This is a genomic window from Pseudomonas sp. SWRI111 (assembly GCF_014268555.1).
Taxonomy (GTDB): domain Bacteria; phylum Pseudomonadota; class Gammaproteobacteria; order Pseudomonadales; family Pseudomonadaceae; genus Aquipseudomonas; species Aquipseudomonas hamedanensis.
In genome coordinates this window covers 1-43,825 of the sequence record NZ_JABWQQ010000033.1, presented here as the reverse complement: position 1 = coordinate 43,825, position 43,825 = coordinate 1, and the positions used below count along the sequence as shown (strand labels likewise).

Sequence of the window (43,825 nt, the reverse complement as noted above, 5' to 3'; positions counted from 1 at the left end):
AGCGCAGATCCACTGTGGGAGCGGGCTTGCTCGCGAAAGGGCCGACACATCCAACATCAGTGTCGCCTGACACTCCGTCTTCGCGAGCAGGCTTACTCCTACAGGGTTTTGTGTTCACTCAGATATCTGCGGCCCAGCGCAAATCCACTGTGGGAGCGAGCCTGCTCGCGAAAGGGCCGGCACATCCAGCATCAGTTTCGCCTGACACTCCGTCTTCGCGAGCAGGCTCACTCCTACAGGGTTTTGCATTCACTCAGATATCTGCGGCCCAGCGCAAATCCATTGTGGGAGCGGGCTTGCTCGCGAAGGGGCCGGCGTTGACTACAAAGATCTACAGCCCCAGACACAACAAAGCCCGCACAAGGCGGGCTCTGTTCTGACGCGTTCCAGCCTCAGAAGCGAAACACTTCCATATCGGTACGAATCGGCGAAGCCATCGGAATCTTTGGCTGCTTCTCGGCGTCGGTCGCCGGCGCTGCGGGTTTTGGTGGCGCTTTGCGCGGTGCCTCGGCCACGGGTGGCTGGTTGGCCAAGGGCTTGAGCGCTACCGACAGTTGCTCGGCCAGCCGCTGCAGCAAAATCCCTTGGGCCTGCACCTGCGAAGCGGTGCTGCCGGCGTGCAGCTCCTGCAAATGAATGATGCGGTTATCACGCACCTGACCACGGCGGTCGATCAGACGCCACTGCGCATCGAGAATCGCCGGTTGTTTCTGCCCGGAATCCAGACGCGTGATGGTCAGCAACACTTGCACATCCGGGGTGAAACCAGTCGTGGCAGGTGCCAGCACCACACGCTGGCTATCCAGATGACCGGCGACCTGCCGCATCAGCAATTGATCGATATCCGACGAAAGGCTGCCCGCCCAGCGACCGTCGGTCGCCGCTTGCAGGCTGCCGTCCGGTTGGCGTTGCAGCAGCGTCTCGCGTTGCAGGTAATCGGCAACGACTACCGGCCCCAGCAAAACCGCCATGCCCGCGCTTTGCGCAGGCTGAACCGGACTTCCGCTGTCCAGCTGATACAGCGACACCGGCTGGTGAACGCTGCAACCCGCCAGGCCCAGAACGCCGGCGAGCAACAAAATAAGTGGAAGGCGCAGAGCAGTCATCATCCCGTCCAGGTGGCCGCCACAAGGCTGACCACAGTGAAAATACTCAATAAATATGAAGAACGCTCGGCCACGCCGGCGCTTGAAAGGCCATATCATCCGTGAATATGCGTTCCGACTCCAGCGCCAAAGCGTCGATCTACGCGTTAAATCGTAGATCGACGCCTCTGGAAGGGCGTTCTCGCCTAATTGAGGTTTTCGACGAGCAGCGCATCCACCCGCTGGAAGCCCCTCGGCAGCTTGTTGCCACGTCGCCCACGCTCACCTTTGTAGTGTTCGAGGTCGTCGGCCTTCAGCGACAGGGTCCGTTTGCCAGCCTGCAACACCAGGGTAGCGCCTTCCGGCAGGACTGCGATGTCCGTGACATATTCTTCGCGGCTGGCCACTCGCTCACCGGAAATACCGATGATCTTGTTGCCTTTGCCCTTACCTAATTGTGGCAGATCGCTGATTTTGAAGATCAGCAGGCGACCTTCGGTCGTGACCGAGGCCAGCCAGTTGTGTTCGCGGTCGGCGACCGGGCGCGGCGCGATGACCTTGGCGTTGTTCGGCAAGCTCAACAGGGCCTTGCCGGCCTTGTTCTTGGCTTGCAGGTCTTCACCTTTGACCACGAAGCCGTAACCGGCATCGGAAGCGATCACGTACAGCGAATCATCTTCCGGCATCAGCACGCATTCGAAGCTCGCGCCCGGTGGCGGCGTCAGACGACCGGTCAACGGTTCGCCCTGGCCACGGGCCGACGGCAACGTGTGCGCGGCGACAGAATAACTGCGACCGGTGGAGTCGATGAATACGGCAAACTGGTTGGAGCGCCCCGCTGCCGAGGTCTTGAAGCCATCGCCCGCCTTGTACGAGAGGCCGGTGGCGTCGATGTCATGGCCCTTGGCCGAACGTACCCAGCCTTTTTCCGACAGCACGACGGTAACTTTCTCGTTCGGCAGCAGATCGTGTTCGGTCAATGCCTTGGCTTCGGCGCGCTCGACGATTGGCGAACGGCGGTCATCGCCATAGGTTTCGGCGTCTTTGAGCAGTTCGGTGCGCACCAGCTTCTTCAGCTTGGACTCGCTGCCCAGCAGGGCTTGCAGCTTGGCTTGTTCCTTGAGCAGTTCGTCCTGCTCGTCGCGCAGCTTCATCTCTTCCAGTCGCGCCAACTGGCGCAGACGGGTGTCGAGGATGTAGTCGGCCTGAATCTCGCTCAGGGCGAAACGCTCGATCAGCTTGGCTTTCGGGTGTTCCTCGGTACGGATGATGTGAATCACTTCATCCAGATTGAGGTAGGCGATCAGCAAACCGTCCAACAGGTGCAGGCGGCGCTCGACCTTGTCGAGGCGGAATTGCAGGCGGCGCCGCACGGTCAGCACGCGGAATTCCAGCCATTCGACCAGCAGCGCGCGCAGGTTTTTCAGCTGCGGCTTGCCGTCCAGACCGATGATGTTGATGTTGACCCGGTAGGTCGACTCCAGCTCGGTACTGGCAAACAGATGCTGCATCAGCGCTTCGTGGTCGACGCGGCTGTTGACCGGAATGATCACGATGCGGCACGGGTTTTCGTGGTCGGATTCGTCGCGCAGGTCAGCGATCTGCGGCGCCTTCGACGGTTTGGCCTGCATCAGCGCGGCAATCTGCTCCAGCACCTTGGCCCCGGAGACCTGATGCGGCAGCGCGGTGACAATGATGTCGCCGTCCTCGACGTGGTACACGGCGCGCATGCGCACCGAGCCCTTGCCGGTTTCGTACATTTTCAGCAGGTCGGCGCGCGGCGTGATGATTTCCGCTTCGGTCGGATAATCCGGGCCTTGAATATGCTCGCAGAGCTGCTCGACCGTGGCTTTCGGCTCATCGAGCAGACGCACGCAGGCAGTGGCGACTTCACGCAGGTTGTGCGGCGGCACGTCGGTGGCCATGCCCACGGCGATGCCGGTCGTGCCGTTGAGCAGAATGTTCGGCAAACGCGCCGGTAACACCAACGGCTCCTGCAGGGTGCCGTCGAAGTTCGGGCCCCAGTCAGCCGTGCCCTGACCGAGTTCGCTGAGCAGCACTTCGGAATAACGCGACAGCCGCGCTTCGGTGTAACGCATGGCGGCGAAGGACTTCGGATCGTCCGGCGCCCCCCAGTTGCCCTGGCCATCGACCAGCGTGTAGCGATAGCTGAACGGCTGCGCCATCAGTACCATCGCCTCGTAGCACGCCGAGTCGCCGTGGGGGTGGAACTTGCCGAGCACGTCACCGACGGTACGCGCCGATTTCTTGTGTTTGGAATCGGCATCCAGCCCCAGCTCGCTCATGGCGTAGACGATACGCCGCTGTACCGGTTTCAGGCCGTCGCCGATATGTGGCAGCGCGCGGTCCATGATCACGTACATGGAGTAGTTGAGGTAGGCACTTTCGGTGAAGTCAGCCAGCGAGCGGCGTTCTACGCCGTCCAGGCTGAGATCAAGGGGATTGCTCATGCAGGCCTCATCGGTTCGTTGTCTGGCGCAGCAGCATGGTGCCACCGCGCTGAGTAAATTCAAGTCTGTTCAGGGCGCTCATGCCGAGCAGCACCTGATCGCCATGCAGCCCCGGCGCCACTAGTGCGCGGACATCCCGCAGCACAATGTCGCCCAGTTGCAGGCGGGCAATTTTCGTTCGGTAGCCCTGGCTCAGGCCGTTGGCCGTGCTCAGGGTTACACCGAAACCTTCTTCAAGCTTCAAACGTTTGGCCAGGTCTGCCGGGATCGACACATCGGTGGCGCCGGTGTCGAGCATGAACTCCACCGGCTCGCCGTTGATCTGGCCGCTGGCGACAAAATGCCCTTGGGCATTGCTTGCCAGTTTCACCTCGATAAAACCTTCGCCCTGCTCCGACGTGACAACGATATTGGGATTCTGCTGACGCTGCTCCCACTGACCGAAAAACCGGGTCGCCAGAAACAACGCCGCGCACCAGGCCAGGATCATCAGCACCCGACCGGCGCGCTTGCCCGGCGGCTGCTGGCTCATGGCTTGACGCTCCAGCCACCGTCCGGCGCGGCAAAGCGCCAGACCACCGGACGGACCTCACCGTCGGCACGCGGCCCGAAATTATTGTCGACACCAATCCATGCCCCTTCGGCATCAATGACCAGCGCTTCTTCCAGCCCGTAGTTTTGCGCGTAACGGCGGTTGGCCTGTAACAGTTCGGCGGCATACGACCAGCATTGCTCGACCTTGGCTGTCTGTGCATCGCGTCGACAAATCTGAAAAGCGTTGCGTTCAAGGGTAAACAATTTGCCGTTAAACAACGAAATATCAGAAAAGTCTCGGTTGACCGCTCTGGCCTTGGGGAACTGCGGCGGCTGCTTCTCCTTGCCGCCCTCACTGAGCAGCACACAGCGACCGTCGCAATCCCACACCGTCTGCTGACGCTTGATCAGCAGCAATCCACGGTTTTGCCGTTCGGCAGCCAGCCACATCTGATCGCCCGCCGGGTTCACCGCCAAGCCCTCGAAGATCGCATTAAAATGCAGCAGCATGCCGCTCGCCCGCGCCTCGCGAACCAGCATCGGCGAAATCTTCAACCACTTTGCCGGGCCGCTGACCGGCACCTGCAACACCGCCGCATGGGCTTCACTGACGATGTAGCGATTGCCCGCGCTGTCGCAGCTGATGCCTTCGAAATCCAGATCGCCACCGCGAACGAACGACGCCGCCCACGTGCGCGAATTCAAGCCCCAGGGCAAACCGCTGTCCGGCACTGGCGGCGCGTCGATGCGCACCGTTTCGGCCTGCCAGACCTGATCGCGGGTATCGAGCCGGTAGATCTGCTCGTCATCGCGATCGGAGACTGTCCACAATTCGTTGCCGCACAGCGCCAGGCCCGACAGGTTGCCGCCGCGCATGCCGTCGACCGGGTGCCCGGAGAGCAAGCGCAACTCCTGCAGCGGTTCGGCCGACACGCTCATCGCACTCAGCAACAACGCAGCCACCAAGGCCCAGCCAAATTGCATCAGGCCAGCACCTCGGCGAGGTTCCCTTTGGATTCGAGCCAGGATTTGCGGTCGCCGGCGCGTTTCTTCGCCAGCAGCATGTCCATCATTTCCGAGGTTTCGGCAAAGTCTTCGCCCAGGGTCAACTGCACCAGACGCCGAGTGTTCGGGTCCATGGTGGTTTCGCGCAGCTGCGGCGGGTTCATTTCACCCAGACCCTTGAATCGGGTGACCTGTGGCTTGCCGCGTTTCTTTTCGGCCACCAGACGGTCAAGAATGCCGTCACGCTCGGCTTCGTCGAGGGCGTAATAGATTTCTTTGCCCAGGTCGATGCGGTACAGCGGCGGCATCGCCACGTAAACGTGACCGGCATCCACGAGCGGGCGGAAGTGCTGGACGAACAAGGCGCAAAGCAGCGTGGCGATGTGCAGACCGTCGGAGTCGGCGTCGGCGAGAATGCAGATCTTGCCGTAGCGCAGCTGGCTCATGTCCGCAGCACCCGGATCGACGCCGATGGCCACGGCGATGTTGTGCACTTCCTGGCTGGCGAGCACTTCGCTGCCGTCGACTTCCCACGTATTGAGGATCTTGCCGCGCAACGGCAGGATCGCCTGGAATTCCTTGTCCCTCGCTTGCTTGGCCGAACCACCGGCGGAGTCACCTTCGACCAGGAACAGCTCGGAACGCATCGGGTCCTGGCCGGCGCAGTCCGCCAGCTTGCCGGGTAGCGCCGGGCCTTGGGTGACGCGTTTGCGCTCGACTTTCTTGCTCGCCTTGAGGCGCCGGCCAGCGTTGTTGATCGCCAGTTCGGCCAGGGCCAGGCCGGTTTCCGGGTTGGCGTTGAGCCACAGGCTGAACGCATCCTTGACCACACCGGAGACGAACGCCGCCGCTTCACGGGATGACAGGCGCTCTTTGGTCTGCCCGGAGAATTGCGGTTCCTGCATTTTCATCGACAGGACGAAAGCGATGCGTTCCCAGACGTCTTCCGGCGCCAGCTTCACCCCACGCGGCAGCAGGCTGCGGAATTCGCAGAACTCGCGCATGGCGTCGAGCAGGCCCTGACGCAAGCCGTTGACGTGGGTACCGCCCTGCGCCGTCGGGATCAGGTTGACGTAGCTTTCCTGCACCGCGTCGCCGCCTTCCGGCAACCACAGCAGCGCCCAGTCGACCGCTTCTTTATTACCGGCGAAGGCGCCGCAGAACGGCTCGTCCGGCAGGCGCTCGAATTCACTGACCGCATCGACCAGATACGAACGCAGGCCGTCTTCGTAGTGCCACTCGACCTTCTCGCCGGTGCCTTTGTCTTCAAAGCTGACCAGCAGCCCCGGGCACAACACAGCTTTGGCCTTGAGCACGTGCTTGAGGCGGCTGATGGAGAATTTCGGTGAGTCGAAGTATTTAGGGTCCGGCGCAAAGTACACGCTGGTACCGGTGTTGCGCTTGCCGACGCTGCCGACGATTTCCAGCTCCGAGGCCTTGAAGCCGTCATTGAAGGTCATCTGGTATTCGTTGCCGTCGCGCTTCACCCGCACCCGGACTTCCGTCGACAGGGCGTTGACCACGGAAATACCCACCCCGTGCAGACCGCCGGAGAACTGGTAGTTCTTGTTGGAAAACTTGCCGCCCGCGTGCAGCTTGGTGAGGATCAGCTCGACGCCGGACACGCCCTCTTCCGGGTGAATGTCGACTGGCATGCCACGGCCGTCGTCGCTGACTTCCAGCGAGTGGTCGGCGTGCAGGATGACCTGCACCGATTTCGCGTGACCGGCCAGGGCTTCGTCGACACTGTTGTCGATGACTTCCTGGGCGAGGTGGTTCGGCCGACTGGTGTCGGTGTACATGCCGGGGCGTTTGCGCACCGGGTCGAGGCCCGAGAGGACTTCGATGGCGTCGGCGTTATAAGAACTAGCGCTGGGAGTGGCCATAAGGTCTCGTCGTCAGTCAGTCATGAAAGAGGGGCAAGACTTCACAGCGTGGTGAAATCGATTGCCTGATACATATCGGCAGCCATGCCGGCAAAACTCAGCAACGCCGGCAATTGCCCGGCAAAGCCTCGGAAACTGTGGTCGCCGCCCGCCTGAATGCGCAAGGCACAGGCGCGGTAATACTGTTGGGCGAGGCGATAATCCAGCGTTTCATCGCCGGTTTGCAACCAGACCTGATAACGCCGTGGATCCTGCGGTGCCGGCACTTCCAGTTCGGCCAGGGCCGTGACGTGGTCGTGGGTCAATTCCCAGGTTTCATCGGTGTAGAGGTTTTTCTGCGTGCCCAGATAACCATCGAACATCCGGTGCGGGCTGACCGCCGGGTTGACCAGCAGCGCTTTCAGGCCATGGCGCTCGGCCAGGTGAGTCGCATAGTAGCCGCCGAGTGAGCTTCCCACCAGCAGCGGACTGCCCAGCTCGGCAATCGCTTGCTCCAGCTGAGCGATGGCTTCGCGCGGATGATGATGCAGGGCCGGCACTCGCAGTTGCTCGCTCAAGCCCAGCCGCTCCATCACCGCGACCAGCTGACAGGCCTTCTTCGAGGCCGGCGCACTGTTGAAACCGTGGATATAGAGGATCGAACCGGACATTTGAGTTCCCTGGCTGTCGGCGAAAGATAGCGGAGTTTACAGGGAGTCAGGGCAATCGTGGGTGTTTGTCCGGACGCCTTCGCGAGCAAGCCCGCTCCCACAGGGGAACGCATTCCAATGTGGGAGCGGGCTTGCTCGCGAAGAGGCCCTTATGGCCTCAGTAACCTTCAGAACCGTAATCAACCTGAAAGTCGAGTCCGGTAACGCGTTCCACGCCGGTTTCCAGCCGTCCATCCGGCAAAAGCCGCAACCAGCGATACCCCGGCGCCTGCTCGCCGACCTTGAAGTCCACACTCCCCGGCTCGAACTGAATGCAGGTCGAAGGCGAAGCCATCAATCTCACGCCGTTGCGCTCGCGATCAATCTCCTGATGCACATGCCCCCACAGCACCGCGCGAACCTGTGGAAAGCGATCCAGTACTTCAAAGAAGGCTTCGGGATTGCGCAGACCGATCGGCTCCATCCATGCGCAACCGATCGACACCGGATGATGGTGGAAGCACACCAGATGATGACGCTCCGGTGCTTCGCTCAATGAGCGAGCCAGCAATTGCAGTTGGTCGTCCTGCAAATACCCCGGAACCGAACCCGGTACGGCCGAATCCAGCAACGTCACACGCCAGTTGCCAATATCGACAACCGGCTCCAGCAACGCGCTCTGCACCGCCGCCTCGGCCATAACCATCGGCTCGTCGTGATTGCCCGGAATCCAGCGCGCCGGGGCCTCGATCTGCGCGCTTATCTGGCGGAAGGCCTGATACGACGCAAGCGTACCGTCCTGGGAAATGTCGCCGGTGGCCAGCACCAGATCAATCTGTGGCTGTTGCGACAACACCAGATCGATGACCTTTTGCAGGCTCTCGCGCGTTTTCAGGCCCAGCAGTTTGCCGTCCGCTTCAGCGAACAGGTGGCTGTCGGACAACTGCACCAGCAGCGCCGGGTCGGCGGTGGTCAACGTGGATACGCTCGGCAAGGCGTTCTCCCAAGGCAAAAGCACGGAATCGATCAAGTGCGGCAATTATGCTGGGCGATGACTCAAAGGGGAAAGCATCGAACCGGACGCAGTTCACAACTAGCGAACGACTTCGTACTCGTGCCCCAATGCCAGGCAATGACTCAGCCACTCCCCCAGGAACAGATTGAGCTGAGCTTTTTCATCCGGCTGGTGCATGGCCGCGTTCGGGTAAGGATAGATGCCGCGAAAGCGTCGTGCATGTTCGGCGCTGACCACTTCGGCCATGCGCGCGTCGTGATAGACCTGCACTTCCAGCTGCGGCACCGGCAACCACGGCAGGCTGTGTTCCTGACGCACCTGCAAGGTCGTGGTGTACGGGCAGGTTTGCAGCACTTCGAGGGCCAGCACGCCGAGCATTTGCTCACCCTGAGTCACGGCGATGCGCCGGGCCTCGGGGTCGTTGCGCATGTCCGGCAGCAGTCGCATCAGGCGCGCGTAGTTGGCCTCGCAGGCGGCTTGCAGCCCCACAAGGTCAACCCGATAACGATCGCGCAGCCTGTTTACGACCATAGCCCCCTCACTTCGGCGCGGTTCAGCGCCAGCCACTGCAAGGCGATGATGCTCGCCGCGTTGGCAATGCGTCCGTCGCGGACCGCCTGCAAGGCATCTTCAAATGCCCAGACCGTTACGCGAATGTCCTCTGCCTCTTCTTCCAGCCCGTGCAGACCGCCGACGCCGTCGGTGCTGCAACGCCCTAGATACAAATGCACAAATTCATTGCTGCCACCCGGCGACGGGAAGTATTTGGTCATCGGCCACAACGCTTTGATGTCCAGCCCAGCTTCCTCCTGCGCCTCGCGGTGAGCAACTTCTTCCGGTTGTTCATCCTTATCGATCAGACCAGCAACCAGTTCGACCAGCCACGGGTTGTCGGCCTTGCCCATGGCGCCGACGCGAAACTGCTCGATCAGCACCACTTGGTCGCGCTGCGGATCGTAAGGCAGCACGCACACGGCATCGTGACGCACGAATATTTCACGGTTGATCTCGCGGCTCATGCCACCGGCGAACAATTCGTGGCGCAGGTGCACACGGTCGAGCTTGTAAAAGCCCTCGTAGCATTTTTCGCGCCGCACGATATCGACGGCGGTCGGAATGGCGTTGGCAAAATCGGTCATAAGCATCCTCTTTACTGCACATCCATTACGAGGTTGCTGGGTGTGTCCGGCAACCTCGACTTCGCGCCATCCTAACGCGCCCGCACCGTTTGATGCAGCCCCTTTACCGTCAGCGGGATGGACGGTGACGGCGAAACCCACTCTAATTAGCTTAGTGGCGAACTGACTGCTTCGTTGAGAGTCGAAGCGGTAACTTTTTGCCTTCCCCTGCTTTCGAAAGGACGCCCATGTCGCTTTTCAAAATTGCCTCCGTGGCTGCCATCGCCCTGACTCTGGGCGCCTGTGCCAGTCTGTTCCAGCCCAACTACCGTACGCCGCTGGAAACCACCCGCGACGCTTCGGAACAGCTCAAGCCCGGCTGCTCCAACGCAGACTGCCCGCTGGTGAACATCGATACCCTGCGCTTTCCGGACGAGCCGGCACTGGACGGCATCATCGAAAAACGTCTGCTGCAAATGACCCGCACCGAGAAGAACGCCCCGGTGGCACCCACCCTGGCCGCCTACCGCGAGCAGTTTCTGGCCAGCGCCGGCCCACGCTACAGTAGCTACCTGCAAGCCAAAGTACGCGAACAGCATGACGGACTGGTGATCATCGAGTTGTCGAGCTACCTCGATACCGGCGGCGCCCATGGCACACCGGGCCGCGGCTTCATCAACTATTCGCGCCAGCAGCACAAGGTGCTGAACCTGTCGGACATGTTGCTGCCGGGTCAGGAAGAAGCGTTCTGGAAAGCCGCGCAGGTGGCGCACAACAGCTGGCTGATCAGCACCAAGCTCGATCAGGAAGCGGAGTTCGTGGCGAACTGGCCCTTCGTGAAAACCGCGAACGTGGCGCTGACCTACGGCGGCGTGATCCTCAAGTACGACGTGACCACCATTGCGCCTTACGCGCTGGGCCACGTCGAATTGAAGATTCCTTATCCGCGCCTGAACGGCATTCTCAAGCCTGAGCTGTTTCCCGGCCGTAACTGAAGGCTCGGCCCAGCACTAGCTGCAACAGCCCTGCCAGCACCAGCGCCGGCAGGGTTGCACCCACATCTGGGTACAGATTCGCCAGCAAGTGGTAAGTGCTTACGCCACCGAGCCACGCCAACAACGCCGGCCAGCGCAATGCGGCTGACGCCACCTGAGCACTGCGCTTGCGCAGGATAAAGTGATCGACCAGCACCACGCCGAACAGCGGTGCAAACACCGAGCCGATCAGCAGCAGGAAGTTCTGGTACTGCGCCAACGGCGCCAGCAGCGCGATCAGCGTGCAAATCACGCCGATGACCAAGGCCAGATGCTCGACTTTCAGGCGCAACAGCATCCCGCTCGACACCGCCGCCGAGTGAATATCGGCGAAAGCGTTTTCCGACTCGTCGAGCAGAATCAGCAACAACGGAATCCCCAGACCGGCGCCAGCCAACGCCAGCAACAGCGCATTGACTTCACCGCTCGGCGCGAACGCCAGGGTGTAGGCAACGCCAAGGCTCATCAGCCAGAAATTGCCGATGAAGAAGCCGACCGCCGTACCACCAAACACGTTTCGCGCGCGCTTGCCGAAGCGCGAATAGTCGGCGATCAGCGGCAGCCACGACAGCGGCATGGCGATGGCGATGTCGAAACCGACGGCGAACGGCATCGAACCGTCACCGGCGCGCGCCCACAGTGCAGCGAGGTCGGCTTTGGCGAACAGGTTCCAGGTCAGCCACAGACACGCGGCCAGCAGCAGCCAGATGCCCCATTTGCGCAAAATCTGCCGCACGAAAGTCAGCGGGCCGCTGACCGCCAGCAAAGTTGCCAGCGCCCCGAAGAACAGCGTCCACAGGATCGGATTGGCCCACAGCGAACCTTCGCTGAACGCACGGGTGCCGAGCAGGCTGGCCGCGTCACGCATGACGATGATTTCGAACGAGCCCCAACCGATCAGTTGCAGCAAGTTAAGCAGCGCCGGCAGGCTCGCGCCGTGGCGGCCAAGGCTGAGTTTCAGCGCGGTCATCGACGACAGACCGGTATCGCTGCCGATCACGCCGACAGCGGCGAGCAGCAACACGCCAACCAGCGTGCCGAGGAAAATCGCCAGCAGCGAACCGGACAGGCCCAGACCGGGCGCAAGCAGGGCACCGGTCTGCAACACCATCAGACCGATGCCGAGGGAGAACCACAGGGAAAACAGATCGCGACCGCCGAAAACCCGCCGGTCGGCGGGTACGGCGAGGTCGGGAGAATAAGTGCCGGGTTGAATGCTCAAGGGTGTTATCTCAGAGGAATATTTTGTCATTGAGATCTCTGGTGTCTGTTCTGACGCCTTCGCGAGCAAGCCCGCTCCCACATTAAATGTGCGCAGTGCACAAATCCAATGTGGGAGCGGGCTTGCTCGCGAAGAGGCCAGTCCAGGCACCATCGAAACAGCTGCAAGCCGCAAATCGGAAGCGATACACAGACCGGCTCCCCTCTTGTAGCTGGCAGCTTGCAGCTTGCCGCTTACACTTTTTTGTAAAGCTGGCTGCCTTCCTGCTTGAACCGCTCGGCCTGTTCCGCCAGGCCTTTGGCGACATCCACGTCGACCGCGTCAATCCGCTGGTTGGCCGCGTATTCACGGACTTCCTGGGTGATTTTCATCGAGCAGAACTTCGGCCCGCACATCGAACAGAAATGCGCGACTTTCGCCGAATCCTTTGGCAGGGTTTCGTCGTGGTACGAGCGGGCGGTGTCCGGATCGAGACCGAGGTTGAACTGGTCTTCCCAACGGAATTCGAAGCGTGCCTTGCTCAAGGCGTTGTCGCGGATCTGTGCGCCCGGATGTCCCTTGGCCAAGTCCGCCGCATGCGCGGCGATCTTGTAGGTGATGATGCCGGTTTTAACGTCATCCTTGTTCGGCAGACCCAGGTGTTCCTTCGGCGTCACGTAGCAGAGCATCGCGCAACCGAACCAGCCGATCATCGCCGCACCGATGCCGGAGGTGATGTGGTCGTAACCCGGCGCGATGTCGGTGGTCAGCGGGCCGAGGGTGTAGAACGGCGCCTCGTCGCAGCACTCCAGCTGCTTGTCCATGTTCTCCTTGATCAACTGCATCGGCACATGGCCGGGGCCTTCGATCATGCATTGGACGTCATGCTTCCAGGCGATTTTGGTCAGTTCGCCAAGGGTCTCCAGCTCGCCGAATTGCGCTTCGTCGTTGGCGTCGGCAATCGAGCCCGGACGCAGCCCGTCGCCCAGCGAGAAGCTGACGTCGTAGGCCTTCATGATTTCGCAGATTTCGTCGAAGTGGGTGTAGAGGAAGTTCTCTTTGTGGTGCGCCAGGCACCACTTGGCCATGATCGAGCCGCCACGGGAAACGATGCCGGTCACGCGCTTGGCGGTCAGCGGCACATAGCGCAGCAGCACACCGGCGTGGATGGTGAAGTAGTCGACGCCCTGCTCGGCCTGCTCGATCAGCGTGTCGCGAAACAGCTCCCAGGTCAGGTCTTCGGCCACGCCGTTGACCTTTTCCAGGGCCTGATAGATCGGCACAGTACCGATCGGCACCGGCGAGTTGCGGATGATCCACTCGCGGGTTTCGTGAATGTGCTTGCCGGTGGACAAGTCCATCACCGTGTCCGAACCCCAGCGAATGCCCCAGGTCAGTTTCGCCACTTCTTCTTCGATGGACGAACCCAGCGCGCTGTTGCCGATGTTGCCGTTGATCTTCACCAGGAAGTTACGGCCAATGATCATCGGTTCCAGTTCGACGTGGTTGATGTTGGCAGGAATGATCGCGCGACCGCGGGCGATTTCTTCGCGGACGAACTCAGGGGTGATTTCTTTCGGGATGCTCGCGCCGAAGCTGTGGCCGGCGTGCTGCTGCTTCAACAGGCCGGCTGCGCGGGCCTCTTGCAGCTTCATGTTCTCGCGGATGGCGACGTATTCCATCTCGGCGGTGATGATGCCTTTGCGCGCGTAGTGCATCTGACTGACGTTGGCCCCGGCCTTGGCGCGGCGCGGGTTGTTGACGTGGGCGAAACGCAGTTTGGTCAGCTCGGCGTCGGCCAGACGCTGCTGGCCGAAGTTGGAGCTCAGACCCGACAGACGCTCGGTGTCACCACGGTCGTCGATCCACGCCGAGCGCACATCCCCCAGGCCTTTGCGCACATCGATCACCACGTTCGGATCGGTGTACGGGCCAGACGTGTCGTAGACAGTGACCGGCGCGTTGATTTCGCCGCCAAAGTCGGTCGGGGTTACATCCAGGCTGATTTCGCGCATTGGTACGCGGATGTCCGGGCGCGAGCCCTGAACGTAGACTTTTTGCGAACGGGTGAACGGCTTGACCGATTGCTCGTCGACCTTGGCCGAGTCACTCAGGTTGATCGCGTTTTTTTCTTTTGTCGTCATCACGGGCTCTCCAGACAGCATCCAGCAGTGGATTGTCGGAGCAGAACCTGAAAGGCACGGACGCACCAGGGCTGGTGCTGTGCATTCGTCATGAGCGTTCGATTGTCGAACAATATCCCGGACGAAGCACAAGAGGACTCGCCGGGTGACGAGAAATCTTGTTCCCTACGCAGGCGCTAACCTGATCAGGTTCAACGGGATCCGAAATTATTCGATCTCAGCCTCATAGCAAGGCACCCCGACAAGAACCCGGCCAGTCTAGACACAACCGCCACGGAACGCCAACACCGCAGCGAACGCCATGATGAATGGCGTAAATACAGGGCTCGCCCGATTGTTGCCGGCCTAATGCACAACTACACTCGCTTTGCCCTGGCCGCGCCTTGACGCTGCACGGGCCGCGCCTTACCTTTGGCGCCCGGATTACTTCCATAATATTAATGCTAGGGATCGCCTCATGCTGCGCAAACTCTCACTGGCTATCGCCGTGTCTTGTGCGTCCAACGCAATGGCCTGGGCAGCGGAAGCGCCCTTGTCGACCAAAACCGATCTGGTCAGCGTCTACCAGGAAGCGGTCGACAACAACGCCGACCTGGCAGCCGCCCGCGCCCAGTACGGCGCGCAGAAAGAAGTCGTACCCCAGGCCCGCGCCGGTTTGCTGCCCAACCTCTCTGGCGGCGCCGAAGTCGCCGACGTGCGCACTTCGATCGATCAGCCGTCGGCCATCGCCAACCGCAGCGCGCATTCTTATCAAGCGACGCTGGCGCAGCCATTGTTCCGCGCCGATCGCTGGTTCCAGTATCAGGCCGCCAAGGACGTCAACGAGCAGGCTGCGCTGCAACTCTCGGCGACCGAACAGAACCTGATCCTGCAGACCGCCGAAAGCTATTTCAACGTGCTGCGCAGCCAGGACAACCTGGCCTCGACCAAGGCCGAAGAAGCCGCGTTCAAACGCCAGCTCGACCAGTCCAACGAGCGCTTCGATGTCGGCCTCTCGGACAAGACCGACGTGCTGCAATCGCAAGCCAGTTACGACACCGCACGAGCCAACCGCATCGTCGCGCAGCGTCAGGTCGACGACGCCTTCGAAGCGTTGATCACCCTGACCAACCGTCAGTACAACTCGATTCAGGGCATCGTGCACACGCTGCCGATCCTGCCGCCGGCCCCCAACGATGCGAAATCCTGGGTCGACACGGCGGCGCGGCAGAACCTCAATCTGCTCGCCAGTAACTATGCAGTCAGCTCCGCCGAACAAACCCTCAAGCAGCGCAAGGCCGGCCATTTGCCGACCCTCGACGCGGTGGCCAAATACGAAAAAGGCGATAACGACGCCCTCGGTTTCGCCAACCCGAACTCCTTCGGCGCGCCCTACGGCGGCAACGTCGAACAGAGCACCCTGGGCCTGCAACTGAGCATCCCGATCTACAGTGGCGGCTTGACCAGTTCGCAAGTGCGTCAGTCTTATGCGCAACTCGATCAGAGCGAGCAGCAGCGTGAAGCCCTGCGGCGCCAGGTAGTGGAAAACACCCGCAATCTGCACCGTGCGGTGAACACTGACGTCGAGCAGGTGCAGGCGCGCCGCCAGTCGATCATTTCCAACCAGAGCGCGGTGGAAGCCACGGAAATCGGTTACCAGGTGGGGACGCGCAATATCGTGGATGTGCTCGATGCGCAGCGCCAGCTGTACACCTCGGTGCGCAACTACAACAACACCCGTTACGACTACATTCTCGACAACCTGCGCTTGAAGCAAGCGGCGGGGACGTTGAACCCCGGCGACTTGCAGGACCTGACCCGCTACCTGAAGGCCGACTACAACCCGGACAAGGACTTCCTGCCGCCGGACCTGGCGTCAGCGGCCGAGGCGCAGCTCAAGGCGCGGCCATAACAATCTGGAATGAATCCCCTGTGGCGAGGGGATTTATCCCCGTCCGGCTGCACAGCAGTCGCAATAGCGGTGGACACGGTTTTTCTGAATCACCGCGTTGAATGGTTTCAGGGCTGCTTCGCAACCCAGCGGGGATAAATCCCCTCGCCACAGTAATATTCCAAGCGACTATTGAATCAGCCGACCCAAACCATCCAGCAGGCGCTGCAACGCGCCCTGATTGCGGCGCATCACCGCCAGCCCGGCCTCGGCCATGCGTTGCGCATCGCGCGGCAGTTCGAACAAGCGCTGGACTTCAACCGCCAGCCCTTCGGCATCATCGACTTCAACCAGCGCCCCGCCGTCTCGCAACTGCGCGGCGATGTCGAGGAAGTTGAACAGGTGCGGGCCGCTGAGTACCGGTTTGGCGAGCGCAGCGGGTTCGAGCAGATTGTGCCCGCCATTGGGCACCAGGCTGCCGCCGACAAAGGCGCTGTCCGCCAGCGCATACAAAAACAACAGTTCGCCCATGGTGTCGCCAAGCAGGACCGAAGTCTGCGCATCGACATTGACACCCGTCGAGCGCCGCACCGTGGCAAAGCCTTCGCGCTGGCAGACGCCGAACACCGAATCGAACCGCTCCGGATGGCGCGGCACCAGTATCAGCAACGCGTCCGGATGGTTGGTCAGCAAGCGACGATGGGCGTCGAGCACCACTTCGTCTTCGCCCTCGTGGGTGCTGGCGGCGATCCACACTGGACGTTCCTGCGCCTGCCATTGGCTACGCAATTGCGCAGCGCTTTGGAGCAGTTGCGGATCGATGGTCAGGTCGAATTTGATTGAGCCGGTCACTTCAACCGTCTCGGGGCGCGCGCCGAGGTCACGAAAACGCTGCGCCTCGGCTTCGGTCTGCACCGCCAGAAAGCTCATCTCGCCGAGCATCGGCGCGGTCAGTTTACTGAAGCGGCCATAGCCCCGCGCCGAACGCTCGGACAACCGGCCGTTGGCCAGCGCCACCGGGATGCCGCGTTTGGCGCATTGATGAATGTGGTTAGGCCACAGCTCGGTCTCCATGATCACCGCCAGCGTTGGCTTGACCCGATCAAGAAAACGCGCCGCCGCGCAAGGCAAGTCATACGGCATGTAGCAATGCTGGATGCGCGGCTCGTTGGCGAACAGTGCCTGAATCCGCTCCGAACCGGTCGGTGTCATGCAGGTCACGGTGATCGGCAGTTGTGGATAACGTTGCAGCAAGCCACGGATCATCGGCGCTGCGGCGATGCTTTCGCCGACCGACACGGCGTGCACCCAGATGCCGCCAGGTTGCAGCGGCGGCATGCCGTAGGTGAAACGTTCGCCAATCCGTTTGGCATAGGCCGGCGCCTTGCGCGCGCGCAGCCACAGCCGAATCGCCACCAATGGCAGCCCCAGGTAAAACAGCGCGGTGTAGAGAGTTCTATTCATGGCGGCGGAGTTTATCGACTTTTATCGCCGATCGCCCGCAAGTGCACGGCGAAACGTTCAGCCAGCCAGCGCGCGGCCGGACCGAGCGGCTCATCGCGGCGCCAGACCAGTTCCACCACCAGCGCCGGCGGAGTCCACTCGCTGTCCAGTTCGACCATCAAGCCCTGATACGCCGAATACTGCACCACATGGCGCGGCAACCACGCCCAGCCAAGGTCACGCACCAGCCATTCAGCCATGACGTAGAAGCTGTCGGCGCGCCACACTTGCGGGCTGGCCGGTTCGTTACCGGGATAGAGACTGGTCTGCGTCGACATCAATAGTTGCCGGTGTTGCGCCAGTTGTTGGCAAGTCACGTAAGCCTGCTTCGCCAGCGGATGATTGACGCCGCAGACCGTGACCATCTCGACGCTGCCCAGCACGCGCCGCTCGAGGGCTTCGGGGATTTCGTCGTGATAGAACAACAGGCCCAGATCGGCGCGACGCTCGACCAGTTTGCGGGCGACTTCGCCTTGTGCGGCGCTGGTCAGTTGCACTTCCAGGCTGGGAAACTGCTCGGCCAGCGCGGCGAAACTTTCCACCAGTGCCTGATACGGCATCGCCTCGTCCTGGGCGACACGCAATTGCGCTTCCTGGCCGCGCAACATGGCCATGGCGCGGCCATTGAGACGTTCGCATTGGCGCAGCACTTCCCGTGCCTCTTCCAGCAATGCCTCGCCCGCCTCGGTGAGACTCGGCTGACGCCCGCTGCTGCGTTCGAACAGGCTCACGCCCAAGTCCGCTTCGAGCATCGCAACTGCGCTGCTGATCGCCGACTGCGCCTTGCGCTGCCGACGCGCCACGGCCGAGAACGAACGCTGTTCGGCGACCTCTACAAAAACACGTAACTGCTCAAGATTCCACTGCATGCGCTTTGACAACCCATCTTCAGAACAGATAGGTAATGACTTTACCCCATCTGTCGAATCCCTAAAATGGCGCCTCAGCAAGCAACGATTTATTCGAGGAATGAAACCATGAACGCCTATGTCTATCTGGCCATTGCCATCTGCGCCGAAGTGATAGCCACCGTTTCGATGAAAGCGGTCAAAGGCTTCAGTACACCACTGCCGCTGATTCTGGTCATCGTCGGCTACGGCATCGCCTTCTGGATGCTGACGCTGGTGGTGCGCACCGTGCCGGTGGGGGTCGCCTACGCCGTGTGGGCGGGGATGGGCATCGTCATGGTCAGCGTCGCGGCGCTGTTTATTTACGGGCAAAAGCTCGACGTGCCGGCGATGCTGGGGATGGCGTTGATCGTGCTGGGCGTGGTGGTCATTCAGCTGTTTTCGAAGACTGCCGGTCACTAAAAAGCAACGCGGTCCCCTGTAGGAGTGAGCCTGCTCGCGATAGCGATCTGTCATTCAACATCTATGTCGTCGGATACACCGCTATCGCGAGCAGGCTCACTCCTACAGGTTTGTATTCCACGCGTTGATCATCGACAAATCCCGCGCTTTCCCGAGTCTGTATACTGCGCCCTCGTCTTGAACACTGAGGTCGCTGCATGCCATCCGTTATTTCCACCGACGTTCTGATTGTCGGCGCTGGTGTCGCCGGCCTCTGGCTGAACGCGCGCCTGCGCCGCCAAGGGTTTTCGACCGTTCTGGTGGAGAGCGCCAGCCTCGGCGGCGGGCAGAGTCTCAAGTCCCAGGGCATCATCCACGGCGGCGCCAAGTACGCGCTGCACGGTGCGCTGACCGGCGCCTCGGAGGCGATCGCCGACATGCCGCGCCGCTGGCGCGAAGCGCTGGCCGGTAATGGCGAGCTGGACCTGTCCGGTGTGCGCCTGCTGTCTGAAGCGCATTACCTGTGGTCGCCAGGCACTTTGGCCGGCAACCTCACCAGTTTCTTTGCCAGCAAGGCCGTGCGCGGCCGGGTTGATCAGGTCAAGGGGGACGAGCTACCCCTGGCCCTGCAAGACAAGCGCTTCAAGGGCAAGGTCTACCGACTCGCCGAACTGGTGGTGGATGTGCCAAGCCTGATCCGGCGACTGGCCGATCTGGCCGGTGACGGTCTGCTTGCCGGTCAGCTTATCGAGCCGCTGCTGGAAGCAGGTGTGCTGGTCGGCCTGAAAGTCGATGGCCGCGCGATCCGCGCACAACGCATCGTCCTGAGCGCGGGTGCCGGCACCGCCGAACTGCTCGAAGCCCTCGGCCTGAGCCGTCCGGCGATGCAACGCCGGCCGCTGCACATGATCCTCGCCAAGGGTCCTGGCCTGAAACCGCTGTACGCCCACTGTCTGGGCGGCGGCACCAAACCGCGCATCACCGTGACCACGCACCCGGCGGATGACGGCCAGTGGGTCTGGTACATGGGCGGCGACATTGCCGAAAGCGAAGGGGTGGCCCGCGAGCCGGCCGAACAGATTGCCACCGCGCAAAAAGAAATCGCCCAATTGCTGCCGTGGATCGACCTGAGCACCACACAGTGGGCGACCTTGCGAGTCGACCGCGCCGAGCCGCTGCAAACCGGGCTGACGCGCCCGGACAATGCGTTCCTGGCCGAAGAAGGTCGCCTGCTGGTGGGCTGGCCGACCAAACTGGCACTCGCGCCGGACTTCGCTGATCGGGTCCTCGCCTCCCTGCAACGCGACGGTATCCAGCCGCAAGCGGCAGAACCTTTACCAGCCCTGCCCAAACCACCGCTGGGTGTCCCGGCCTGGGAGCAACTGCTGCCATGACCATCGCCACCCTGCATGACCTGCATCGCCCGCTGGGCAGTACCGGCCTTATGGTTTCGCCGCTGGGCCTGGGCACAGTCAAGCTCGGTCGCGACCAAGGCGTGAAATACCCCAACGGCTTCCAGATTCCCGACGACGACGCCGCGCGAATGCTGCTCAGGCAGGCGCGGGAGTTGGGCATCAACCTGATCGACACGGCCCCGGCCTATGGCCGCAGCGAAGAACGCCTCGGCCCGCTACTGAGCGGCCAGCGTCAGGATTGGGTGATCGTCAGCAAAGTCGGCGAAGAATTTGCCGATGGCCTGTCGCGCCACGACTTCAGCGCCGCGCACACGCGAATGTCGGTCGAGCGCAGCCTGCAACGTCTGGAAACGGATTTTATCGATCTGGTGCTGGTGCACTCCGATGGCAACGACCTGGCGATTCTCGAACACGAAGAGGTTTACGCCACACTCGCGGCGCTCAAGGCCGAAGGCAAGATCGGTGGTTTCGGCTTTTCCGGGAAAACCGTCGAAGGCGGTCTGAAAGCCTTGGAGCAAGGCGACTGCGCCATGGTCACCTACAATCTGAACGAACAAAACGAGAGCGCAGTCATTGACTATGCTGCTGCCCACGGCAAAGCCATTCTGGTAAAAAAAGCCTTGGCCAGCGGTCACGTTTGTCTGAGTCCGGGTGTTGACCCGGTGCGCGCCAGCTTCGAATTGCTCTTTACCCGGCCCGGCGTCGCCAGTGCTATCGTCGGCACGATAAATCCGCTGCACCTCGCCCATAACGTAGCGACCGTTGCTCAGGTCCTGCGTGGTCACTGACGCCGCCCCGCGGCCTTAAGCAGGAGCCGATATGCCGCGTACGCTCATCAGAAAGAACCCGAGCAACTTCAAGACGCTGCCGCTGTTCGTCGAAGCCACGCCTGAAGGCCTGAGCTATCAGAGCGTGGGCATGCCGCTGAACTTCGCCCAGACCTTGCAGAGGCGCAAACCGGTGAGCGTGGCGGACAGCGAGCGCTTTTCTCTGGAGCTGGCCAACCTCGGTGTTTCCGTGCGGCTGACCCTGCATTGGCAGAACCGCGATTATTGGGTGCTGGTGCGCCAGCGCCGCCAGGACCGCGGCGATGTCGTGCTGAAGCTGATTTCCGGTTACGTGCCGGCCCATGAGTTGAACATTCCGCTGCACACGGCGATTCAGGAAATTGCCGAAGAGTGTTTGCTGGAAACTCCGGAAGGCTGGCTCGGCGGGCGCTTCAACGATACCTGGCTGCCGGCGCCGTACGCCGCCGCGCTGCATTACCGTGAGGCGCTGCCGTTTCGCCTGACGCCGCTGTCCGGCTCGGCGCGTCCGGTACGCTGCGCCAATCTGCAATTGCTGGAGCGGCCCCGGGCATACGTGCACTTGCCGACCGCTTCACTGCAATTGATCTATGACTTGCGCCTGGAAATCCCCAGGGAAGCCAAATCTTTGAGCCTGTTTCATGTCGATGAACGACTGGAGGGCGATCAACTGGTGGCCAGGCTCGATCGAAAGCGTCCCGACCTGTACCTGATGCCCCTCGAAGACGGCAAGCCATTGGCCGAGCTTTACACCCTCAAGCGTGACAAGCTGGTGCCGGCCAGCACCCGCGGGCTGCACCTGGCGGAAAGTTTCGCCAGCCAGCAAGGCTGGGTCGTGCAGGAAGAGCGCATCCGCTGGAAGGACTGGCTGGTGCAGCAGGGATTGCAACCGGCGCAGGCGCCACGCTCGGGCCTCAAGCAATTGAGCATCAAGGCCCTGCGTCTGGTCGGCCTGGGCAAGAAACGCGCGAGCAAATAGCCGATCAGCGTCGGCGATCGATCCAGGTGCGCAACGTCGCGAAGAAGTGAAAGTAGCGGTTTTCGCGTTTGCCCATGCCGCGCTTGGGCGAAAACGACTCATCGGCGTATGCACCGTTGATGCGCACCCGCGACGCCTGGGTCGGCAACGTGCAGACCTTGGCACCCGCCTGGAGCAGCGCGTACTTGAGCAACCGCTCGGAGTGCAGTTTTCTGCCCGTCGCCTGGCAAAAGTCGAAGATCCGCTCGATCCGCTTGCCATACGCCACGTAGGTATCGCGCCCGCACACGGCGAAGCGGTCGTTGAGGCCGCCCCACCATTGCCAGTCCGGCACATAGACGTTGTGCCGGCGGGCCTCGGGGTGGCTGAACACGTAGCCGGGCAGTGCGCTGTGGAAGAAGTTGTCCGGTCGCACAAACACAACGAAATCCGGCTCGAAAGGCTCCATCAACGTGGTCACGGTGTGCAGCGAGTTGAGCTGATAAATCAGGTTGCGCAACGACGCATAGTCATCTGCCCAAGTATCGCCCTGCGCCTTGACCCGCTCGAAATCCCAACGTTCCAGCACACCGTCGGTTGAGGTCAGCGAGCCAGTCATCGATTCGAATGGCTGGTAGTTATCCGCCTTAAGCTCGCCCTTCTCGCCGGAGCGGGTATTGTGCACTTCATCGATTTGATACAGATGGTAAAAGCACTTCACCTCGCTGCCCACCGGCAACTGCGCCAGCACGTTCTGCTCGATAGAAGGGAAACAGATCGACGAATTTCTCGGAATCCCGAAAAAAGCCACGGCGATTTTCAACACGCAACGACACCTTTTGAAAGTGATCCGGAGCCGCCGGCAATACCGGCCGCCCGGCTCATTGTCCGCGGAACAGTTTTTGCCACCAGCGCCGGGGCTGTAGCGGCACGACGATGACGTCGGATTTCTGCAACCAGTCCCGCTCGTAATCCCAGGCATGACCACCCCATAACTTTCCCGCCTCGTTGGAGAAACCCAGGGTCATGAGCTCATAGGTATAACCGACGTGACCGCGCAACCAGTCAAACAGCACCAGGGTGTTGAACCCGGTGGAGGGGCCGACGTAGCGTTTGCCGCCCGGCCGGTCGACCGGGTAATTCCACAACGGTGGCAACGGGATGCGATCCCAGTACATCGCCACGCGCGGCAACGGACACATCGGCGCGGCGCAGCCCACCAGCATGGTGAAACAACGCTCGCCCGAACGCTCGAACAATCGCTGCACATCGGCCCCGCAGGGCAAACCGAAAAAGTAGGCGTCCGGCGCGTTGTAGCCGTGCACAAAGACGTTGACGCTCTGCGCGTTGAGCAGCGGCGCCTTGATGCAGGTATTGAAGCTGACGACGACGTCGTCCGCGCCGATGTTCAGCGCCTGAAAATCGGCTGCCGTGATCGCCGGGTTGTTGGCAATCAACACCACGCGCGCCGCACGCTGCAAACACTCGCGCAAGGCCTCGGGCAAGGCCTGCAAAACCGATTGGTCGCCGCCGGGCAGCGCATCCAGCGCCATGTGCTGATCGCTCATTCAGGCCGGCACCTTCATGCCGTAACGCAGCTTCACCCAAAACCGGGTGAACGCCGAAGGCGGCTGCCATGGGCGCATCTCGCGCTGGATGGCTTCGGCGAGTGCCTGGCCGACCCGGGAAAACGAGTAGCGGCTTTCGGCAAACATCTGACCGTTGCGGGCGATACCCTGGGCCAGCTCCGGGTTGTCCTGCAGCAGCTTGATCTTCGCCACCGCCTCGTCTTCGCTGCGATAGAACACGGTGTTGTGCATGTCTTCGAAGCCGAGCAGGCGGTCTTCTTCACCCTGACTCCAGGCCAGCAATACACAGCCGCACGCCATGGCTTCGAAGTTCTTGATCATGAACTCGTTCATACCAATATCGGCGCTGACAAAAATCTTGATGCGATTGAGCGTTTCCAGATATTCCGCCCCCGATTGGGTGCGGGTCACCAGCATGCCCGTGCGCTTGGCCAGCGATTCGAGCATCGCCTTGCGCTCGGCGTATTCGGTGCTTTTCAGGCTGCCGAGAAAACCGATGGGAATGTCGCGCTCGACGCCGGTGTTATGCAGCATCTGTTCGTCGTAGCCCTTGGAGACGAACACTGTGTCGATGCCTTCCGCGAACATTTTGCGCGCGACCACGGCACCCGATACCAGCGCCCGGCAACTCGGCAGGCGGCGGTAAAGGCGCGAATAAACGCCACGGTATTTACTGGCGGGCATGTAGTTCTGATAGGCGTCGTGTTCAAGAAACACCAGCCCCGGGATGCATTGGAGTACCCGCAATTGCGGAGCCAGACGCTTGACCCGCGAGAAAATCACCACACGGTCGAAGGTCTGATAATCAACCGAGGCCAGAAACGGCCCCAGGTTCATCTGCTGCTGCTTGCTCAACCGATAGATGAAACACTCATCACAGTTCTGCTGCACGATATCGTAGAGCCGGTCGAGAATGACCCGCTGCTCGTCCATCACCAGGAGCATGACCTTCATAGACTGATTGACCACACAAGATTGGCAGGCAAGCGCAGCGGATTCAAACCTGCCACATCAACGCAAACGGCGCGATCCTCAAGGCAAAATCCGTTTGCACATAGTTCACTACGGTAAGAATTCATCTGATCAGCGACTGCGGATTTTTTCGACAATCGCGGTCGTCGAGCTGTTTTCCACCAGGCCCAACACTTTCACGGTGCCGCCATAAGCAGTAACGATGTCAGCGCCGACCACTTGGTCGATGCCGTAATCGCCGCCCTTGACCAGCACGTCCGGCTTGACTTCGCGCAGCAGGTTTTCCGGCGTGCCTTCAGGGAAGCTGATCACCCAATCCACGGCTCCCAGCCCGGCAAGAACGGCCATGCGCCGGTCGACGCTGTTGATCGGACGACCAGGGCCTTTGAGGCGGCTGACCGAAGCATCATCATTGACCGCCACGATCAGACGATCGCCCTGGGCCCGGGCCTGCTCCAGATAGGTCACATGACCGGCATGCAGGATGTCGAAACAGCCGTTGGTAAAGACGATCTTTTCGTTATGCGCACGGGCATCGGCCACGGCCAACAGCAGTTGTTCGAGGCCGAGGACACCGCGCTCGGAGCCTTCTTCACGCTGAATGGCGCGGCGCAGTTCCGGGGCACTGATGGCCGCGGTACCGAGTTTGCCGACAACGATGCCGGCAGCCAGATTGGCCAGCGCCACCGCGTGCGGCAGTTCTTCCCCGGCGGCAATCGCGGCGGCCAGCGTCGAAATCACGGTATCGCCGGCGCCGGTCACGTCAAACACTTCACGGGCTCGGGCCGGCAAGTGCAGCGCCGGCTGGTCCGGACGCAGCAGGGTCATGCCGTGTTCGCCACGGGTGACCAGCAGCGCGCCGAGGTCAAGATCGTGCATCAGCGTCGCGCCCTTGCTGACCAGCTCGTGCTCGTCGGCACAACCGCCGACGATGGCTTCGAATTCGCTGAGGTTCGGGGTGATCAGGCTGGCGCCACGGTAGATCGAAAAATCCTTGCCCTTCGGATCGGCCAGCACCGGGATGTTTTTCGCCCGGGCCGCCTGAATCAGCGCCTGATGGTTTTTCAAGGCACCCTTGCCGTAGTCGGAAAGCACCAGCACCTTGATGCCTTCGAGCAAGTCATCGACCTGCGAGCCGAGGGCCAGCGCGTCGGTGGCGAACGGTTCCTCGAAGTCGATACGCAGCAGTTGCTGGTGCCGGCTCATGACCCGCAGCTTGACGATGGTTGGCTGGTGCGCAATGCGCTGGAACAAGGCGCGTACGCCCGCGCCCTTGAGGCTGTTGCTCAGGCTGTCGGCGGCTTCGTCATCACCGGTCACCCCGACCAGCGAGGCCGGCGCACCCAGCGCGGCAATGTTCAAGGCAACGTTCGCGGCACCGCCCGGACGGTCTTCGATTTGCTCGACTTTAACCACCGGCACCGGTGCCTCAGGGGAAATCCGTGAGGTTCCGCCATGCCAGTAACGGTCGAGCATGACATCGCCGACTACCAAGACAGGGGCTTGATCGAAACGCGGCATGGACAACTTCATGGAGCAACCCACATACAAAATGAACAGGGGCGCGATATTAACACAGGGTAAAGCGCCGTCCGCTTCAATCTGAAAGCTCGCGCACCCAGAACAGCTCATGACGCCGCACGGCCTTGCGGAAAAACTCGTTACTGCCGGTGACAGGCCAGCGCCGCCCGGCAAGCACCTGCTGGATCAAACGGCGCAGCTGTCGCTTGAAACCCTCCGCGCCCTGCAAGTCATGCTCCATGGCCAGCGCCATGGCCTTGTCCAGTTGCACATCCGGCGACAGCACCGGACTCCACAAACGATCGGCCGGCAACGGCTCGATCGCCGGCGGCAACGCAATACCACTGCCGGCCGGGCCCATGGGCCAGCGGTCGTTGTCATGCAGATGATTGGCGTACATCAGAAGGGTCGCCGGTTTCCAGGAACTGGCGGCGATGGCTTCCAGCACGGCGCGGGTCGAGGCCACGTGATCGCTGTGCGGGTCAAGCTCGGGATGAGGCGTGACAACCACTTCAGGGCGAAAGTGCTCCAGCAGTGCCTGGAGATCGGCCACCAGATGGGTCCAGGTCGGCGCACCGTCAACATCGCCCGGCAGGCGCAGCGGGTTGTGCCGGCGGACACTGCGCACATCGTTCTCGCCAGACTCACGCGAGCCGAATGCTGTATCGGGCGCTTCGGCCATGGCCGGCAACTGCAGACAGTAGTACCCCAACTGCACGCACCGAGCGGCCGGCACCCCGCCCCATAGAGGAATGGTCAGACTGTCCCAACTGCGCAGCCTGCCCTTCAACCGTGCCGCCTGAGCCTTGTCCAGACCCAGCCGCTGAAAGTCGTTGGCTTCTATCTCGCCCTGAGTCAGGGTGACGATGCTCGCTTCTTCGCTGCGACTGTAAAGGCCGAACGCGGCCAGCTCCGCGTCGTCGGCATGGGGCGCAATGACCATGACCCGCTGTCGGGCATAGTCAGGATTAGCCATCACCCACAACGTGCCCGCCGCACCGAGTGTGCAGTGGCGGCCACGCAAGGCCAGGGCGTTCTGTGCCAGCGCCGCGGCCTGCCCCGACAGATTGACAAAGCGACGCCCCCTGACCCCACGCTCGAAGTCCTGGCGATCGTCGCCCACCTCGATGTAAGGGTCCCGCCAACGCCCCAGCCAGGTGGCTGTGACTGCAAGCTCCAGCAGCAGTGTTTCGCCTTCGGCCAGCGGCTCACTCAGACGCACGACGCCAGCGTCGAAGCTCACAGCCTGACGCGCGGTGCCGACGGGAAAGTCATAGTGATAGTCATCCGTCGCCCGATAGAACAGGTGATCGGCAAACCACGCCTCATGAGCCACCCACGCGAACACCAGCAGCACCGGCACCAGCCACCAGCCCAGCCAGAACCCGGTTGCGAGCAGCGCGATCAGGAACGCGACGAGGCACAATCGCTTGCTGCGTCGATGCGCCTTGAGCAGCTGTTGTTTGCGAGCAGTCATGGCTTCAGACCTTGTAGACGGGCACCGTGTGGCACCAGCGATCCTTGTATTCACGGTCGGCACGACCGAACGAATAGCGCAGTGTTTTGCCCAGCGCCTGCGCATCCGCCCAGGCCTGCTGGGTGTTGACGAAACTCAGCACGCTGCCCGGGCTGAACTCGCGGCTTTGCGGGTCGACGCCGCCATTGACGTATTCGAGCGAAACCCATTCTGGCGCCTCGACCCGGTACAGAATCTGGATGGCGACAGGCGCCGACTCCAGCATGACCACCGAACCGGTCATGAATTCGCGCAGCAGGGTGAACACCTCGACCAGCCCGGCCTTGCCGGGCACTTCGAAGCCCCAGCGGCGCTGGAACAGATCGCCGTAAGCGGCGGCCTGCTCTTGCGGCGTGAAATCAGACATTGGCACCAGCGCGCCGCCCGCCTCCTCCAGCAAGCGCTGTTCGCGACGCTGGTTGTAGCGAAACTTCTTTGAATAATCCTCAGGCAACCGCGCCAGCGCCAGGCCTTCGGGTTGACTGCGCAGGGTGCTGATCCGCTCGGCATTGAGTTGCGACACGTAGGCCATGCGCTGACGCACCGGGACCACAACGTCCGGGGCGATCGGCAGAATCAGCTCGGCATTGCCCATGTCGAGCAGCCCGCGCTTGCCCTCGCGCTTGAGCACCTCTTTGGACAAGGCCGCGTGCCGGCCCCAGCAGGCAACGGCGGCGACCACTTCCCCGTCGACGATCCAGCCCAGGTAGCGCAGCTTGATGCCGACAAACGTCGACAATCGTTCGACAACCTCGGGATGTGTCGCAACACTGCCGCCAAAGCGCTGCCAGGCCTGCGCATAGGCCGCCTGGTCGATCTCGCTCCAGCCGCGTTCACGCCAGACGCGAAACGCCGTCAGCATAGGTCGGTCGCATGGGTCGGTTGCGGCTCATCACCTTCTTCGAACTCTTTGGCGTGCAAGCGCGAGTAGTAACCGTTGAGTTCCAGCAGTTGAGCATGGCTACCACGCTCGACGATCCGACCCTCGTCCATGACCAGGATCAGATCCGCCTTCTCGATGGTACTCAAGCGGTGAGCGATCACCAATGTGGTGCGGTTCTGCACCACGTGATCGAGCGCCGCCTGGATATGCCGTTCGGATTCGGTATCGAGGGCCGACGTGGCCTCGTCGAGAATCAGCAGCGGCGCATCCTTGAGCAATGCCCGGGCGATGGCTATACGCTGACGCTGACCGCCGGACAACAGCACGCCGTTTTCGCCGACCAGGGTTTCATAGCCTTGCGGCATCTTGACGATGAACTCATCGGCGTAGGCCTCGGTGGCCGCGCGCTTGACCTCATCGAACGGCGCACCCGCCAGATCGCCGTAGGCAATGTTATTGGTAACCGTATCGTTGAACAGGGTGACCTGTTGGGTGACGAGCGCGATCTGCCGACGCAGGCTGCGCATGGTCAAGTCCTGCACCTGCACGTCATCGAGCAGAATCTGCCCCTGTTCGTGCTGATAGAAGCGCGGAATCAGCCCGGCCAGGGTGGACTTGCCACTGCCAGAACGCCCCACCAGCGCAACCATCTGCCCCGGTTCGACAACGAAACTGATGTCATCGAGAACTTTCTTCTCGCTGTTGGGATAGCTGAAGCTGAGGTTGCGCACTTCCAGGCGCCCTTGCAGACGGTCACGCTCGACCGTCCCGCGGTCGACTTCCGCCGGCTCGTCGAGTTGCTCGAAAATGCTTTCGGCACCGGCCACGCCTTTCTGGATCGTCGAGCTGACTTCGGAGAGCTGGCGAATCGGCTTGGGCAGCAGACCCGCCATGGTGATGTAGGCCACGAGGTCGCCGGGCGAGGCATCGCCGCGCAGGTACAGGACCAGAAACATCACCACCGCCATCGCGCTGTACGTCACCAGTTGCAGCATCGGCGTGTAGACCGCGCCGGTCTTGGTCATGGTCAGTTGCTTGTCGGTGTTGCTCTGGCTGGCGTCACGGAAGCGCACCTTTTCATAGGTTTCGCCGCCGAAACTGCGCACGACACGGTAACCATGAATCGTCTCGGAAGCGACGTGGGTGACATTACCCATCGACACCTGAATCTTCTTGCTCTGCTTGCGGAATTTTTTGCTGGTGCTGTTCACCATCAGGCCGATCACCGGCAGGATGGCGACCATGACCAGGGTGAGCTTCCAGTTCATCCACAACAGCGTGCAGAACAGGAAAATCACCGTCATGCCTTCACGAATGACCACTTTGATCGCATCCGTGGCAGCGCCAGTGACCATGGTCACGTTGAAGGTAATGCGGGAAATCAGGTGACCGGAGTTGTTCTTGTCGAAATAGCTGTTGGGCAGGTCCAGCAACTTGTTGAACAGCACCACTCGCAGGTCATGCACCAGCCCCAGAGAAACCCGGGCCAGAAAGTAGTTGCCCAGGTAAGACCCGACCCCTTGCCAGACGGCAATCAGTACGATCAACAGCGGCACGCTTTCGAGCAATTGCAACTTGCCCAGATAAGGGTTGCCCGGGAACAGGGCGGCCTCCGGATTGGCCAGGCCGTCGACGAAATATTTGAGGATGTAGGCCAGCATCGGTTGGGTCGATGCGAAAATCAGGAACCCGACGATACTCAGGATGAACAGGCCGGCGTAGGGCCGCACGTAAGCCAAAAGGCGGAAATAGATCGCCAGCGTAGACTGGGCTTTCGGTTCAGGACTGCTCATGGGAATCCGCGCAAATCAGTGAGGCGGCGATGATATCACAGGCCCTTTTGTGCCAATAAACATCACTGGGCGCCAGCCTTGGCCAAGTCGGTTAAGATAGCCGGCTCACGATGGGGAGTCAGGCATGCAATCGATTGATCACAGCACTTACGAGGCACTGCGCAAGGGTGCACACGTACTGGAAGCCGACGGCTCCGGCGACAAGGTGCTGAGGCTGGCCGACGGTCGCATGCTCAAACTGTTTCGCCGCAAACGCCTGTTCAGTTCAGCGCTGTTCTTCCCCTACGCTCAACGCTTCGCCAATAACACCAGGGCACTGGAGCAGCGCGGCATTCTGTGTCCGAGCGTGATTGCGGTTTACCGTATTCCGAGCATTCAGCGCGACGGCGTTTATTACACGCCGTTGGCGGGCGAAACCGTGCGGCAGTTGCAGGGCACGGCGCAAGAAACCGATACGTTGCGCGCCCGGCTGGGAGCGTTCATCGCGCAACTGCATGAAAAAGGCGTGTACTTTCGCTCGTTGCACTTCGGCAATGTGGTACAGACCCCGGAAAACCACCTCGGCCTGATCGATATCGCCGACCTGCACTGCCAGACACGTGCACTGAGCGACAGCAAGCGCCTGCGCAACTTTGCCCACCTGCTTCGCTACAAGGAAGACCGCCAGTGGTTACTCGGCAACGACGCCGGCCAGACCTTTCTCGAGGGCTACCGTCAGGCACTGCCGCATAACCGCCAGGCGCCGCTGATCGAGCGCCTGCGCCCGCTGTTCGACTGAGCCTTACGGGCCGATAACCAGAATCGTGGCGCCCTTGCGGTTGGCGAAGCGCTCGATGATGCGCATCTTGTGTGCCACCAGCCACGCCTGCAGCCACGGCTCATCGCCTTTGCCTTCAATCAGGAAGTAGCGGTAATTGCCGGCGTACTGCGGGGACATCGCCTGCTCACGGGTCAGCTCAGGCACGACATAACCCCGCCCGGCGTAATAGCTGATGCGGCCGTCTTCGAACCAGGCGGCGGCATCCCGCTCGACGTGCGTGGACATCCAGCGCCCCGCCGCAACGTAATGGGTCTTCCCGGCGCCAGTAGAAATCACGTTGGACAGCATCACCAGCAGCGCCGCGACGACCAGCACCTTGGTCCAGCGGGGAAACTCCCGGGCAAAAGCCGCCAGCGCCAAGGCCAGTGCCGGCACACATAACAGGTTCAGGAAACTCAGGTAACGGGTATTCATGAACTGCTGTTTGATGAAGAAAAGGATCAGCACGACCAGATACAGCAGCGCAGCCCAGGCGAAAGGACGATAGTCACGCCAGTAGGTCCTCAACACTGCCCAATTGCGACGCAGCACGAAAGGCACGGCAAACGGACCCATCAACTTGACGAAACCTATCACTATCGCGGCCAGCATGCCGAAAAACACGATGCGCCCGGCTTCGTCTTGCGAATATTTGTTGATCAGCGAATTGGCAAACTGCTCCGAAAGCACCTGGAACGAGGCATACACGCTGTGGGGCGCAATCATGTCCAGATAAACCATGAAGCGCGCCGACATGAATACGCCCCAGGCAGACGCTGCCACCAGCCCCAACACTGGCAGCAGGGCGAACTGCACAAACTGCATGCGCCGCTCGGAAGACCACAGATTGGGCAACTGCCACAGCCCTAGCGCCGGCAGCAACAGCAAGGCTTCCAGGCGAAACAACGCTGCGAAGACAATCGCCAGATGAATCAGGATTGCCCGCAACCAGCCGCCACGGTCCTGCCAGCGCAGCGCCAGCCAAAGGGTCAGCGTGCAGAAGAACCAGAAACCACACTCGCGGATGATGTCGTTTCGAAAGGCATTGACCGCAGGCATCGCCAGCACGACCAGACATGCCCAGCCGGCGATTTCGGGAGAGCGCCGACGGACACAATCGACCATCAACGCAGAGGTACCGGCGAAAAACAGCCCACACCAGATATAAGCACTCAGCTCCAGCGGCAAGTGCACGAAGCGATGGGTCAGTGCCAGGAGGATGGAAAACCAGGGCCAGTCGAAGTGCAGCCAGGCGACATCAGGTCCATGCTCGACTACCTGTTGCGCGATATCGATGTATAACGCGGCGTCTCGCCCGACCGTTGCGGTACCCGACACAGCAATCAGCGACAGTAGGATACTCGCCCAGAACGCCACACTGACCGGTCGCTCATTGATTACTTGAGCGGCCTTGACCGCCCATTTACTGTCCGTACCTTTCACCCAGCCCCCTCAACATCACGCGCCACAGGTACGCAAAAAACAATAAACCGACTATCGGAACAGCAGGCGCAAGGCTTTACGCAAGTACGACCAACGCCCAAGGATGCGCCAGTCGGCACGTAGCGCTTGCATATAAAACGTCTTGGCCAGTGCGTATTCGCCATGGGAGTAGCAGTCACGAAACAAGGACAGGCAACGCTGGGCCAGGAAAGCCTGGCGCAAGTCCTGAAGATCCTGCGGCATCCGCCGACTTGAGAAAACCTCATTGACGACTTGCTCTGTTCCGGCCGCAAGGCTCTGCCGCAAGTCATGACGCATGCTGTCAGCGTGCTTGTAAATCAGCGCCAGAGGCTGCTCCAGCACACTGCACGGAAAGCGCGCCAGGACCTGGGCAAACACCGGCAGGTCCTCGACATTGCGCAGGTGTTCGGGGTAGCCCCCCGGAGCAAATACCTCGCGGTGCATGGCGCAGGCGCCGTTGGAGATCGACACCGTCTTGTCCAGCAGATAGCCCTTCACCCGCTGGCGCATTGTGAGCGGCAGCGGCTTGGCTGCCTGCAGGCTGCGCTTGCCGCCGGCGAAGACCGACCAGTGAGAGCCAATGATCATCCGGCTCTGGGGGTTGCCGGCGATATGGTTCGACAGTGCTGCCAACGCCCCCGGCGCCATCTCGTCATCCGCGTCGAGAAAGACCAGAAAACGTCCGCTGGTCTCCTCGATTCCGAGATTGCGCACCGAAGACAGTCCACCGTTGCACTTGCGCAAGGCGCGAAAACGCCCGACGTGCTCGGCCTGAAGCGCGTCTACCACCTGAGGCGTCGCGTCGGTCGAACCATCGTCGATGACCAAAAGATCCGCCGAGGCCTCATGCAACTGCGCCAACACCGATCTCACCGCACGTGGCAGCGACTTGGCGTAGTTGTAGGCAGGAATGACGACGCTGATCAGTGTCTCAGTCAAGACTGTTTCCTTGCACACCCTCTTTGACGACAAGAATATCTTCCATGATCAGATATTGCAGGTCAGAGCCGAAAAACATGTTCAGCGCGTCGGTCGGCGAACAGATCATCGGCTCGCCACGGCGGTTGAGCGAAGTATTCAACGACACGCCATTGCCTGTCAGGTCTTCCAGCGCTTTCATCATGTCGTAGTAGCGCGGGTTGTATTCACGCTTGAGCACCTGTGCACGGGAAGTACCATCTTCATGGACAACTTCCGGCACGCGGGTCTTCCACTCTTCAGCCACTTCGAAGGTGAACGTCATGAACGGCGCCGGGTGGTCGATCTTGATCATTTGTGGCGCAACGGTGTCGAGCATCGACGGGCAGAAAGGCCTCCAGCGCTCGCGGAACTTGATCTGGTGGTTGATACGATCAGCCACACCGGCCACGCTTGGGCAGCCGATAATCGAACGACCGCCCAGTGCGCGCGGACCGAACTCCATACGCCCCTGGAACCAGGCCACCGGATTGCCCTCGACCATGATTTTGGCGATCTGCTCCGGCATGTTGTCGAGTTTGCGCCAGGTCGGCTTGTTCTCGTGGCGGGCGCAGGCGGCAATCACGTCCTCGTTGGAGTACGACGGGCCGAGGTAGACGTGCTCCATCTTCTCGACCGGCACACCGCGGGCATGGGACACATACGCCGCTGCACCGACTGCGGTGCCGGCATCGCCGGAAGCAGGCTGTACGAACAATTCCTTGATGTCGTCGCGGGCAATGATTTTCTGATTCAGCTTGACGTTCAACGCGCAGCCACCGGCGAAGGCCAGCTTGCCGGTTTCCTTGAGCACGTCGCCCAAGTAATAGTCGATCATTTGCAACGCCAGCTTTTCGAACAGCGCCTGCATGCTGGCGGCGTAGTGAATGTACGGTTCGTCAGCGATGTCGCCTTCACGCTTGGGACCCAGCCACTCGATCAGCTTCGGCGAGAAGTAAAAACCCTTGCCCTTCTCTTTGTAGCGACGCAGGCCGATGACGTTGGCATAGTCGGTGTTGATCACCAGCTCGCCATTCTCGAACGAGGCCAGACGCGAGAAATCATATTTGCTGGCGTCGCCATACGGCGCCATGCCCATGACCTTGAATTCGCCGTCGAGCATCTCGAAACCGAGAAACTCGGTGATCGCACCGTACAGGCCGCCAAGAGAGTCCGGATCAAAGAACTCCTTGATCTTGTGAATCTTGCCGTTTTCGCCATAACCGAAAAAGGTTGTGGCGTACTCACCCTTGCCGTCAATGCCGAGGATCGCGGTTTTTTCTTTGAAACCGGAGCAGTGATAGGCGCTGGAAGCATGAGCCAGGTGATGCTCGACCGGCTCGATCTTGATCTTTTTCGGATCGAAACCCAGTTGCTCGAGACACCAGACGATCTTGTTGCGATAGCGCTTGTAACGGCGATTGCCCATCAGGATCGCATCAAGGGCGCGATCCGGGGCATACCAGTAGCGCTTGGCGTAGTGCCAGCGGGCCTTGCCGAACAGACTGATCGGGGCGAACGGAATTGCCACCACGTCAACGTCAGATGGTTTGATGCCGGCCTGTTCAAGGCAGAACTTTGCCGATTCGTAAGGCATGCGGTTCTTTGCATGTTTATCGCGTACGAAGCGCTCTTCCTCGGCCGCCGCGATCAGCTTGCCGTCGATATACAAGGCTGCGGAAGGATCATGGCTAAGGGCGCCGGACAGGCCAAGAATCGTCAATGCCACAGGGGTCTAGCCTCTTTAGTCTGCATACAGGCGCGATGCGCCTTGAAAATTGATGTGCCCTCGCGCAAGGCGAGTGACAGCTAAAGGGCGGGATTATAGCGTAAACATGAAGGGAATTACCCTGTGCGAATTGCCCTGGCGTGAACGGCTTGTTAAAAACACGTCCGAAGCTTTAATAGCCACCCTTGCGCCAGTAAATACTGAGGTTACCGTCAGTCGTCTGGCGATAAATCGTATAGAGCAGCGCCACCGTGTCGAAGACGGCGGAGAGCGGCAGATCGAGCAATACGAAGGGCGCCAGGAACCCCGTTGGGTCGGGAGGCGCATTCAATACGCAAAAATCAAAGGCCAGGCCGCTGTACACCCGCGGAATCGACTGGCAGTAGGTTTTCTGTTTGCGCAGGTCACGAGCGGCATCGGCATCGTTTTGCAGAACCGTCGCGACGCTGCCGCAGCCTGACAGAACTAACGCCAAGGCACCCGATGCCACCGTCCTTTTTATGCCCAAGACTCACCCTCCAAGATTGACGGGCAAGTTAGCACCGGGATTTGGCAGGGGACAGTTCATGGCTTCTGCAGAGGCAGTAGGAAAAGTCTGCGGTACTTGTCCGCTACTTACTGCCAGCAGCAAGGTTCAGTGCGTTTGGCATTTTTTCGCGAGCAGGCTCGCTCGCGCAAAAGAGAATGCCGCGAAGGAGCGAGCCTGATTCACTCAGGGCTGGAGGCTGTTTTTGGCAAGCGCTGATCGATGATTTGGTACAGCGCGCTGGTTTCAGGCCAGTTACGCATGAATCGCGCACGGTCGCGGGCGTACGCCGGGGCGAAACTGCCGATAGAACCGTGCTGACACATCGAGTCCAGATCAATCAGCGCCCAGCGATCGTTCTGCCAGAACAGGTTGTGCCCCTTGAAATCACCGTGACTGATGCGCTCGGCAATCAATCGCGCAAACAGCTGATCCAGCGCCTGCAACTCGACTTCTGGCGCCTGGCCATTGTCCACGTACGGAGCAAAACGTTCGATGATGTCCGGCCCCGGCAGGAACTCTGTCACCAGATAGGCACTGCCGCGCAACCACAAAAAGCGCTTTTCCAGCACCGCCAGCGGTGTCGGCGTGGCGATGCCGAGGAACGCCAGGCGATTGCCTTCACGCCACGAATGCCAGGCCCGACTCGGGCGCCAGAAGCGTTTGAGCCAATGAGCGAAACCCTTGATATTGTAGCGTTTGACAAGCAGCGTGCGGCCGTCCGCCTGAACCCTGCCGACACTGGCAGCACCACCGGTCTTGTACAGATGCCCTTGATCAAGCAAGACGTCCGCCTGAGCCAGCACGGACAACATCGCGGCTTCTTCCTCGCGGCGAATGGCACGCAGGCCAAATGCACCGCGCTGAACCGCGAACAAGGTGCATTCCCGGCCAACCTTGATCAGATAATCCTTCAGGCGCCAGCTGCGCACCTTGTCGATCTGCTTCTGCAGGGCTTCCAGTGGCAATGCATGCTCGCTGTTGCTCAACAGGTAATACACCAGCAATTCTTCGGTAAACGGTTCAAGCGACTTGGGCAACTGGGCAAAGAACACACCGAGGTTTTCCAAGACTTTTTGTCGCGACAATGGCTGGCCCGCCGTCTCGGCGCGAATCCCGGCACCGTCGATCAGGTACAACTGACCACCGTGACGCAGCAGATTGTCCAGGTGTAAGTCTTCCTGCCAAAGACCTTTGCCGTGCAGTCGGCCGATGGCATCCAGCGCTTCGGCCAACACGGCGGCTTGCTCGTCAGCCAGCGCCGGCAGCGCCTCGACCATCGCCCAGGCATCACCGAGGCTTTCGGCGTCTTCAAGGAACTCAAAAAGCAGCCAGCCACCCTCTCCGTCCCGCAAGCCATCGGCCAGCAGCAACGGCGTGGTCATGCCTTGCGCTGCGAGCAGCTTGACGCCTTCGAGCTCGCGCTGAAAATGCCGCGCCGCTTTGCTGCCGACCAGCAACTTGGCCAACACCGGCCGGCCGCGCCACACCCCAGCCCCCACGTAGCGCTGCCCCGGCAGGACTCGCAGCAGTGTCAGCAGTTGCAAATCGGCGCTGCCGGCCGCATCGGCCAGCGACACCGTCAGCGGCAACGACGGTGTGCGTCCGGCGTTTTTCAGGTCGGACAACTGCATCAACGCGTCTCCTTGTGACTGCGGCGTGCCGTCATGCGCACAAGCCAGCTATCAACCAGCGAACTGTTCGCCGGCTGGTCGAGATAAGCGGCCAGCAATTCGCGCAGTTGCGCATGGCTCCACTGCGGCGCACGGCGCACCAGCGGCTCCAGGTCCCTGACCCGGTCACGCTGGCCGAACAGCAGCGGGCGGTTTTTTTCCAGGTCGATCAACTGCGCTCGATAGTGAGCGCCTGTGGCCTGCATGAAGATGTGCTTGGGATAGAAGCAACCGTGCACCTGACGCCGGCCATGGAGCAGTCGCGCCAGTTGCCCGCAGGCTTTGAGTAGGGCCGAGTGCTGCGCCACGGTCAGACTCGACCAGCGTTGCAGCAGCGAGTCGAGGTCGTCCCAACCGTCCAGCGCCCGGGTCAGGAGAACCGCACGGACTTCGCCCTTGATCTTGCGCTGGCCAAAAAACACCGCCTGCAACGCGGGTATGCCCAGCTCGCGATAGCGGCTGATATTGCGAAACTCTCGGGCAAAGGTCGGCTCGCCGAAGGGCGCGTGCAAGGTGCGGGTCAGGTAATTGCACTGGCGCTTGAGGTAGAAGGCACGGCCTTCGAGTTCAAGACGAAACACGCTGCTCCAGCCGCCGCCATCGGTATTCGGCTCATCGACCGCCTCCAACTGCCGGGCCCACAGTGCATCGAAGGTGTCGAGGCCGTGGCGCTCAAGCAACGCGCGATCTTCAGCGGCCAGAAAATCAGTCATTCTCGTCCCTCGAAAAATCTCACCACGTGCCGAATGCGTTTCTTGTCGGCTGCATTGAGCCGGTCACACTGGCGGTATTGCAGGTAGAAACGCAAACGCTGGGTGTTGGACAGGTGATATTTGGCGACCTTGTCGAGACACGCCAGATCCTTGGTGATCCGGTACTTGAGCCAGAAGCCCCGCCAAAAATCGCCGTTCGGGCAATCGATCAGAAACAGTTGCGCCTGATCGTCGATCAACAGATTGCGCCACTTCAAGTCGTTATGGGTAAAGCGCTGGTCATGCATTGTCCGGGTATAACCGGCCAGTTGCTGGCTGATGCCGTCCACCCAGGCACGATCCTTGAGCTTGGGGTCCTTGCGCTCGGCCAGCGCCGAGAGGTCCTCGGTACGCGGCAGTTCGCGCGTTATCATCGCCCCACGGTCGTATGCCGCACCGCGTCGTTCAAGGCCCCACGCCACCACTTCAGCGGTGGGAATGCCCCATTTGGCAAAGCGCTTGAGGTTCTGCCACTCCATCTTCACCCGCGGCTTGCCCACGTAACGACGCAGGCCTTTACCGGCGCCGACGTAGCGCTTGACGTAATAATTGACGCCGTTGCGCTGCACCCGGATGACTTCCGACAGCGGATCACGGGTCAGGCGCTCGCCCTGCAAGGCAAACACAGCGTCGAGGCTGCCGAAGTCTTCGGCGAGTTCACGGTACTGCGGCTCAAGCGTCCAACCCGCCATCAGAGCGCATCCCCGTAACGCTGCTTGCGCGCATACAGCTTGCTGGCCTTGCCTTCCAGCCAGCGCAGCAGCGGCGCTTCTTCAGCCAGTATCTGCCGTAGCGGTTGCTGGAAGTAGCCCTTGAGAAAGCGCAGTTTGTCGCGGCGGGTCAAGCCGATGTCCAGCGCGGAAAAATACAACGCCGCCAGGTCCTTGTCGCGCCAGCGCCGGGTAATGGCCGGACGGGTCTGGGCGCGGTGCAAGTCAATCACCGAGAGCTTGAAGTCATCCGCGGCAACCGGTTTGTCGGTGTGCAGCAGGAAGTGGCAGATGTAGCAGTCGCGGTGATTGACGCCGGCGCGATGCATCATGCCGGTCATGCGCGCGACTTCGGCGATCAGTGCGCGCTTGAGCGTCGGCTCGGGCGGCTGCTTGACCCAGTCGATACTGAAATCTTCGAGGCTGATGGTCGGCGCCAGCTCTTCGGTAACGATGAACGAGTGCTGATCCGCCGGGTTGCTGCCCTTCTCGCCGTAGGCGACAGCGGTCATGGTCGGTATGCCGGCTTCCTGCAGGCGTTGAATGGCCTTCCACTCCTGGCCGGCGCCGAGCACCGGCAGCTTGGCGGTAAGCAGGTTCTTGAAGATCTCGCCCCAGCCGATGCCACGGTGAATCTTGACGAAAAATCCGTTGCCATCGACTTCCGTGCGCAGTGTCCGGCGCGCTTCCAGCTCGCGGTATACCTCGCCCTGCAAGCCTTCGACTTCGGCGAACGGGTCGCGTCCGGCCCAGAGGCTTTTGAACGGTTCAGCCAGCATCAACTTCATTAAGCGTGCTCCGCCAGAATCACATCGGCCGCGTGCTGCGGCATGCTGTAGAGGTCGGCCGTTTCGGCGAAGGCCAGGCCGTTGCGGCTCCACGCTGCGCGGGCAGCGTCGTCGCTCAACATCTCGCTCAGATATCGGGTCAGTTGCGCCTGCTCGAACGGTTCGTCCAGCACTCGCCCTGCGTCCGCCTCGGCAATGTAATGGGCGTAACCGCAGACCGCGCTGACCAGTACCGGCAAGCCGGCGACCAGCGCTTCAAGCAGCACCGTACCGGTGTTTTCGTTGTACGCAGGATGTATCAGCAGATCGGCACCCAACAGAAAACGCGGGATATCGCTGCGCCCCTTGAGGAAAGTCACATTGTCGCCCAAACCCAACGTTGCACTCTGCATCTGGAACAATTTGGGGTCATCTTGGCCGATTACAAACAGCCGGGTGCGTTTTCGCAATTCGGCTGGCAATGCCGCCAGTGCTTTCAGGCTGCGATCGACACCCTTGGTCTTGAACCCGGAGCCGATCTGCACCAGCAGCAGCTCGTCATCCTTCAGATTGAATTCAGCGCGAAAACCGGCGCGAATCTCATCGGCATCCGCCGGACGACGACGATCCTGGGCAATGCCCGGCGGCAGCAGATGGAAGCGCTCAAGCGGCGTGCCGTAGTGCTTGATGAACAGCGGCTGTTGCACTTCGGAGATCATCAGCACTTCAGTCTTCGCGTCTTTGGCGAACGCCGCGCGCTCATACTCGGCGAAGTGGCGATAACGGCCCCAGCGGCGGTACAGCGAATTGCGCAGGTTCTGCGCCTTGTCTTCGAAACAGCCGTCGGCGGCGTAGTAGACGTCCAGGCCTGGCATCTTGTTGAAGCCGATCAGGCGGTCCACCGGGCGCCTGGCCAGATCCGCCGCCATCCAGGCACTGAGTTTTTCATTGCGACGGTGATTGAAGAATGCCTTGACCGGCGCCACCAGCACTTCGAAACCGGGCGGTACATCGCCCTCCCAGATCAGCGTGTACACACGAATCTGGTGGCCGCGTTTCTGGCATTCGAGGGCGATGCGCATAAAGTCGCGCTGCAAGCCACCGAACGGGAAATATTTGTACAGGACGAATGCCAATTGCATCAGCGCAGCTCCTCAGCCATTAACAACGTGCTCAGTCGGCTGGCGACACGCTCGGGGTTTACACGCGTGAAGCACAACGGCTGCTCACGCTTGAGGTCAAACTGACGGGCATCCTGCGCAGTCGGTTGATAGGTGCATTTCTTTTGCAGGCACGGTGCACACGGGAAGTCGCTGCCCAAGTGAATCTGCAACTTGCCGTAAGCTCCGGTCAGACCCGGGTTGGTCGGGCCGAACAGCGAGATGGTCGGCACGTCCAGCGCCGCAGCCAGATGGCCAAGACCGGTGTCCACCGCTACGCAGGCTTGCGCGCCGGCGAGGACTTTGCCGACGCCGGCCAGATTCAGTTTTGGCAGCACTTCGGCGTGCTTGAAACCCGCGGCTATGCGTTCGGCACGGGCTTTTTCCTGCGGGTTGCCCCACGGCAGCTTGACGCCCACGCCCAGATAGCCGACGCGTTCGGTCAGTTCGCGCCAGTAGGCTTCCGGCCAGTGCTTGCTGTCCCAGGTGGTGCCATGGAGGAACACGACGAAGGCGCTCTTGCGCGGCAGCTCGACCAGGCGCTCGACGTTGAGGCCGTAATCGCCGAGACCTTTGGGCAAGTCATAGCCCAGCGCAATGGCGAACAACTGGCGCACGCGCTCGACGGCGTGCTGCCCACGGGCCACGGCCAGTTTGCGGTCGTAGAAACGTGCGGCCATCGGCTCGCGGGCCGAACCTTTATCGAGGCCGGCAACCGGGGCCTTGACGTAGCGAGTCAGCCAGGCGCTTTTCAGCAGGCCCTGGGCATCGATCACCAGATCGTATCGATTGGTGCGCACGCTTTGCTTGAAGCGTTTCCACTCGCCGCTGGTAAGCGTCTTCCAAAGGTTCTTGCGCCAGCGACGGATCGCCACCGGAATGACTTTATCGACGGCCGGGTGCCACGTCGGGATTTCGCCGAAGCCTTCTTCCACAACCCAGTCGAACTTGATTCCGGGGATCGCCCGGGCGGCGTCGGTCAGCGCTGGCAGCGCGTGAATCACGTCGCCCAGCGATGAAGTCTTGATCAACAGTACCCGCAAGTTAATGAACCTCGACCACGGAGCCTTGCAGCTTCTGCAAGGCATCATTGACCGCGTCCGGCATCAGCTGGCGCAGGCAGTTGTAATGGCCGAAACGGCAGGTCCGGTCGAAGCAGGGACTGCATTCGATACCCAGCCGAACGACCTCGACATGTTCGGCCAACGGCGGCGTGAAGCCCGGCGAGGTCGAGCCGTAGACGGCGACCAGCGGACGGTTCAATGCGGCGGCGACGTGCATCAGGCCGGAGTCGTTGGAGACCACTGAATCAGCGCAGGACAGCAGGTCGATGGCTTCGGCCAGCGAGGTGTCGCCGCTGAGGTTGACCGACTCTTCACGCAGACCGGGAATCAGCCGTGCGCGGATGTCTTCGCCCACCGCGTGATCATTTTTCGAGCCAAACAGCCACACCTGCCAGCCTTCGCGGATGCGCGCTTCGGCGACTTTGGCGTAATGCTCGGACGGCCAGCGCTTGGACTCGCCGAACTCGGCGCCGGGGCACAGGGCCAACACCGGGCGGTCGAGGGTTAGACCGAACTTGCCCAGCGCGGCTTCGCGAGTCACCGGGTCGATCTGCAGGCTCGGGCGGGGATAGGGTTTGGGCAGCTCGACGTTCGGCTCGAAGGCCAGAGCCATGAAGCGCTCGATCATCAGCGGATAACGTTCTTTGTCGAGGGTGCGCACGTCGTTGAGCAGGCCATAGCGGAACTCGCCGCGCCAGCCAGTACGTTTCGGGATGCCGGCGAAAAACGGCACCAGCGCCGACTTCAGCGAGTTAGGCAGCAGGATCGCCTGATCGTACTGGCCGGCCAGAGATTTGCCGATACGCCGACGGGTCGCCAATTCGAGCGCACCGTGGCCGAGCGGGAAGCTCAAGGCCTTGCGCACTTCAGGCATGCGCTCAAGGATCGGCCGGCTCCACTCGGGGGCCAGCACGTCGATTGCGCATTGCGGGTGACGCTGTTTGAGACACTGAAACAGTGTCTGCGCCATCACCATGTCACCGACCCAACTGGGCCCAACGATCAGAATATTCATGTGCTTTCCAAAAACGAACCGGGGAGGCATTTACGCCTCCCCGCCTCGAGAATTCTACAAACATTATAGATCGACTATGGGAGTGGGCTGCTCGCGAAAGGGCCTATCCATTCAACATTTCTGCCGTCCGACACTCCGCCTTCGCGGGCAAGCCCGCTCCCACAGGGTTTTGCATTCACTTCCACATCTGCGACTCAGCGCAGATCCATTGTGGGAGCGAGCTTGCTCGCGAAAGGGCCGACACATCCAATATCAGTGTCGCCTGACACTCCGTCTTCGCGGGCAAGCCCGCTCCCACAGGGTTTTGCATTCACTCACATATCTGCGTCTCAGCGCAGATCCACTGTGGGAGCGGGCTTGCTCGCGAAAGGGCCGACACATCCAACATCAGTGTCGTTTGGCACTCCGTCTTCGCGAGCAGGCTCACTCCTACAGGGTTTTGCATTCACTCACACATCTGCCGTCCAGCGCAGATCCACTGTGGGAGCGGGCTTGCTCGCGAAAGGGCCATCACATCCAACATCAATGTCGCCTGACACTCCGTCTTCGCGAGCAGGCTCACTCCTACAGGGTTTTGCATTCACTCACACATCTGCCGTCCAGCGCAGATCCACTGTGGGAGCGGGCTTGCTCGCGAAAGGGCCATCACATCCAACATCAATGTCGCCTGACACTCCGTCTTCGCGAGCAGGCTCACTCCTACAGGGTTTTGCATTCACTCACACATCTGCCGTCCAGCGCAGATCCACTGTGGGAGCGGGCTTGCTCGCGAAAGGGCCATCACATCCAACATCAATGTCGCCTGACACTCCGCCTTCGCGGGCAAGCCCGCTCCCACAGGGTTTTGCATTCACTTCCACATCTGCGACTCAGCGCAGATCCACTGTGGGAGCGAGCTTGCTCGCGAAAGGGCCGACACATCCAACATCAGTGTCGCCTGACACTCCGCCTTCGCGGGCAAGCCCGCTCCCA

38 protein-coding genes and 1 riboswitch are annotated in these 43,825 nt (G+C 61.2%); of the genes, 7 read left to right on the top strand and 31 right to left on the bottom strand.

The annotated features are described in order from the left end of the window. Positions 1 to 392 precede the first annotated feature (392 nt). The 9 genes from HU755_RS25330 to HU755_RS25290 form a co-directional block, all read right to left on the bottom strand. Entirely contained in the window at positions 393 to 1,106 is a 714-nt protein-coding gene (locus HU755_RS25330; protein ID WP_186637753.1) for a membrane integrity-associated transporter subunit PqiC, read from the bottom strand. A 185-nt stretch (positions 1,107 to 1,291) separates the two neighbouring features. Continuing rightward, on the bottom strand, positions 1,292 to 3,556 hold the full coding sequence (gene parC, locus HU755_RS25325; RefSeq protein WP_186637750.1) for a DNA topoisomerase IV subunit A: 2,265 nt from the start codon (positions 3,554 to 3,556) through the stop codon (positions 1,292 to 1,294). A 7-nt stretch (positions 3,557 to 3,563) separates the two neighbouring features. Then, positions 3,564 to 4,088 carry a TIGR02281 family clan AA aspartic protease gene (locus tag HU755_RS25320; protein WP_186549371.1) on the bottom strand — a complete coding sequence of 175 codons (525 nt, stop codon included), beginning with the start codon at positions 4,086 to 4,088 and terminating at the stop codon, positions 3,564 to 3,566. Next, the gene (locus HU755_RS25315; RefSeq protein WP_186637747.1) at positions 4,085 to 5,074 is read right to left on the bottom strand and encodes an esterase-like activity of phytase family protein; all 990 of its coding nucleotides are present in this window, start codon (positions 5,072 to 5,074) and stop codon (positions 4,085 to 4,087) included. The genes HU755_RS25320 and HU755_RS25315 overlap by 4 nt, the downstream gene beginning before the upstream one ends. Then, complete coding sequence (parE, locus tag HU755_RS25310) at positions 5,074 to 6,981, bottom strand: DNA topoisomerase IV subunit B (protein WP_186619561.1); 1,908 nt, start codon at positions 6,979 to 6,981, stop codon at positions 5,074 to 5,076. The genes HU755_RS25315 and parE overlap by 1 nt, the downstream gene beginning before the upstream one ends. 41 nt (positions 6,982 to 7,022) lie before the next feature. Next, a complete protein-coding gene (locus HU755_RS25305; protein WP_186637744.1) occupies positions 7,023 to 7,631 on the bottom strand; it encodes a YqiA/YcfP family alpha/beta fold hydrolase in 609 nt (202 codons plus the stop codon). 157 nt (positions 7,632 to 7,788) lie between these two features. Next, positions 7,789 to 8,604, bottom strand: a complete 816-nt coding sequence (gene cpdA, locus HU755_RS25300; RefSeq protein WP_186637741.1) for a 3',5'-cyclic-AMP phosphodiesterase — start codon at positions 8,602 to 8,604, stop codon at positions 7,789 to 7,791. Positions 8,605 to 8,703: 99 nt separating this feature from the next. Continuing rightward, positions 8,704 to 9,156 carry a DUF1249 domain-containing protein gene (locus tag HU755_RS25295; RefSeq protein ID WP_186619563.1) on the bottom strand — a complete coding sequence of 151 codons (453 nt, stop codon included), beginning with the start codon at positions 9,154 to 9,156 and terminating at the stop codon, positions 8,704 to 8,706. Then, positions 9,147 to 9,764, bottom strand: coding sequence for an NUDIX domain-containing protein (locus HU755_RS25290; protein WP_071174399.1), 618 nt, complete (start codon positions 9,762 to 9,764; stop codon positions 9,147 to 9,149). Before HU755_RS25290 ends, HU755_RS25295 begins: the two co-directional genes overlap by 10 nt. Positions 9,765 to 9,991: 227 nt before the next feature. Between HU755_RS25290 and HU755_RS25285 the strand changes: the two genes are divergently transcribed. Then, positions 9,992 to 10,738 (top strand): RsiV family protein, encoded by a 747-nt coding sequence (locus HU755_RS25285; protein ID WP_186549385.1) that lies wholly within the window; start codon positions 9,992 to 9,994, stop codon positions 10,736 to 10,738. On the opposite strand, the gene cytX is transcribed toward HU755_RS25285, so the two are convergent. Both cytX and thiC read right to left on the bottom strand, forming a co-directional pair. Further along, entirely contained in the window at positions 10,707 to 11,999 is a 1,293-nt protein-coding gene (cytX, locus tag HU755_RS25280) for a putative hydroxymethylpyrimidine transporter CytX (RefSeq protein WP_186637738.1), read from the bottom strand. The genes HU755_RS25285 and cytX overlap by 32 nt on opposite strands. Before the next feature lie 233 nt (positions 12,000 to 12,232). After that, a complete protein-coding gene (thiC, locus tag HU755_RS25275) occupies positions 12,233 to 14,122 on the bottom strand; it encodes a phosphomethylpyrimidine synthase ThiC (protein WP_186637735.1) in 1,890 nt (629 codons plus the stop codon). A 145-nt stretch (positions 14,123 to 14,267) separates the two neighbouring features. Further along, a riboswitch (TPP riboswitch) is annotated at positions 14,268 to 14,373 on the bottom strand. A gap of 206 nt (positions 14,374 to 14,579) precedes the next feature. On the opposite strand from thiC, the gene HU755_RS25270 reads away from it, so the two are divergent. Beyond that, the gene (locus HU755_RS25270) at positions 14,580 to 16,013 is read left to right on the top strand and encodes a TolC family outer membrane protein (RefSeq protein WP_186619566.1); all 1,434 of its coding nucleotides are present in this window, start codon (positions 14,580 to 14,582) and stop codon (positions 16,011 to 16,013) included. A gap of 168 nt (positions 16,014 to 16,181) precedes the next feature. Here HU755_RS25270 and waaA read toward each other — a convergent pair whose 3' ends face one another. Both waaA and HU755_RS25260 read right to left on the bottom strand, forming a co-directional pair. Then, positions 16,182 to 17,456 carry a lipid IV(A) 3-deoxy-D-manno-octulosonic acid transferase gene (waaA, locus tag HU755_RS25265; protein ID WP_186637732.1) on the bottom strand — a complete coding sequence of 425 codons (1,275 nt, stop codon included), beginning with the start codon at positions 17,454 to 17,456 and terminating at the stop codon, positions 16,182 to 16,184. An 11-nt stretch (positions 17,457 to 17,467) separates the two neighbouring features. Next, positions 17,468 to 18,364 (bottom strand): LysR family transcriptional regulator, encoded by an 897-nt coding sequence (locus tag HU755_RS25260; protein WP_186549396.1) that lies wholly within the window; start codon positions 18,362 to 18,364, stop codon positions 17,468 to 17,470. A 108-nt stretch (positions 18,365 to 18,472) separates the two neighbouring features. Between HU755_RS25260 and HU755_RS25255 the strand changes: the two genes are divergently transcribed. The 4 genes from HU755_RS25255 (at position 18,473) to HU755_RS25240 (ending at position 21,984) form a co-directional block, all read left to right on the top strand. Continuing rightward, a complete protein-coding gene (locus HU755_RS25255; RefSeq protein WP_016771980.1) occupies positions 18,473 to 18,805 on the top strand; it encodes a multidrug efflux SMR transporter in 333 nt (110 codons plus the stop codon). Between the two features lie 197 nt (positions 18,806 to 19,002). Then, on the top strand, positions 19,003 to 20,178 hold the full coding sequence (locus HU755_RS25250; RefSeq protein ID WP_186637728.1) for an FAD-binding oxidoreductase: 1,176 nt from the start codon (positions 19,003 to 19,005) through the stop codon (positions 20,176 to 20,178). Then, positions 20,175 to 20,987, top strand: a complete 813-nt coding sequence (locus tag HU755_RS25245) for an aldo/keto reductase (RefSeq protein ID WP_186637725.1) — start codon at positions 20,175 to 20,177, stop codon at positions 20,985 to 20,987. The genes HU755_RS25250 and HU755_RS25245 overlap by 4 nt, the downstream gene beginning before the upstream one ends. 31 nt (positions 20,988 to 21,018) lie before the next feature. Further along, positions 21,019 to 21,984, top strand: a complete 966-nt coding sequence (locus tag HU755_RS25240) for a metal ABC transporter ATPase (RefSeq protein ID WP_186549402.1) — start codon at positions 21,019 to 21,021, stop codon at positions 21,982 to 21,984. Between the two features lie 4 nt (positions 21,985 to 21,988). Here HU755_RS25240 and HU755_RS25235 read toward each other — a convergent pair whose 3' ends face one another. From HU755_RS25235 to msbA, 7 genes are all read right to left on the bottom strand, one after another. Continuing rightward, a complete protein-coding gene (locus tag HU755_RS25235) occupies positions 21,989 to 22,789 on the bottom strand; it encodes a hypothetical protein (RefSeq protein WP_186637723.1) in 801 nt (266 codons plus the stop codon). Between the two features lie 55 nt (positions 22,790 to 22,844). Beyond that, complete coding sequence (locus HU755_RS25230; protein ID WP_186637721.1) at positions 22,845 to 23,531, bottom strand: hypothetical protein; 687 nt, start codon at positions 23,529 to 23,531, stop codon at positions 22,845 to 22,847. Further along, complete coding sequence (locus HU755_RS25225; protein ID WP_186619574.1) at positions 23,532 to 24,506, bottom strand: glycosyltransferase; 975 nt, start codon at positions 24,504 to 24,506, stop codon at positions 23,532 to 23,534. A gap of 129 nt (positions 24,507 to 24,635) precedes the next feature. Beyond that, positions 24,636 to 26,057, bottom strand: a complete 1,422-nt coding sequence (gene hldE / locus HU755_RS25220; protein ID WP_186637719.1) for a bifunctional D-glycero-beta-D-manno-heptose-7-phosphate kinase/D-glycero-beta-D-manno-heptose 1-phosphate adenylyltransferase HldE — start codon at positions 26,055 to 26,057, stop codon at positions 24,636 to 24,638. Between the two features lie 64 nt (positions 26,058 to 26,121). After that, positions 26,122 to 27,522, bottom strand: a complete 1,401-nt coding sequence (locus HU755_RS25215; protein ID WP_186637716.1) for a PIG-L deacetylase family protein — start codon at positions 27,520 to 27,522, stop codon at positions 26,122 to 26,124. Between the two features lie 4 nt (positions 27,523 to 27,526). Next, positions 27,527 to 28,423 carry a GNAT family N-acetyltransferase gene (locus HU755_RS25210; RefSeq protein ID WP_186637691.1) on the bottom strand — a complete coding sequence of 299 codons (897 nt, stop codon included), beginning with the start codon at positions 28,421 to 28,423 and terminating at the stop codon, positions 27,527 to 27,529. After that, positions 28,417 to 30,237: a lipid A export permease/ATP-binding protein MsbA gene (gene msbA / locus HU755_RS25205; RefSeq protein WP_186637689.1), complete on the bottom strand. Its 1,821-nt coding sequence runs from the start codon at positions 30,235 to 30,237 to the stop codon at positions 28,417 to 28,419. The genes HU755_RS25210 and msbA overlap by 7 nt, the downstream gene beginning before the upstream one ends. 124 nt (positions 30,238 to 30,361) lie before the next feature. Between msbA and HU755_RS25200 the strand changes: the two genes are divergently transcribed. Further along, positions 30,362 to 31,015 carry a lipopolysaccharide kinase InaA family protein gene (locus tag HU755_RS25200; protein ID WP_186637680.1) on the top strand — a complete coding sequence of 218 codons (654 nt, stop codon included), beginning with the start codon at positions 30,362 to 30,364 and terminating at the stop codon, positions 31,013 to 31,015. 3 nt (positions 31,016 to 31,018) lie between these two features. On the opposite strand, the gene HU755_RS25195 is transcribed toward HU755_RS25200, so the two are convergent. From HU755_RS25195 to waaF, 11 genes are all read right to left on the bottom strand, one after another. After that, positions 31,019 to 32,479 (bottom strand): hypothetical protein, encoded by a 1,461-nt coding sequence (locus tag HU755_RS25195; RefSeq protein WP_186637678.1) that lies wholly within the window; start codon positions 32,477 to 32,479, stop codon positions 31,019 to 31,021. A gap of 51 nt (positions 32,480 to 32,530) precedes the next feature. Next, positions 32,531 to 33,439: a glycosyltransferase family 2 protein gene (locus HU755_RS25190; protein WP_186637676.1), complete on the bottom strand. Its 909-nt coding sequence runs from the start codon at positions 33,437 to 33,439 to the stop codon at positions 32,531 to 32,533. Beyond that, on the bottom strand, positions 33,432 to 35,186 hold the full coding sequence (locus HU755_RS25185; RefSeq protein WP_186549424.1) for a carbamoyltransferase: 1,755 nt from the start codon (positions 35,184 to 35,186) through the stop codon (positions 33,432 to 33,434). Before HU755_RS25185 ends, HU755_RS25190 begins: the two co-directional genes overlap by 8 nt. Before the next feature lie 172 nt (positions 35,187 to 35,358). Next, a complete protein-coding gene (locus tag HU755_RS25180) occupies positions 35,359 to 35,661 on the bottom strand; it encodes a YceK/YidQ family lipoprotein (protein WP_238350045.1) in 303 nt (100 codons plus the stop codon). A gap of 233 nt (positions 35,662 to 35,894) precedes the next feature. Beyond that, complete coding sequence (locus tag HU755_RS25175; RefSeq protein ID WP_186637672.1) at positions 35,895 to 37,346, bottom strand: lipopolysaccharide kinase InaA family protein; 1,452 nt, start codon at positions 37,344 to 37,346, stop codon at positions 35,895 to 35,897. After that, entirely contained in the window at positions 37,346 to 38,098 is a 753-nt protein-coding gene (locus HU755_RS25170; protein ID WP_186637670.1) for a lipopolysaccharide kinase InaA family protein, read from the bottom strand. The genes HU755_RS25175 and HU755_RS25170 overlap by 1 nt, the downstream gene beginning before the upstream one ends. Further along, positions 38,095 to 38,829 carry a lipopolysaccharide kinase InaA family protein gene (locus HU755_RS25165; protein ID WP_186619584.1) on the bottom strand — a complete coding sequence of 245 codons (735 nt, stop codon included), beginning with the start codon at positions 38,827 to 38,829 and terminating at the stop codon, positions 38,095 to 38,097. Before HU755_RS25165 ends, HU755_RS25170 begins: the two co-directional genes overlap by 4 nt. Further along, positions 38,829 to 39,635 carry a lipopolysaccharide core heptose(I) kinase RfaP gene (rfaP, locus tag HU755_RS25160; protein WP_186637668.1) on the bottom strand — a complete coding sequence of 269 codons (807 nt, stop codon included), beginning with the start codon at positions 39,633 to 39,635 and terminating at the stop codon, positions 38,829 to 38,831. Before rfaP ends, HU755_RS25165 begins: the two co-directional genes overlap by 1 nt. Beyond that, on the bottom strand, positions 39,635 to 40,756 hold the full coding sequence (locus HU755_RS25155; RefSeq protein WP_186637658.1) for a glycosyltransferase family 4 protein: 1,122 nt from the start codon (positions 40,754 to 40,756) through the stop codon (positions 39,635 to 39,637). Before HU755_RS25155 ends, rfaP begins: the two co-directional genes overlap by 1 nt. Continuing rightward, complete coding sequence (gene waaC, locus HU755_RS25150; RefSeq protein ID WP_186549434.1) at positions 40,756 to 41,817, bottom strand: lipopolysaccharide heptosyltransferase I; 1,062 nt, start codon at positions 41,815 to 41,817, stop codon at positions 40,756 to 40,758. The genes HU755_RS25155 and waaC overlap by 1 nt, the downstream gene beginning before the upstream one ends. A gap of 1 nt (position 41,818) precedes the next feature. After that, positions 41,819 to 42,853 (bottom strand): lipopolysaccharide heptosyltransferase II, encoded by a 1,035-nt coding sequence (waaF, locus tag HU755_RS25145; protein ID WP_186637655.1) that lies wholly within the window; start codon positions 42,851 to 42,853, stop codon positions 41,819 to 41,821. Positions 42,854 to 43,825 lie beyond the last annotated feature (972 nt).

Coding starts and splice junctions, on each gene's coding strand:
- HU755_RS25330 (WP_186637753.1), bottom strand. CDS start 1,106: ATGACTGCTCTGCGCCTTCCACTTATTTTGTTGCTCGCCGGCGTTCTG.
- parC (WP_186637750.1), bottom strand. CDS start 3,556: ATGAGCAATCCCCTTGATCTCAGCCTGGACGGCGTAGAACGCCGCTCG.
- HU755_RS25320 (WP_186549371.1), bottom strand. CDS start 4,088: ATGAGCCAGCAGCCGCCGGGCAAGCGCGCCGGTCGGGTGCTGATGATC.
- HU755_RS25315 (WP_186637747.1), bottom strand. CDS start 5,074: ATGCAATTTGGCTGGGCCTTGGTGGCTGCGTTGTTGCTGAGTGCGATG.
- parE (WP_186619561.1), bottom strand. CDS start 6,981: ATGGCCACTCCCAGCGCTAGTTCTTATAACGCCGACGCCATCGAAGTC.
- HU755_RS25305 (WP_186637744.1), bottom strand. CDS start 7,631: ATGTCCGGTTCGATCCTCTATATCCACGGTTTCAACAGTGCGCCGGCC.
- HU755_RS25295 (WP_186619563.1), bottom strand. CDS start 9,156: ATGGTCGTAAACAGGCTGCGCGATCGTTATCGGGTTGACCTTGTGGGG.
- HU755_RS25290 (WP_071174399.1), bottom strand. CDS start 9,764: ATGACCGATTTTGCCAACGCCATTCCGACCGCCGTCGATATCGTGCGG.
- HU755_RS25285 (WP_186549385.1), top strand. CDS start 9,992: ATGTCGCTTTTCAAAATTGCCTCCGTGGCTGCCATCGCCCTGACTCTG.
- thiC (WP_186637735.1), bottom strand. CDS start 14,122: ATGACGACAAAAGAAAAAAACGCGATCAACCTGAGTGACTCGGCCAAG.
- HU755_RS25270 (WP_186619566.1), top strand. CDS start 14,580: ATGCTGCGCAAACTCTCACTGGCTATCGCCGTGTCTTGTGCGTCCAAC.
- waaA (WP_186637732.1), bottom strand. CDS start 17,456: ATGAATAGAACTCTCTACACCGCGCTGTTTTACCTGGGGCTGCCATTG.
- HU755_RS25260 (WP_186549396.1), bottom strand. CDS start 18,364: ATGCAGTGGAATCTTGAGCAGTTACGTGTTTTTGTAGAGGTCGCCGAA.
- HU755_RS25255 (WP_016771980.1), top strand. CDS start 18,473: ATGAACGCCTATGTCTATCTGGCCATTGCCATCTGCGCCGAAGTGATA.
- HU755_RS25250 (WP_186637728.1), top strand. CDS start 19,003: ATGCCATCCGTTATTTCCACCGACGTTCTGATTGTCGGCGCTGGTGTC.
- HU755_RS25245 (WP_186637725.1), top strand. CDS start 20,175: ATGACCATCGCCACCCTGCATGACCTGCATCGCCCGCTGGGCAGTACC.
- HU755_RS25240 (WP_186549402.1), top strand. CDS start 21,019: ATGCCGCGTACGCTCATCAGAAAGAACCCGAGCAACTTCAAGACGCTG.
- HU755_RS25230 (WP_186637721.1), bottom strand. CDS start 23,531: ATGAGCGATCAGCACATGGCGCTGGATGCGCTGCCCGGCGGCGACCAA.
- HU755_RS25225 (WP_186619574.1), bottom strand. CDS start 24,506: ATGAAGGTCATGCTCCTGGTGATGGACGAGCAGCGGGTCATTCTCGAC.
- hldE (WP_186637719.1), bottom strand. CDS start 26,057: ATGAAGTTGTCCATGCCGCGTTTCGATCAAGCCCCTGTCTTGGTAGTC.
- HU755_RS25215 (WP_186637716.1), bottom strand. CDS start 27,522: ATGACTGCTCGCAAACAACAGCTGCTCAAGGCGCATCGACGCAGCAAG.
- HU755_RS25210 (WP_186637691.1), bottom strand. CDS start 28,423: ATGCTGACGGCGTTTCGCGTCTGGCGTGAACGCGGCTGGAGCGAGATC.
- msbA (WP_186637689.1), bottom strand. CDS start 30,237: ATGAGCAGTCCTGAACCGAAAGCCCAGTCTACGCTGGCGATCTATTTC.
- HU755_RS25200 (WP_186637680.1), top strand. CDS start 30,362: ATGCAATCGATTGATCACAGCACTTACGAGGCACTGCGCAAGGGTGCA.
- HU755_RS25175 (WP_186637672.1), bottom strand. CDS start 37,346: ATGCAGTTGTCCGACCTGAAAAACGCCGGACGCACACCGTCGTTGCCG.
- HU755_RS25170 (WP_186637670.1), bottom strand. CDS start 38,098: ATGACTGATTTTCTGGCCGCTGAAGATCGCGCGTTGCTTGAGCGCCAC.
- HU755_RS25165 (WP_186619584.1), bottom strand. CDS start 38,829: ATGGCGGGTTGGACGCTTGAGCCGCAGTACCGTGAACTCGCCGAAGAC.
- rfaP (WP_186637668.1), bottom strand. CDS start 39,635: ATGAAGTTGATGCTGGCTGAACCGTTCAAAAGCCTCTGGGCCGGACGC.
- HU755_RS25155 (WP_186637658.1), bottom strand. CDS start 40,756: ATGCAATTGGCATTCGTCCTGTACAAATATTTCCCGTTCGGTGGCTTG.
- waaF (WP_186637655.1), bottom strand. CDS start 42,853: ATGAATATTCTGATCGTTGGGCCCAGTTGGGTCGGTGACATGGTGATG.